The 55,193-nt window shown below is 69.2% G+C and carries 52 protein-coding genes, 1 tRNA gene and 1 rRNA gene (1 of these 54 only partly in view); 27 read left to right on the top strand and 27 right to left on the bottom strand.

Going from position 1 to position 55,193, the window contains the following annotated elements:
- The 6 genes from rrf to DDF62_RS09735 all read left to right on the top strand — a co-directional run.
- A 5S ribosomal RNA gene (gene rrf, locus DDF62_RS09760) occupies positions 1-92 on the top strand; the annotation flags it as partial.
- A gap of 121 nt (positions 93-213) precedes the next feature.
- Positions 214-290 (top strand) — tRNA-Met (locus tag DDF62_RS09755).
- Positions 291-470: 180 nt separating this feature from the next.
- Positions 471-1,784, top strand: a complete 1,314-nt coding sequence (fucP, locus tag DDF62_RS09750; RefSeq protein WP_116488930.1) for an L-fucose:H+ symporter permease — start codon at positions 471-473, stop codon at positions 1,782-1,784.
- Positions 1,785-1,786: 2 nt separating this feature from the next.
- The gene (locus DDF62_RS09745; protein WP_208866843.1) at positions 1,787-2,800 is read left to right on the top strand and encodes a zinc-binding alcohol dehydrogenase family protein; all 1,014 of its coding nucleotides are present in this window, start codon (positions 1,787-1,789) and stop codon (positions 2,798-2,800) included.
- Positions 2,794-3,597, top strand: a complete 804-nt coding sequence (locus tag DDF62_RS09740) for an amidohydrolase family protein (protein WP_116488929.1) — start codon at positions 2,794-2,796, stop codon at positions 3,595-3,597. The genes DDF62_RS09745 and DDF62_RS09740 overlap by 7 nt, the downstream gene beginning before the upstream one ends.
- Before the next feature lie 5 nt (positions 3,598-3,602).
- Complete coding sequence (locus DDF62_RS09735; RefSeq protein ID WP_116488928.1) at positions 3,603-4,382, top strand: IclR family transcriptional regulator; 780 nt, start codon at positions 3,603-3,605, stop codon at positions 4,380-4,382.
- On the opposite strand, the gene DDF62_RS09730 is transcribed toward DDF62_RS09735, so the two are convergent.
- The 9 genes from DDF62_RS09730 to DDF62_RS09690 form a co-directional block, all read right to left on the bottom strand.
- Entirely contained in the window at positions 4,379-5,551 is a 1,173-nt protein-coding gene (locus tag DDF62_RS09730) for a glycoside hydrolase family protein (RefSeq protein WP_133244907.1), read from the bottom strand. The two genes, DDF62_RS09735 and DDF62_RS09730, sit on opposite strands and share 4 nt — an antisense overlap.
- A 29-nt stretch (positions 5,552-5,580) precedes the next feature.
- Positions 5,581-7,926 carry a glycoside hydrolase family 95 protein gene (locus DDF62_RS09725; protein WP_116488926.1) on the bottom strand — a complete coding sequence of 782 codons (2,346 nt, stop codon included), beginning with the start codon at positions 7,924-7,926 and terminating at the stop codon, positions 5,581-5,583.
- Positions 7,927-7,989: 63 nt separating this feature from the next.
- Complete coding sequence (locus DDF62_RS09720; protein WP_116488925.1) at positions 7,990-8,334, bottom strand: L-rhamnose mutarotase; 345 nt, start codon at positions 8,332-8,334, stop codon at positions 7,990-7,992.
- A gap of 4 nt (positions 8,335-8,338) precedes the next feature.
- Entirely contained in the window at positions 8,339-9,190 is an 852-nt protein-coding gene (locus DDF62_RS09715) for a fumarylacetoacetate hydrolase family protein (RefSeq protein ID WP_116488924.1), read from the bottom strand.
- Between the two features lie 28 nt (positions 9,191-9,218).
- Complete coding sequence (locus tag DDF62_RS09710; RefSeq protein ID WP_116488923.1) at positions 9,219-9,947, bottom strand: SDR family oxidoreductase; 729 nt, start codon at positions 9,945-9,947, stop codon at positions 9,219-9,221.
- Positions 9,948-9,959: 12 nt separating this feature from the next.
- Positions 9,960-11,168: a UxaA family hydrolase gene (locus DDF62_RS09705; protein WP_116488922.1), complete on the bottom strand. Its 1,209-nt coding sequence runs from the start codon at positions 11,166-11,168 to the stop codon at positions 9,960-9,962.
- Positions 11,165-11,458 (bottom strand): UxaA family hydrolase, encoded by a 294-nt coding sequence (locus DDF62_RS09700; RefSeq protein ID WP_116488921.1) that lies wholly within the window; start codon positions 11,456-11,458, stop codon positions 11,165-11,167. Before DDF62_RS09700 ends, DDF62_RS09705 begins: the two co-directional genes overlap by 4 nt.
- Positions 11,455-12,474 carry an aldo/keto reductase gene (locus DDF62_RS09695; RefSeq protein WP_208866842.1) on the bottom strand — a complete coding sequence of 340 codons (1,020 nt, stop codon included), beginning with the start codon at positions 12,472-12,474 and terminating at the stop codon, positions 11,455-11,457. Before DDF62_RS09695 ends, DDF62_RS09700 begins: the two co-directional genes overlap by 4 nt.
- A gap of 162 nt (positions 12,475-12,636) precedes the next feature.
- On the bottom strand, positions 12,637-15,081 hold the full coding sequence (locus DDF62_RS09690; RefSeq protein ID WP_116488920.1) for a TonB-dependent receptor: 2,445 nt from the start codon (positions 15,079-15,081) through the stop codon (positions 12,637-12,639).
- Between the two features lie 226 nt (positions 15,082-15,307).
- On the opposite strand from DDF62_RS09690, the gene DDF62_RS09685 reads away from it, so the two are divergent.
- Together DDF62_RS09685 and DDF62_RS09680 are read left to right on the top strand one after the other, a co-directional pair.
- Positions 15,308-17,080: an arylsulfatase gene (locus DDF62_RS09685; protein ID WP_116488919.1), complete on the top strand. Its 1,773-nt coding sequence runs from the start codon at positions 15,308-15,310 to the stop codon at positions 17,078-17,080.
- Positions 17,080-17,997 (top strand): SUMF1/EgtB/PvdO family nonheme iron enzyme, encoded by a 918-nt coding sequence (locus DDF62_RS09680; RefSeq protein WP_116488918.1) that lies wholly within the window; start codon positions 17,080-17,082, stop codon positions 17,995-17,997. Before DDF62_RS09685 ends, DDF62_RS09680 begins: the two co-directional genes overlap by 1 nt.
- 163 nt (positions 17,998-18,160) lie before the next feature.
- Here the strand turns inward: DDF62_RS09680 and DDF62_RS09675 are convergent, their stop codons facing one another.
- Complete coding sequence (locus DDF62_RS09675; protein WP_208866841.1) at positions 18,161-19,192, bottom strand: glycoside hydrolase family 43 protein; 1,032 nt, start codon at positions 19,190-19,192, stop codon at positions 18,161-18,163.
- 211 nt (positions 19,193-19,403) lie between these two features.
- On the opposite strand from DDF62_RS09675, the gene DDF62_RS09670 reads away from it, so the two are divergent.
- A complete protein-coding gene (locus tag DDF62_RS09670) occupies positions 19,404-21,371 on the top strand; it encodes an acetyl/propionyl/methylcrotonyl-CoA carboxylase subunit alpha (RefSeq protein WP_116488917.1) in 1,968 nt (655 codons plus the stop codon).
- A gap of 116 nt (positions 21,372-21,487) precedes the next feature.
- On the opposite strand, the gene DDF62_RS09665 is transcribed toward DDF62_RS09670, so the two are convergent.
- The gene (locus DDF62_RS09665) at positions 21,488-22,789 is read right to left on the bottom strand and encodes a cation:proton antiporter (protein ID WP_116488916.1); all 1,302 of its coding nucleotides are present in this window, start codon (positions 22,787-22,789) and stop codon (positions 21,488-21,490) included.
- Between the two features lie 169 nt (positions 22,790-22,958).
- Here DDF62_RS09665 and DDF62_RS09660 point away from each other — a divergent pair, with 169 nt between their 5' ends.
- Positions 22,959-23,357: a DUF1489 family protein gene (locus DDF62_RS09660; RefSeq protein WP_116488915.1), complete on the top strand. Its 399-nt coding sequence runs from the start codon at positions 22,959-22,961 to the stop codon at positions 23,355-23,357.
- Between the two features lie 180 nt (positions 23,358-23,537).
- Here the strand turns inward: DDF62_RS09660 and panC are convergent, their stop codons facing one another.
- Positions 23,538-24,389: a pantoate--beta-alanine ligase gene (panC, locus tag DDF62_RS09655; RefSeq protein WP_116488914.1), complete on the bottom strand. Its 852-nt coding sequence runs from the start codon at positions 24,387-24,389 to the stop codon at positions 23,538-23,540.
- 205 nt (positions 24,390-24,594) lie between these two features.
- Between panC and mipZ the strand changes: the two genes are divergently transcribed.
- Both mipZ and DDF62_RS09645 read left to right on the top strand, forming a co-directional pair.
- A complete protein-coding gene (gene mipZ, locus DDF62_RS09650) occupies positions 24,595-25,431 on the top strand; it encodes a division plane-positioning ATPase MipZ (RefSeq protein ID WP_116488913.1) in 837 nt (278 codons plus the stop codon).
- A gap of 31 nt (positions 25,432-25,462) precedes the next feature.
- On the top strand, positions 25,463-25,891 hold the full coding sequence (locus tag DDF62_RS09645) for a J domain-containing protein (RefSeq protein WP_116488940.1): 429 nt from the start codon (positions 25,463-25,465) through the stop codon (positions 25,889-25,891).
- Between the two features lie 186 nt (positions 25,892-26,077).
- Here the strand turns inward: DDF62_RS09645 and DDF62_RS09635 are convergent, their stop codons facing one another.
- On the bottom strand, positions 26,078-27,388 hold the full coding sequence (locus DDF62_RS09635; RefSeq protein WP_116488911.1) for a D-alanyl-D-alanine carboxypeptidase family protein: 1,311 nt from the start codon (positions 27,386-27,388) through the stop codon (positions 26,078-26,080).
- 335 nt (positions 27,389-27,723) lie between these two features.
- Between DDF62_RS09635 and DDF62_RS09630 the strand changes: the two genes are divergently transcribed.
- From DDF62_RS09630 to DDF62_RS09615, 4 genes are all read left to right on the top strand, one after another.
- Positions 27,724-28,158, top strand: coding sequence for a phasin family protein (locus tag DDF62_RS09630; RefSeq protein ID WP_116488910.1), 435 nt, complete (start codon positions 27,724-27,726; stop codon positions 28,156-28,158).
- A 184-nt stretch (positions 28,159-28,342) separates the two neighbouring features.
- Entirely contained in the window at positions 28,343-28,801 is a 459-nt protein-coding gene (locus tag DDF62_RS09625) for a RidA family protein (RefSeq protein ID WP_058347593.1), read from the top strand.
- On the top strand, positions 28,801-29,574 hold the full coding sequence (locus DDF62_RS09620) for a glycerophosphodiester phosphodiesterase (RefSeq protein ID WP_116488909.1): 774 nt from the start codon (positions 28,801-28,803) through the stop codon (positions 29,572-29,574). Before DDF62_RS09625 ends, DDF62_RS09620 begins: the two co-directional genes overlap by 1 nt.
- Positions 29,571-30,731, top strand: coding sequence for a GNAT family N-acetyltransferase (locus tag DDF62_RS09615; RefSeq protein ID WP_116488908.1), 1,161 nt, complete (start codon positions 29,571-29,573; stop codon positions 30,729-30,731). Before DDF62_RS09620 ends, DDF62_RS09615 begins: the two co-directional genes overlap by 4 nt.
- 15 nt (positions 30,732-30,746) lie before the next feature.
- Here the strand turns inward: DDF62_RS09615 and DDF62_RS09610 are convergent, their stop codons facing one another.
- Together DDF62_RS09610 and DDF62_RS09605 are read right to left on the bottom strand one after the other, a co-directional pair.
- Positions 30,747-31,232 carry a pyridoxamine 5'-phosphate oxidase family protein gene (locus DDF62_RS09610; RefSeq protein ID WP_116488907.1) on the bottom strand — a complete coding sequence of 162 codons (486 nt, stop codon included), beginning with the start codon at positions 31,230-31,232 and terminating at the stop codon, positions 30,747-30,749.
- 50 nt (positions 31,233-31,282) lie between these two features.
- Complete coding sequence (locus tag DDF62_RS09605; protein ID WP_116488906.1) at positions 31,283-31,873, bottom strand: DUF4287 domain-containing protein; 591 nt, start codon at positions 31,871-31,873, stop codon at positions 31,283-31,285.
- Between the two features lie 54 nt (positions 31,874-31,927).
- On the opposite strand from DDF62_RS09605, the gene DDF62_RS09600 reads away from it, so the two are divergent.
- From DDF62_RS09600 to DDF62_RS09590, 3 genes are read left to right on the top strand one after another with little or no spacing between them, the layout of a single operon-like run.
- Complete coding sequence (locus tag DDF62_RS09600) at positions 31,928-32,359, top strand: HIT family protein (protein ID WP_116488905.1); 432 nt, start codon at positions 31,928-31,930, stop codon at positions 32,357-32,359.
- 52 nt (positions 32,360-32,411) lie between these two features.
- Positions 32,412-32,702, top strand: a complete 291-nt coding sequence (locus DDF62_RS09595; protein WP_116488904.1) for a hypothetical protein — start codon at positions 32,412-32,414, stop codon at positions 32,700-32,702.
- A complete protein-coding gene (locus DDF62_RS09590) occupies positions 32,702-32,998 on the top strand; it encodes a hypothetical protein (RefSeq protein WP_116488903.1) in 297 nt (98 codons plus the stop codon). Before DDF62_RS09595 ends, DDF62_RS09590 begins: the two co-directional genes overlap by 1 nt.
- Positions 32,999-33,131: 133 nt before the next feature.
- On the opposite strand, the gene DDF62_RS09585 is transcribed toward DDF62_RS09590, so the two are convergent.
- Positions 33,132-33,440, bottom strand: a complete 309-nt coding sequence (locus tag DDF62_RS09585) for a hypothetical protein (RefSeq protein WP_116488902.1) — start codon at positions 33,438-33,440, stop codon at positions 33,132-33,134.
- A 122-nt stretch (positions 33,441-33,562) separates the two neighbouring features.
- On the opposite strand from DDF62_RS09585, the gene DDF62_RS09580 reads away from it, so the two are divergent.
- The gene (locus DDF62_RS09580) at positions 33,563-34,000 is read left to right on the top strand and encodes a BLUF domain-containing protein (protein ID WP_116488901.1); all 438 of its coding nucleotides are present in this window, start codon (positions 33,563-33,565) and stop codon (positions 33,998-34,000) included.
- Between the two features lie 58 nt (positions 34,001-34,058).
- Here DDF62_RS09580 and clpA read toward each other — a convergent pair whose 3' ends face one another.
- The 5 genes from clpA to DDF62_RS09555 form a co-directional block, all read right to left on the bottom strand.
- Positions 34,059-36,380: an ATP-dependent Clp protease ATP-binding subunit ClpA gene (gene clpA, locus DDF62_RS09575; RefSeq protein ID WP_116488900.1), complete on the bottom strand. Its 2,322-nt coding sequence runs from the start codon at positions 36,378-36,380 to the stop codon at positions 34,059-34,061.
- 11 nt (positions 36,381-36,391) lie between these two features.
- Positions 36,392-36,721 carry an ATP-dependent Clp protease adapter ClpS gene (gene clpS / locus DDF62_RS09570; RefSeq protein WP_101715544.1) on the bottom strand — a complete coding sequence of 110 codons (330 nt, stop codon included), beginning with the start codon at positions 36,719-36,721 and terminating at the stop codon, positions 36,392-36,394.
- Positions 36,722-37,102: 381 nt separating this feature from the next.
- A complete protein-coding gene (locus tag DDF62_RS09565; RefSeq protein ID WP_116488899.1) occupies positions 37,103-37,894 on the bottom strand; it encodes a TrmH family RNA methyltransferase in 792 nt (263 codons plus the stop codon).
- A 7-nt stretch (positions 37,895-37,901) separates the two neighbouring features.
- Positions 37,902-38,813: an RsmD family RNA methyltransferase gene (locus tag DDF62_RS09560; RefSeq protein WP_116488898.1), complete on the bottom strand. Its 912-nt coding sequence runs from the start codon at positions 38,811-38,813 to the stop codon at positions 37,902-37,904.
- A 17-nt stretch (positions 38,814-38,830) separates the two neighbouring features.
- Positions 38,831-40,243: a glycosyltransferase gene (locus tag DDF62_RS09555; RefSeq protein ID WP_116488897.1), complete on the bottom strand. Its 1,413-nt coding sequence runs from the start codon at positions 40,241-40,243 to the stop codon at positions 38,831-38,833.
- Positions 40,244-40,408: 165 nt separating this feature from the next.
- On the opposite strand from DDF62_RS09555, the gene DDF62_RS09550 reads away from it, so the two are divergent.
- The 6 genes from DDF62_RS09550 to DDF62_RS09525 all read left to right on the top strand — a co-directional run bounded on the left by DDF62_RS09550 (position 40,409) and on the right by DDF62_RS09525 (position 47,189).
- Positions 40,409-41,047 carry a TetR/AcrR family transcriptional regulator gene (locus DDF62_RS09550; protein ID WP_116488896.1) on the top strand — a complete coding sequence of 213 codons (639 nt, stop codon included), beginning with the start codon at positions 40,409-40,411 and terminating at the stop codon, positions 41,045-41,047.
- Between the two features lie 144 nt (positions 41,048-41,191).
- On the top strand, positions 41,192-42,475 hold the full coding sequence (locus DDF62_RS09545; RefSeq protein WP_116488895.1) for an alginate export family protein: 1,284 nt from the start codon (positions 41,192-41,194) through the stop codon (positions 42,473-42,475).
- Positions 42,476-42,773: 298 nt separating this feature from the next.
- A complete protein-coding gene (locus DDF62_RS09540; protein WP_116488894.1) occupies positions 42,774-44,153 on the top strand; it encodes an alginate export family protein in 1,380 nt (459 codons plus the stop codon).
- 8 nt (positions 44,154-44,161) lie between these two features.
- Entirely contained in the window at positions 44,162-45,454 is a 1,293-nt protein-coding gene (locus DDF62_RS09535; RefSeq protein WP_116488893.1) for a CmpA/NrtA family ABC transporter substrate-binding protein, read from the top strand.
- Between the two features lie 14 nt (positions 45,455-45,468).
- Entirely contained in the window at positions 45,469-46,389 is a 921-nt protein-coding gene (gene ntrB / locus DDF62_RS09530; RefSeq protein WP_116488892.1) for a nitrate ABC transporter permease, read from the top strand.
- 14 nt (positions 46,390-46,403) lie between these two features.
- The gene (locus tag DDF62_RS09525) at positions 46,404-47,189 is read left to right on the top strand and encodes an ABC transporter ATP-binding protein (RefSeq protein ID WP_116488891.1); all 786 of its coding nucleotides are present in this window, start codon (positions 46,404-46,406) and stop codon (positions 47,187-47,189) included.
- Here the strand turns inward: DDF62_RS09525 and DDF62_RS09520 are convergent.
- Complete coding sequence (locus DDF62_RS09520) at positions 47,186-47,827, bottom strand: GntR family transcriptional regulator (protein WP_116488890.1); 642 nt, start codon at positions 47,825-47,827, stop codon at positions 47,186-47,188. The two genes, DDF62_RS09525 and DDF62_RS09520, sit on opposite strands and share 4 nt — an antisense overlap.
- A gap of 248 nt (positions 47,828-48,075) precedes the next feature.
- Here DDF62_RS09520 and DDF62_RS09515 point away from each other — a divergent pair, with 248 nt between their 5' ends.
- Entirely contained in the window at positions 48,076-49,284 is a 1,209-nt protein-coding gene (locus DDF62_RS09515; RefSeq protein WP_116488889.1) for a M24 family metallopeptidase, read from the top strand.
- A gap of 189 nt (positions 49,285-49,473) precedes the next feature.
- Here the strand turns inward: DDF62_RS09515 and DDF62_RS09510 are convergent, their stop codons facing one another.
- From DDF62_RS09510 to DDF62_RS09490, 5 genes are all read right to left on the bottom strand, one after another.
- Positions 49,474-50,982: a dipeptidyl-peptidase 3 family protein gene (locus DDF62_RS09510; RefSeq protein ID WP_116488888.1), complete on the bottom strand. Its 1,509-nt coding sequence runs from the start codon at positions 50,980-50,982 to the stop codon at positions 49,474-49,476.
- Positions 50,983-51,049: 67 nt separating this feature from the next.
- Positions 51,050-51,250, bottom strand: coding sequence for a hypothetical protein (locus DDF62_RS09505; RefSeq protein ID WP_116488887.1), 201 nt, complete (start codon positions 51,248-51,250; stop codon positions 51,050-51,052).
- 92 nt (positions 51,251-51,342) lie between these two features.
- Positions 51,343-52,935 carry a sensor histidine kinase gene (locus tag DDF62_RS09500; RefSeq protein WP_244286778.1) on the bottom strand — a complete coding sequence of 531 codons (1,593 nt, stop codon included), beginning with the start codon at positions 52,933-52,935 and terminating at the stop codon, positions 51,343-51,345.
- Positions 52,932-53,645, bottom strand: a complete 714-nt coding sequence (locus DDF62_RS09495; protein ID WP_116488886.1) for a response regulator transcription factor — start codon at positions 53,643-53,645, stop codon at positions 52,932-52,934. Before DDF62_RS09495 ends, DDF62_RS09500 begins: the two co-directional genes overlap by 4 nt.
- Positions 53,642-55,193 carry the 3' portion of a DUF4153 domain-containing protein gene (locus DDF62_RS09490; protein ID WP_116488885.1) on the bottom strand. The gene runs 35 nt beyond the window's last position, so 1,552 of the gene's 1,587 nt are visible here — the last part of the coding sequence; its start codon lies off the right edge, out of view — the gene reads right to left on this strand; the stop codon is at positions 53,642-53,644. The genes DDF62_RS09495 and DDF62_RS09490 overlap by 4 nt, the downstream gene beginning before the upstream one ends.

Below are 55,193 nucleotides of genomic sequence, written 5' to 3'. Positions count from 1 at the left end.
CCCACCCGATCCCATTCCGAACTCGGTCGTTAAGTCCCCCTGGGCCAATGGTACTTCGTCTCAAGGCGCGGGAGAGTAGGTCGCCGCCAGGTCCGCTAAAAGGATGCATCCTCAACGTTTCAGGCGAAGCGCCTCGCGGTTCGCCGCCCGGAAACGTTGAAAACAAAGCAAAGACAACAAAGTCCAGAACCCTACTCACGATTATACCCCTGCCGCGGGGTGGAGCAGCCCGGTAGCTCGTCAGGCTCATAACCTGAAGGTCACAGGTTCAAATCCTGTCCCCGCACCCAAATCTTCTACGTAAAGCCCCCAGCCCAAAGCTGGGGGCTTTCGTCGTTTCGGGCCGTGTTTTCGCCCGCGCGCGGCCGTTTCGCGCTGCCTGGCGTATTTCATATTTGACGATCTAGTTCATATATGATGCCTTGTCGGCAGGCGCTCCGTCAGAGGGCGCGGCCGGGAGGAGACGCCTCATGACCAAGGACCCCACAGCACGCGATTCAAGAGGCCGGGCGGGCCTCGCGCCGCTGGTGCTGATCGTCGCGCTGTTCTTCCTGTGGGGCGTGGCCAACAACCTCAACGACGTGCTGATCCCGCACCTGAAGAAGGCCTTCTTCCTCACCGACCTGCAGTCAGGCCTGGTGCAGTCGGCCTTCTATCTCGGCTACTTCTTCCTAGCCCTGCCGGCGGGCCTTCTGATGCGCCGCTACGGCTACAAGGCCGCCGTGATCGTTGGCCTTGTGCTGTTCGGGGCGGGGGCGCTGCTGTTCTGGCCGGCGGCGGAGCTGCGCCGCTACGAGCTGTTTCTCAGCGCTCTCTTCGTCATCGCCTCGGGCCTGGCGTTCCTGGAGACCTCGGCCAATCCGCTGATCACCGTGCTGGGCGACCCGGCGCGGGCCGAGCAGCGGCTGAACCTGGCTCAGGCCTTCAACCCGCTGGGCGCGATCACCGCCGTCGTGGTGGGGCGCCAGTTCATCCTGTCGGGCGTCGAGCCGACCAAGGCGCAGTTCGCGGCCATGACGCCGGCCCAGCTGTCGGCCTTCCAGGCCGCCGAGGCCCAGTCGACCCAGGTTCCGTACCTGATCATCGCCGCCGTGGTGCTTACCTGGGCGCTGCTGGTGGCCTTCACGCGCTTTCCGGTCCAGGCCAGCCGCCCGGGCGCCGACGCCCACGAGGACAAGGTCGACAAGCCGATCCTTGGCCTGTTCTCCCGCCCGCGCTTCCTGTTCGGCGTCGTCGCCCAGTTCTTCTATGTCGGCGCTCAGGTGGGCGTGTGGAGCTACATGATCCGCTACGGCCAGGACCAGGTTCCGGGCATGGGCGAGAAGACGGCGGCGGCCTATCTGTCGTGGTCTCTGGTCGGCTTCATGGCCGGGCGCTTCGCCGGCACGGCCCTGATGAGCCGGGTCGATCCCTCGCGGCTGATGGCGCTGTTCGCCGCCGCCAACGTGGCCCTGACCCTGGTGGCCGTGGCCGTGGGAGGCCACACGGGGCTGCTGGCCCTGGCGGCCACCAGCTTCTTCATGTCGATCATGTTCCCGACCATCTTCGCCAGTTCGCTCAAGGGTCTGGGGCCGCTGACCAAGACCGGCTCGTCGTTCCTGGTGATGAGCATCATCGGCGGGGCGGTGCTGACGGCGGCGATGGGCGCGCTGTCGGACGCCAGCTCGATCCGGACGGCGATCCTCGTGCCCTGCGCCTGCTTCGCCGTGGTCGGCCTGTTCGCGATCACCGCTCGCCGGCGCGAGGTGAGCGCCCACGACGCCGTGCTGGTCGGAGGCCATTGAGGATGATGGACGTTCTGGTCTGCGCGGCGCCGGGCGAGCTGGTGCTCGAGCGGAGGCCAACGCCGACGCCGGGGCCGGACGAGGTGCTGCTGCGCGTGCGCAGGGTAGGGGTGTGCGGCACCGACATGCACATCTATCGCGGCACCCAGCCCTACCTTTCCTATCCCCGGGTGATGGGCCACGAGCTGTCGGGCGAGGTGGTCACCGCGCCGGCGGGCGGCGATCTTTCGCCCGGCGACCACGCCTATGTCATGCCCTACCTGTCGTGCGGGACGTGCCCGGCCTGCGCCAAGGGCAAGACCAACTGCTGCATGAACATCCGCGTGCTGGGCGTGCACATGGACGGCGGGCTGGCCGAGTACCTGGCCGTGCCGCAGGGCTTCGTGCGCAAGGTCGAGGGCGTGGGCCTGGATGAGGCGGCCATGGTCGAATTCCTGGCCATCGGCGCCCACGCCGTGCGGCGGGCCCGGATCGAGCCGGGGCAGAGCGCCCTGGTGGTCGGGGCGGGGCCGATCGGCATCGCCGCGGCCCTGTTCGCCCGGCTGGCCGGAGCGCGGGTGACGGTGCTGGACGGCCGCGAGGACCGGCTGGCCTTCTGCGCCCAGCACCTGGGCGTCGAGCGGACGCTGACCGTCGGCGAGGACACGGCGCAAGCGCTGTCGGCGCTGACGGGCGGCGCGTTCTTCGACGTGGTGTTCGACGCCACCGGCAATCCGGCGGCGATGCAGCAGGGGTTCGCCTATGTCGGCCACGGCGGCAGCTATGTGCTGATCTCGGTGGTGGCGGCCGACATCACCTTCTCCGATCCCGAGTTCCACAAGCGCGAGATGTCGCTGCTGGGCAGCCGCAACGCCACGATCGAGGACTTCGAGCACGTGCTGGCGACGATCCGGGCGGGTCTCGTGCCGACGGCGGCGCTGAACAGCCATAAGGCCGACCTGCGGGATCTGGCTCAGGCGCTGCCGGGCTGGATGGAGCCGTCGGCAGGGGTGATCAAGGCCATCGTCGCGTGCTGATAGACGCCCACTGCCACGTCTGGCGGATCGGACGGAACGACCATGAATGGCCTGCGGCGGACCTGCCGGCGATCCATCGTGATTTCGGGCTGGACGACCTGCGCGCGGCGGGCGGGCCCGAGGGCGTGGTGCTGGCGCAGTCGCAGCCGAGCGAGCGCGACACCGCCTGGCTGCTGGAGCTGGCGGCCGCCGATCCGATTGTACTGGGCGTGGTCGGCTGGACCAACCTGGCCGCGCCAGATGCGCCGGCGAAGATTGCGGCGTTGGCCGGGTATCCCAAGCTGAAGGGCCTGCGGCCGATGTTGCAGGACCTGGCGTCCGACTGGATCCTGGATCCCGCGTTGGAGCCGGCGATCGCGGCGATGGTCGAGGCGGGGCTGGCTTTCGACGCCCTGGTCAGGCCCCGGCACCTGCCATCCCTGCTGGCCTTCGTTCGTCGATGGCCGGACCTGAGGGTGGTGGTCGATCACGGCGGCAAGCCGGCGATCGGGGAGGGCGTCCTCGATCCTTGGCGAAGCGACATCGCCGCCCTGGCCGCCGAGCCGGGCGTGCACTGCAAGCTGTCGGGCCTGCTGACCGAGGCCGGCGACTGCCCGACCGTAGAGTTGGTCGCGCCCTATGCGGCGCATCTGCTGGAGGTCTTCGGCCCCGAGCGGCTGATGTGGGGCAGCGACTGGCCGGTGCTGAACCTGGCCGGCGACTACGCGGCCTGGCGGGACACGTGCGAGGCCTGGGTCCCGCCGGCCGGGCGAGCGGCGCTATTTGGCGAGACGGCGCGACGATTCTATCGCTTATAGAAGCCATGTCCGACGCGCCCGCCAAGAAGCGAGAATATCGCGCTCCCGCCCTGGAAAAGGGCCTCGACGTGCTGGAGCTCTTGGCCGCCCACCGGGGCGGCCTGACCCTGGCGCAGATCTCGGCGGCGCTCGATCGCTCGTCCAGCGAGCTGTTCCGCATGGTCCAGGTGCTGGAGGCGCGGGGCTATGTCGGCCGCGCCGCCGACGAGGACGGCCTGGTGCTGACCAACAAGCTGTTCGCCCTGGGCATGACCCGCGCGCCGGCGAAGGACCTTCTGGAAGCGGCCCTGCCGGAGATGCGGGCCTCGTGCCAGGCCACCGGCCAGTCGTGCCACCTGGCCGTGGCCAGCGGCGACCAGATGGTGGTGGTGGCGCGCATCGAGGCCCCGGGCGACCAGGGCTATTCGGTGCGGGTGGGCTATCGTCGCAAGATCGTCGAGGCGACCTCGGGCCTCGTCCTGTTCGCCTTCCAGCCCGAGCGGGTGCGCGAACGCTGGGGCGGGCAACTGCGTGACGGCGCGACCAAGGCGGCCTGGGAGACCTTCCTGACCGCCGCCGCCCAGGCCCGCAAGGACGGCCATGTGCAGGCCGCCAGCTACGTGACCTCGGCGGTGATCGACCTGTCGGTGCCGGTGCACGGGGCCGACGGCGTGGTGGCGGCCCTGACCTGTCCCTATGTCGACACGCCCAGCGCGATCTCGATGCCCGACACCATCGCCAACCTGCAGCGCCACGCCGCCGCCATCAGCGCCGAGATCGGTCCGACGGCGCGTAACGGGATCTAGGGAAGCCCCGCCAGGTCCCTGTCCATGGCCGCGCCGTCGAAGGGCACTACGATGATCTTGCTGCCGTGGCCGTTGTTTCCGGTCTGGTCGTCCTTGGGGGTGTCGATCACGGCGAAGGTCATGGCGACGACATGGCCGTTCTCCATCACCACGCCCGGGCGTTCGAGCTTGTTCCAGTTGTTCTTCGTACCGTCGGCATAGCGGATGAAGTCGGCGCCGGGCTCGTAGGCCAAGCCCTGGACGCGCCAGCCGGTGATCCCGTCGCGCGAGACCAGGTGGTAGGCGCGGCGTTCGCGCCACTGGTTGACGACGATGTGGTAGAGGCCGCCGCTGAACCACAGCACCGGGTCCTCGAAGGCGCGCATGTCGCGCTGGGGGACGCCGTCGAGGCCGCGATAGACGCTGTCGCCCATCACCGTGTAGGGGCCAAGGATCCCCGTCCGGCTGATCAGGATCTGGCCCGAGCGCGGCACGATCTGGTAGGCGCCGTCGGGGCGCAGCAGGACGCTGAAATTGGCCGGCTTGGCGGGCGTGGCCGTCGGCGTTTCGCGCAGGGCGATGTCGCCGGGCGTCTTGACCAGCTGGAAGCGGCTCTGGTCGAGGCTGATGGTCCCCAGCTGCGTCCAGGGGCCGTCGAGGCTGTCCGACACGAAGACGTCGCCGCCGCGCGTCTCGCTGACCACGACGGCGTAGCGGCCGTCGTGCAGCTTCAGGGCCGTGACGTTGTGGCCAAGGCCGCCCTGGTTGTCGGGCCAGGTCAGGCCGCGGTCGCGATAGGGACCAAAGAGGCTGTCGCTGATCGCGCTGACGGCCAGGGACTGGCCCCAGGCCTTGTGGCCCAGCGCCTGGTCCCAGCGGCTGGCGAGCATGCGGTACTTGCCGTCGGCGCCTTTCAGGATCTGGCCGTCCCAGTAGTTCCACCGGGCCATGCCGGCGTCTTCCAGGCCGTTTTGCGGATCGCGCGGGCCGACCTCACTGGCGCCCCAGGCGGTCGTCGACAGCTTGGCGCGCGGCATCGGCTTGAAGTAGCCGATGAAGGGCTTGGGCCCGAGCGTGGGTACGACCTCGGCGACGCTCGTCGCGGCCGGGGCCTGCGCCGCGGCGGGCAGGGCGATCGGGGCCAGGAACAGCACGGCCGCCATGGCCAGCTTGCTTGAACGCGACGACATCGAACGACTCCGCTTGAACACCTGGCGCGTCATGCCTGCTTCAGCGCGCCGTCGCGCGCCACGAGCCGCACGCGCTGGCCCTTCCTGAGGTCGAGGTCCACCGTCGAGCCGGCCAGGACCACGGTGTGCCTGCCGGCCTCCTTTGCGGTCAACACGGCCTCGGTCAGCTTGCCGCCGCTCCAGCGCACGTCGACGGCGATCGCGCCGCGCGCGCGCAGGCCGGTCATCCGGCCGGTGGGCCAGCTCTTGGGCAGGGCGGGCAGCAGGTAGATGCGGTCGTTGCGGCTTTGCATGACCAGCTCGGTCATGCCCGAGGTCCCGCCGAAGTTGCCGTCGATCTGGAACGGCGGGTGGGCGTCGAACATGTTGGGATAGGTGCGCTCGGGGCCCAGCAGCAGCTTGAGGATGCTGTGGGCGCGGTCGCCGTCGCCAAGGCGGGCCCAGAGGTTCAGGCGCCAGGCGATGGCCCAGCCGGTCGACAGGTCGCCGCGCGTGACCAGCGAGGTCCTGGCCGCCTTGGCGAGATCCGGCGTGGTGTCGACCGAGATCTGGTCGGACGGGAACAGGCCGTAGAGGTGCGAGACGTGGCGGTGATGGATGTCGTTGGCGTCGGCGTCCCAGTCCTCCTGCCACTCCTGCAGTTGGCCGTCCTTGCCGATCTTGTAGGGGGCGAGCTTGTCGCGGGCGGCCTTCACCTCGGCGACGAAGGCCGCGTCGGGGCCCAGGATCGCCTCGGCTTTCAGGCAGTTGTCGAACAGGTCGCGGATGATCGCCTGGTCCATGGTGGGCCCCGCGACCAGGGACGAGCCGTGGCCGTGGTTGTTCTCGGGCGAGATCGACGGGTTGGTGACCAGCACGCCGAACTTCGGATCGACCACCAGGGTGTCGAGGAAGAAGCGGGCCGAGCCCTTCATCAGCGGATAGACACGGGCCAGATAGGCCTTGTCGCGGCCGTAGTCGTAGTGGTCCCAGACGTGCTTGCACAGCCAGGCGCCGCCGGTGGGCCAGACACCGAACTTGGCGCCGTCGATGGGGCCGGTGGCGCGCCACAGGTCAGTGTTGTGGTGGGTGACCCAGCCGCGCGCGCCGTACATGGCCCTGGCCATGCGCTCGCCGGTCTGGGCGATGTCGGCGACGAGAGCGATCAGCGGCTCGACCAGTTCGGGCAGGTCGGTCGGCTCGGCCGGCCAGTAGTTCATCTCGGTGTTGATATTGATCGTATATTTGCCGCCCCAGGGCGCGAAGGTCTTGTCGTTCCAGATCCCTTGCAGGTTGGCCGGCTGGCTGCTGGGACGCGAGCAGGCGATCAGCAGGTAGCGGCCGTACTGGAAGTACAGCGCCTCCAGAGAGGGATCGTCGGTGGTCGGCGACTGCCTGATGCGCTCGTCGGTGGGCAGGAGGTCGGCGCGGGTGCGGCCGAAGTCGACGCTGAAGCGGCGGAAGAGAGCGCGGTGATCGGCCTGGTGTTCGGCCAGGATCTTCGTCCAGGACTTTCCGGTCAGCTTAGACAGCGTGGCCTTGTTCAGCGCGGCCGGGTCGCCCGAGACGTCGTCGTAGCGGCGATAGCTGGTGGCGGCGGCGATCAGCAGCAGCACCTCGTCGGCGCCCTTCACCGACACCTTGCCGTCGGCGCCCGAGACCTGGCCGCCCTTGGCGCGGACCTCGACCCGGGTCTCGAAGGTCAGGCGGGCGTCGATGCCCTGCGAGGCTTCGTTCTTGCCGGCCAGGATCAGGTGCGCGCCCTCGACCGACGAGGCGGGCTTGGATTTCAGCGGCGAGCTGAACGACAGGTCGACATCGACCGCGCCCTTGCGGCTGGCGCTCAGGCGCACGGCGATGACGCCGTCGGGATGGCTGGCGATCACCTCGCGCACATGGCTGACGCCGCCAGCGGTGAAGCGGGTGGTGGTGATCGCGCCGTCGAGATCGAGGTCGCGGACATAGCCTTCGACGGCGTCGGACAGGCCGGGGAAGTCGAGCTTGAGGTCGCCGATGGTCTGGTAGGACATCTGGCGCTTGGGCAGGGCCATGAACTTGGCGTCGGCCAGGTCGGTGGCCTTGGCGTACTCGCCCGCGTCGATCAGGCGGCGGATCTCGGGCAGGGCGCCCTTGGCCTCGGGATTGATCGGCTCATAGGGGCCGCCGGCCCAAAGCGTGTCCTCGTTGAGCTGCAGGCGCTCGGCCGCGACGCCGCCGAACACCATGGCGCCCAACTTGCCCGAACCGACGGGCAGGGCCTCGACCCATTCCTTGGCCGGCTGGCGGTACCACAGGCGCGGCGCGGAGGTCTTGGCCGGGGCGGCGCGCGCGGGCGAGGCGGCGACCAGGGAGGCGCCGGCGGTGGCGGCCAGGGCGGTTCTGCGGGTCACATTCATCTTGTCGCCGTGCCTCGTTCTGAACTCGAAAACAATGGTGGTGGTCGGGAGCGGCCAGGACGGTCAGGGCTGCTCTGAAAGGGCGAAGATCCGGCGCATGTCGCGCCACTTCTCGTCGGACGCAGAACCGGGCAGGGGCTTCTGGAAGGCCGACATCAGCCGCTCCCAGGCCCGGACGTCCCGCGAGGCCATGTCGGCGGCCGCCTTCGCCTGCGGCGAGAAGTCCGGCCCCGCCTCGATGACCATGAACAGGCGGTCCTGGACGCGCCAGATCTCCATCTCCAGGACGCCCGCCTCGCGGATCGAACGGATCACCGGCTCGGGCGCCGCGCCGGGGCGGTGCCAGGCCTCGTAGCGGGCGATCAGGTCGGCGTCGTCCTTGAGGTCGAGGGCGAGGCAGCGGCGCACGGCGTCAGGCCCGGGTCTCGGGAACGACGGTCTGGCGCTGTACGCCCAGCTTCTCGATGCCCAGTTCCATGACGTCGCCGGGGGCGAGATAGCGCGGCGGCCTCTGGCCCATGCCGACGCCGGGCGGGGTGCCGGTCGAGATCACGTCGCCCGGCTGCAGGCTCATGAACCGCGAGACGTAGGCGACGAGGAAGGCCGGGCCGAAGACCATCGTCTTCGTCGAGCCGTCCTGGAAGGTCTGGCCGTTGACCTTCAGCCACATCGAGAGGTTCCCGGCGTCGCCGACCTCGTCCTTGGTCACCAGCCAGGGGCCGAGCGGGCCGAAGGTGTCGCAGCCCTTGCCCTTGTCCCAGGTGCCCGTGCCCTCCAACTGGAAGGCGCGCTCGGAGACGTCGTTGATGACGCAGTAGCCGGCCACGTGCTCGAGCGCGCGGCCCTCGGAGACGTAGCGGGTCTCGGTTCCGATGACGACGCCCAGTTCCACTTCCCAGTCGAGCTTGGTCGAGCCGATCGGCTGGATCACCTCGTCATTGGGGCCGACGATGGCGCTCGTGGCCTTGGTGAAGATCACCGGCTCGGTCGGCACGGGCAGGCCGCTTTCGGCGGCGTGGTCGGCGTAGTTCAGGCCGATGCAGATGAACTTGCCGACCCGGCCGACGCAGGGGCCGATGCGGCCGGGGTCTTCGACCTTCGGCAGGGCGGCGGGATCGAGGGCGGCCAGCCGCGCAAGGCTATCCGGCGATAGAGTCTCGCCGGCGATGTCGTCGACGACGCCCGACAGGTCGCGCACGGCGCCGTCGGCGTCCAGCAGGGCCGGACGTTCCTGGCCCGTCGGGCCGTAGCGAAGCAGTTTCATCCTGGTTCCTCCCCGAACCTGGCGGCGTCTAGTTGATCCAGCCGCCGTCGATGATGTGGATCTGGCCCGTGGTGAAGGCCGACTCGTCGCTGGCCAGATACAGCGCCAGCTGGGCCAACTCCTCCGGCTTGCCCAGGCGCCCCATCGGCTGGCGGGCGGTGAAGGCCTTGTGGGCGGCCTCGTAGTCGCCGGTGTCGGCCAGGCGCTGGTTCAGCGACGGGGTGTCGACCGTGCCTGGGCAGATGGCGTTGCAGCGTATCCCCTGGCCCACGAAGTCGGCCGCCACGGCCTTGGTCAGGCCGATCACCGCGGCCTTGGTGGCGCCGTAGGCGAAGCGACCCGGCACGCCTTTGATCGAGCTGGCCACCGAGGCCATGTTGACGATCGAACCGCCGCCGGCCGCCAGCATGGCCGGCAGGAAGGCCCGGATGGCGCGGTACTGGGCCGTGACGTTGAGGTCGTTGGAGAAGGCCCAGGCCTGCTCGTCGCAGTCGAGGATCGTGCCCGAATGGACGTAGCCGGCGCAGTTGAACAGCACGTCGACCGCACCCAGTTCGGCGGCCAGGGCGTTGATGGCGTCGGGATCGCGCACGTCGAGGCGACGGCCTTCGCAGCCTTCGACCCCGGCCAGCAGGTCGGCGTTGAGGTCGGTGGCGATCACCCGCGCGCCTTCACGGGCGAAGAGTTCGGCGCTGGCCTTGCCGATGCCCTGGGCGGCCGCCGTCACGAGGGCGGTCTTGCCTGAAAGTCTTCCCATCGGTGTCGCCCCTTAACTTACGCGCCGCAGCGGCAGGCAGGCCGGACCGATCGGGTCGAAGGCCTTGTAGGTGAGGATGAATTCCTGGTGGCCCAGGGCCTCCGACACCGTCCGCGCGCCGCCGGCCACGGCCAGCACCAGCTCGAAGATCTCGTCGCCGACCTCGTCCAGCGTGCCGCGGCCTTCCATGATCCGGCCGGCGTCGACGTCCATGTCGCCGGAGAGCTTGCGGTAGGTCTCGGGATTGGCGCAGACCTTGATCACCGGCGAGATCGCCGAGCCCACGACCGAGCCGCGCCCGGTGGTGAAGAGGGTCAGGTGAGCCCCGCAGGCGATCAGTTCGACGATCTCGGCGTTGTCGGAGATGTTGGGAAAGCCGAACCGCACTTCGCCGTCAGGCACCACGTCGAGCAGGTAGAGGCCGCCGCTGACCGGCTGGTCGCCGGGCTTGAGGATGCCGACGATCGGGGCCGAGCCCGACTTGGAATAGGCCCCCATCGACTTTTCTTCCTGGGTGGTCAGCCCGCCCTCGGCGTTGCCGGGCGCGAAGCTGCCGTAGCCCATGACGGTGTAATAGGCCTCGGCCTTGCGGACGCTGGCCTCCAGCGCGAGCCCCAGTTCCGGCGTGATCGCCCGGTCGGCCATGATCTTCTCGCAGCCGACCAGTTCGCCGGTCTCCTCGAAGACGCAGGCCGCGCCGGCCACGCCCAGGCGGTCGAAGGCCCTGCCGACGGCGGGATTGGCGGTGATCCCGCTGGTGCCGTCCGAGCCGCCGCAGATGGTGCCGATCACCAGTTCGGAGACGTCCATGGGCGCGCGCGGCGCCTGGTCGGCGGCGGCCTTCAGGCGGGCGACGGCCTCGACGCCCTTGCGGACCGTCTCGGCGGTGCCGCCGCTTTCCTGGATGACCAGCACCTCGACCGGACGGCCGCTGGCGGCGATGCTCGCGCGCAGGGCCTCGCGGTTGAAGCTCTCGCAGCCCAGCGAGATCAGCAGCACCCCGCCGACATTGGGATGCGCGCCGATCGCCTGCATGACCTTCAGCGCATAGGCGTTGGGATAGCAGCCGGGAAAGCCGATCAGGTGGGCGTCCGGATCGTCGCTTTTCGTGACGATGGTGCGCGCCACGTGATGGGCGCACTCGACGAGATAGGCCACCGCCACGACGTTGCGGATGCCCTTGCGGCCGTCGGCGCGCAGGAAGCCGGTGAGCGCGCTCATGACGCCTCTCCCGTCGCCTGGCGGGTGTGGCTGGCGATGTAGTCGCTCTTCATGTTGTGCATGTGGACATGGGCGCCGGGGGCGGCCGGAGCGGTCATCGAGCCGATCGGCGCGCCGTACTTCAGCACCTTGTCGCCGATGGAGAGGGCGTGGCGGGCGATCTTGTGGCCGACGGCCACGTCCTGCGGCGCGGCCATCACCGCGCCGTCGATCTCGATCGCCTGGCCGGCCTGGATCGCGGCGGCCAGCACGAGGACGTTGTCGTCCGGATGCAGCAGGATCGGCTTCACGCGGCGGCTCGCGAGGCGGGCGTCGGCGCGCCCGGATGCAGCAGGCCTTCGGCGCGCAGGTCGTTCCAGAGGGCGGCGGAAAGCGGGGTTTCCATCCAGGCGATGGCGTCGGCGACCTGGGCCGGGCTGGCCATGCCGGGAATGACGCTGGCCACGGCCGGGTGGGCGAGGGGGAATTGCAGGGCGGCGGCGGCCAGCGGGACGCCATGGGCGGCGCAGACCGCGCGCAGGCGATCGATCCGCGCGACGATCCCGGCGTCGGCGGGGGCGTAGTTGTAGTGGATCGGCCCGCCGCCGGTCGTCTCGACCAGGGCGCCGGAGTTGAAGGGGCCGCCGACGATGATCTTCACGCCCAGTCGCTCGCAGCGCGGCAGGAAGCCGTCCAGCGCGGTCTGCTCCAGCAGGGTGTAGCGGCCGGCCAGCAGGAAGACGTCGAGGTCGGCATGGTCCAGCGCCTCGTCGCAGACCGCCTGCTCGTTGACGCCCAGGCCGATGGCGCCGACCACGCCGGCGTCCTTAAGTTCGCGCATGGCGCGATAGCCGCCATCCAGGAAGGCGTGCATGTGGCTGGCGTGGGCTTCGCCGTGGGTCAGGCGGCCCAGGTCGTGGGCCAGCAGCACGTCGACGCGATCGCGTTGCAGGCGGCGCAGGCTGGCCTCGAACGAGCGCATGACGCCGTCGTAGCTGTAGTCGAACACCGGCTCGAATGGGGCGGCGTCGACGAAGCCGTGGCGCTCGCGCTGGTCGGTCTCGATCGGCTCCAGCACGCGGCCGACCTTGGTGGAGATGATGACGTCACGACCGGCCAGCGCCTGGCCGTGGCGGGTCTCGCTGAGGCCGAAGCCATAGTGCGGGGCGGTGTCGAAATAGCGGATGCCGGCCGCCAGGGCCGCGTCGATCACCGCGCGGGCGTTGGCGTCCGAGACCGCGGCGTAGAGGTTGCCCACGGCCGCGCCGCCGAAGCCTAGTCGCGGCAGTCGCGCCAGGGCCTGCGATCGCTCTTGGGCGACATCCATTCGCGCTTCCATCCCGTTTATTTATAAAATCGATGTTGCTGGTAAAATTCCACTGCCGGCGCGGCGAGTCAATCCGCCTCCCATCAAGCGCAGCTGTCCAGGCAAAGAAAAAGGGCCCGCCGTGAAGCGGGCCCAGTCGGGGAAGCCAGGAGAAGAAGAGGTCTAGCGGCGCACGCGCAGCGTCACGCCGAAGGTGCGCGGATCGCCCAGCGTGCCGGTGATCGCGCCGGTGTTCCCCGCGCCCAGCGACAGGTAGTAGAGCTTGTCGAAGACGTTGCGGCCCCAGACCTGCAGGTCCCAGCTGCCGTCCTCGGCGCCGATGCCGGCGCGCAGGTTCAGCAGGGTGTAGCCCTTGATCTTGGAATATTCCGAGTTCGAGGCGCTGGTGTAGTAGGACGACTTGTAGCTGGCGTCGTAGCCGGCATAGGCCTGGAGGCCGTCGCCGCGCCAGGTTCCGGCGGCCTTGCGATACTCGCCGCCGGTCGAGGCGGCCCACAGCGACGCGCCGGGCAGGCGGCGGCCGGTGAGGTTGCAGTAGGTCGACAGCTGGATCTCGATCGGGCAGGCGGCCTGCTCGTAGCTGGTGTAGCTGGCGTCGTTGTAGGTGGTCGAGCCGTAGAGGGTCAGGCCCTGGATCGGCGCGGCCCGCAGGTCCAGCTCGACGCCGCGGCTGCGCACGCTGCCGGCGTTGGTCAGGTAGCTGGTGTTGTTGATCAGGTTGACGGCGGTGGTCTGGTAGCCGTCGTCCTTCGTCCAGAACAGGGCCAGGTTGGCGGTCAGGCGACGGTCGAACCAGGTGCTCTTCAGGCCTGCCTCGTAGGCGTCGATGGTCTCCGGCGCGATGACCGGATCGACGGCGTTGGCTCCGGAGGTGTTGATGTTCGACAGGTTCAGGCCGCCGGCCTTGTAGCCCCGGGCGTAGGTCGCATAGACGAGCGGGCCGTTGTCGAAGGTGTAGGCCAGGGTGACGTTGCCGGTCAGGCTGTCGCCCGAGGTCTTGGACGAGAACGTATTGGCCGCGCCGAAGCGGGCGCGCAGGGCCAGAGCCGTCGCCCGGTCGGCGGCGCTGAGGCCCGACAGGTCCGCGCCCCAGGCCGTCTGGTCGAACCAGCCGGTCATCTTCTCGTAGGTGTAGCGCAGGCCGCCGGTGATATCGAAGCGGTCGGTGACGTGCCAGGTGCCTTGCGCGAAGGCCGCCGCGCTGGTCGTCTCGGGGCTGGAGTGGCTGACGATCGAGTAGTTGTTCAGCGCCGCCGCCCGCACCGTCGCCGAGGCGGCCGCCGGCGCCAGCAACCAGTCGGCCGCCGCCGGGCCGTAATAGTTGACCGCCTCGGCCTCGAGGTCCTGCCAGAAGTAGTAGAGGCCGGCGACGTAATCGAGCTTGCGGTCGCCTTCGGAGCGGATGCGCAGCTCCTGGCTGAACTGCTGCTGGTCGTTGTCCTGGTGGGCGTCGATGATCGCCGAGACGGTCGTGCCGTCGGCGTCGTTGTGCGGGCGCCAGTGCCAGCCGCGCCAGGCGGTGACCGAGGTGATCGTGGCGTCGGCCAGCTTGTAGTCGACGATGGCCGAGACGCCGCCGTGGGTCTCGAAATAGCTGTTCTTGGTGTTGACCGAGACGCGGCGGGCCTCCGGATCGATCGGCGGCGGCGTGAAGCCGATGCGCGCCGTGCGGGCCAGGTAGCCGTTGGGATAGGCCGCGCCGCTGTCGGCGTAGTTGGTGAAGAGGCCGGTCAGCACGCTGGCGGCGGTGTTGGAATACTGCTGGCCGTAGTCGCCCGAGAGCTTGATGGAGAGGCTTTCGTTCGGCGTCAGCAGGAACTGAACCCGGCCGCCGAAGTCGTGATAGTCCTGGGTTTTCGACCCGTCATAGACGTTGGTCATGTAGCCGCCGCGCTGGGTGTTGGCCAGCGAGACCCGGTAGGCCAGCTTGTCCTCGACGATCGGGCCCGAGGCGATCAGGTGGGCCTGGAAGTAGTCGTAGTTGCCGCCGGTGACGTCGGCCGAGAACTCCGGCGTGAACTTCGGCTCCTTGGTGGCGATGACGAGGGCGCCGGCCGAGGTGTTCTTGCCGAACAGCGTGCCCTGCGGGCCGCGCAGCACCTGGACGGAGTCGAGGTCGGCCAGGTCGAACACCGCCTGGCCCGGACGGCCCAGATAGACCTGGTCCAGATAGACGCCGACGGCCGACTGCAGGCCGTCGTTGTAGACCGAGACGTTGTTGCCCAGGCCCCGGATGTTGATGCTGGTGTTGCGCGGGTTGGTGACGCTGACCGACAGGCTGGGCGACAGGGTTTGCAGGTCGCGGACGTTGAAGGCGCGGGCGGCTTCCAGCTGGGCGCCGCCGAAGGCCGAGACGGCGACGGGCACGGTCTGGGCGTCCTCGTCGCGGCGGCGGGCGGTGACGACCACGGCGTCGAGGCCCACGGCGTCGTCCGCCGAGGCGGTGGTCGGCTCGGGGCTCGCAGGCGTCTCGGCGGCGAAGGCGGGCGCGGCGCCGGCCATCAGGGCCACGCACGAGGCGGCCAAGGTCAGGCGGCGCAGCGTCGCGCCGTGGTTGTGGTCACGGCGAGTATTCGCCTGGTGGATAGAAACGAGTACGCCCGACATCGCGAGGAGCCCCCATAGACTGCAAGAACAACCGCAGAAAACGACGGCCATTGACGCGTCGGCGGGCCCTTCGCCGATGCGTCGTCGTTGCGGTGCGGAGGGAGCTTTAAATCCCAACTACTCCGATCGGCATTGCAGAAATTCTCAACAGGGCGTTTCGAAATTGTCGTAAGAGCGCTCGGAGCCGGAGGCCTTAGGGGGAAGGGAGAACACGAGGGAAAGCGTCATGAAGACCCATCACACGACCCTGCGCGGACGGCTTCTGGCCGGCGCCCTGATCGCCGCGACCAGCCTGGCGGGCGGCTTCGCCAGCGCCGCGGAACCCGTGGCTGCGGCCGCGACCCGCGCGGTCGAGAAGCGTCCGAACTTCTTGATCATCGTCGCCGATGACTTGGGCTATTCTGATCTCGGAGCCTTCGGCGGCGAGATCGAGACGCCGAATCTGGACGCCCTGGCCAAGGCCGGCGTGCGCCTGTCGGGCTTCCACACCGCGCCGACCTGCTCGCCCACCCGCTCGATGCTGATGACGGGGTCGGACAACCACCAGGTCGGCCTTGGCTCGATGGCCGAGGTGCTGAGCCCCGGCCAGAAGGGCAGGCCGGGCTACGAGGGCTATCTCAACGATCGCTCGGTGACCGTGGCCGAACTGCTGCGCGACAGCGGCTATCGCACCCTGATGGCCGGCAAGTGGCACCTGGGTTTGGCCGACGACCAGTCGCCGGCCGCGCGCGGCTTCGAGCGGTCCTACGCCTTGCTGCAGGGCCTGCAGAACCACTTCGGCGAGGACCAGACCGAGGCCTACAAGGCCGCTGGCGCGGCCTCGACCTTCCGCGAGGACGGCAAGGTCGTGACCTATCCCAAGGGCGTCTACTCGGCCGACTTCTACGGCGACAAGATGGCCCAGTTCATTCGCGAGGGCGCGGGCGACGGCCGGCCGTTCTTCGCCTACCTGACCTTCACCGAGCCGCACTGGCCGCTGCAGGCGCCGCCCGAGACCATCGCGAAATATAAGGGCCGCTACGACGCCGGCTACGAGGCCTTGCGCGAGCAGCGGCTGGCCAAGCTGAAGGCGCTGGGCCTGGTCGCCAAGGACGTCAAGCCGCATCCGTTCGTCGACACCCCGGCCTGGAGCTCGCTGAGCCCCGCCGAGAAGAAGGACCAGTCGCGCCGGATGGAGATCTACGCGGCGATGGTCGACCGCATGGACCAGAACATCGGCAAGGTGGTCGCCGCCCTGAAGGCCTCGGGCCAGTACGACAACACCGTCATCGTCTTCCTGTCGGACAATGGCGCGGAAGGCAGCCGCATCGACACCATCCGCGGCGTGCCCGATCCGGCCAAGCTGGCGACGTTGCCGGTCGACAACAGCTTCGACAACCTGGGCGCCGGCTCCTCGCACGTGGGCTACGGCCCCGGCTGGGCGCAGGCGGCCACGGCGCCGACCCGCCAGGTCAAGGGCTACACCACCGAGGGCGGCATCCACACGCCGGCCATCGTCGAGGGGCCGGGCGTCAAGGGCGACGGCCGCATCGTCGACTCCCTGGCCCACGTGGCCGACGTCGAGGCCACGGTGCTGGAGCTGGCCGGGGTGAAGCGTCCCGAGACCTATCGCGGTCGCGCGGTGGCCCCATCGATCGGCCGCTCGTGGGTCGCCGCGCTCTCCAGCCCCGACGCCGGCGTGCGCGGTCCGCAGGACCTGGTGGCCTGGGAGCTGTTCTTCCGCCGCGCCGTGCGCCAGGGCGACTGGAAGGCGATCTATCTACCCAGCGCGCCGGGCGGGGCGGCCTATTCGCGCGAGGCGGTGCTGCCGGCCAACTGGCAGCTCTTCAACCTCAAGAGCGACCCGGCCGAAGCCGTCGACCTGGCGTCCAGCCAGCCCGACAAGTTGAAGGAACTGGTCGAGGCCTGGAACCGCTACGCCGCCCAGAACGGCGTGGTCCTGCCGCCGCCGCAACCGGCTGCCGGAGCGCCCGCGCCCGCCAAGGCCGGCGCGCGCTGATGCGGCGCGGCCTTCCTGGAGCGGCGGCGGTGGTCGTGCTGGTCGCGGGCCTCGCGGCCGGCGGCTTCACGACCGCCGACCCGGCGGGCGTCGAGGTCGCGGCGATCCGCGCCGCGCCTCCTGGCGCCTGCAAGACCCAGGAGGGCCGCGCCTTCATTCCCGCCGGCGAGGTGTCGCTGGGCGAGGACGGTCCGGGACGGCCGGGCAGGGCGGTGAAGGTCGAGGGCTTCTGGCTCGATCGCCACGAGGTGACCAACCGCCAGTTCGCCGCCTTCGTCGACGCCACCAGCTACGTCACGCAAGGCGAACGCGACGGGGGCTCGGCGGTGTTCGTGCAGCCCGAGCACCTGTCGGGCATGGACGACGCCGGCCAGTGGTGGAAGCTGGTCCGCAAGGCCAACTGGCGCCGTCCGCACGGCGGCGGGGCCGATGACTTGGCCCATGCCGACGAGCCCGTGGTGCATGTGGCCTATGCCGACGCGGCCGCCTATGCCCGCTGGGCCGGCGGTCGCCTGCCCACCGAGGCCGAGTGGGAACGGGCCGCGCGCGGCGACCAGTCCGGCCCGCGCGCGCCGCAGGCCTGGGCCTATGACGACGAGGGCAAGCCGACCGCCAACACCTGGCAGGGCGAGTTCCCGCTGGCCCAGAGCAACGAAGATCACTTCACGGGCCTGGCGCCGGTCGGCTGCTTTACGCCCAACGCCTTCGGCCTGGTCGACATGATCGGCAATGTCTGGGAGTGGACGGCCAGCGCCGCCGGAACCTCGGGCGTCGAGCGCCTGATCAAGGGCGGCTCGTTCCTCTGCGCCTTCAACTACTGCGCCAACTTCCGCCCCGCCGCCTGGCAGGCCCAGGAAGAGGGGATCGGAACCTCGCACGTGGGGTTCCGGGTGGCGTACGAAAATCCCTCTCTCTGAGAGAGAGGGAGGGGCCCATGGCGAAGCCATGGGAGGGTGAGAGGTTTGAGCTTGTCGGATTGAAGTGCGGAACCCCTGTGTTTCGTGAAGCGGGCGGAGGTTTGTCGGCAGGCGGTGAAGCCTCTCACCCTCCCACCGCTGGCGCGGCGGGCCCCTCCCTCTCTCAAAGAGAGAGGGTTTTCTCATCCCCGTCCAAATCCACCCTCTGCCGCACGATCTCCAGCCGGTCCCCGGCGTCGCGCATCTCGTAGAGCTTGCCGCGGGCGTTCTTGAAGGGGCGGTGGACCACCATCATCAGCTGGCCGTCGAAGCGGTTGAACAGCATGCCGTGGCCGCTGTCGTGGCGGACCAGCGGCGGCAGCTGCTCCCAGGGCCCCTCGATCGTTCCGCTCTTCGAGCGCGCCTGCGACTGGACGTAGCCGTTCTTGTCGTAGCTGGACCACAGCATCAGCAGCTGGCCCGTCTTCGTCGTGAACAGCTGCGGGCCGTCGGTGACGTAGGCGAGATCGCCCTCGGGCTGCTTCTTGCCGTCGGCCCAGGGCGCCTGGCTGGCGGTGAAGAGCGTGCGGGGCGGGCCTGCGGCGGCCAGGTCGTCCGTCAGGGGCAGGGCCTCGATGGCCCCGTCGCCGACCTGCAGCCACTCGCGCGAATAGACGTACCAGGGGCGACCGTCCGGAGCGACGTAGAGCGTGCCGTCCAGGGTCATCAGCGCTTTAGGGGCAACCGGCTCGCCGTCGCGGACCAGCGTGAACGGACCCTCGGGGCCGTCGGCGATCGCCAGGATCGTGCCGCGCCGGTAGGGCCTGCGCTTGCCGGCCGGCGGCAGCAGCGCGGCCTCGTCGTGGAAGGTGGCGAAGAGGAACCAGCGGCCCCGCCACTCATGAACCTCCGGCGCCCAGGCCCCGCCCTTGAACCAGGCGTCGGCGGGCGCCTGGAACACGCAGCGCGGCTTTTCCCAATCCAGCAGGTCGCGGCTGACGTACATCATCACGCCCAGGCCCGGCGCGCCGCTGAGCCGCGCGATGTTGGAGGTGTAGAGCCGGTAGAGGCCCGCCTTCTCGTCGGCGACCATGAACGGATCGTGCAGCGGCATGTTCGGCAGGCGCAGCATCGGCTCGGCGCGGACGGCGGCGGGCGTCAGGGCCAGGGCGGCGGCCCCGAGGGCCATGGCCCGTCGCGAGGTGTCGATGGGCATGCTTCCTCCGGGCGACGCTGTACGAGCCGTGATCTAGGAAGACATGGCGGCGCTTTGCAACGGCGAGGGCAGGGGGCAAGCTGGCGGCGTTGTCGCGGCGTGCGGCAAAGGTCGTGCTGGCCTATCGGTGTTTTAGGGCATAAACCTCGGCCGATAACGAAGCATGCGACAGAGGCTGGCCCCTAACCGCCTCGTCCTGAGGAGGAACGCGTTGATCGAGTCGGTTCTGATCGCCAATCGCGGCGAGATCGCGCGCCGGATCATCCGCACCGCGCGCGAGATGGGCGTGCGCACCATCGCCGTCCATTCGGAGGCCGACAGCCACGCTCCGTTCGTGATGGAGGCCGACATGGCCATCCTGATCGGCGGCTCGCCGGCCCGTGAAAGCTATCTCGATCCGGCCAAGATCCTGGCCGCCGCGCGCCAGACCGGCGCCGAGGCGATCCACCCCGGCTATGGCTTTCTCTCGGAAAACGCCGACTTCGCCCAGGCGGTGATCGACGCAGGGCTCGTCTGGATCGGCCCGCCGCCCTCGGCCATCCGCGCCATGGGCCTGAAGGACGCCGCCAAGAAGGTGATGATAGAGGCCGGCGTGCCGACCACGCCCGGCTACCTGGGCGACGACCAGTCGGTCGAGCGGCTGACCGCCGAGGCCGGGAAGATCGGCTTCCCCGTTCTGATCAAGGCCGTGGCCGGCGGCGGCGGCAAGGGCATGCGCAAGGTCGACCGGGCCGAAGACTTCGTCGAGGCCCTGGGCTCGTGCCGTCGCGAGGCCGCCGCCAGCTTCGGCGACGACCGCGTGCTGCTGGAGAAGTGGGTCACCCGCCCGCGCCACATCGAGGTGCAGGTGTTCGGCGACCAGTTCGGCGACGTCGTGCACCTGTTCGAGCGCGACTGCTCGCTGCAGCGTCGCCACCAGAAGGTCATCGAGGAGGCTCCGGCCCCCGGCATGGACGAGGAGACGCGTGAGGCGGTGTGCGGCGCGGCCGTGCGCGCGGCCCAGGCCGTCGGCTATGTGGGCGCGGGCACGGTGGAGTTCATCGCCGACGCCAGCGAGGGCCTGCGCGCCGACCGCATCTGGTTCATGGAGATGAACACCCGCCTGCAGGTCGAGCATCCGGTCACCGAGATGGTCACCGGCCAGGACCTGGTCGAATGGCAACTGCGCGTCGCCTCGGGCGAGCCGCTGCCGCTGGCCCAGGACGAGATCGAGCTGCAAGGCTGGGCCATGGAGGCGCGCCTCTATGCCGAGAACCCGGCGACCGGCTTCCTGCCCTCGACCGGTCCGCTGAAGCATTTTCGCCTGCCCGAAGGCGACGTGCGCGTCGACAGCGCGGTGGAGGAGGGTGGCGAGGTCACGCCCTTCTACGATCCGATGATCGCCAAGCTGATCGCCCATGGCGTCGATCGCGAGGACGCCGCCCATCGCCTGGCCGAGGCCTGCAAGCTGGTCGAGGTCTATCCCGTGAAGACCAACGCCGCCTTCCTGGCCGCCTGCGCCAGCCATCCGGACTTCGTCGAGGGCGCGATCGACACCGGCTTCATCGCCGCGCGGCTGGACGAGCTGATCGAGCGCCAGTTCTCGGACGCCCCGACCCTGGCGGCGATTGGCCATCGTCTCGAGACCTTCATGGCCGCCGACCAGCCCAAGGCCGATCCGTGGGCCAGCGCGCCGTCGCGCCTGCTGGGCTTCCGCATGGGCGCGCCGCGCGCGGCCATGGCGCTGCCGCTGACCGTGGACGGCGCCAGGGTCCCGCTGCGCGTGGGTCTGGTGACCGGCGCCGGTGACGACTGGTCGTGGGACATCACCGTCGAGGACGGCCGGCCGCTGGACGACGTCGACGTGCTGCCCGGAGTCTACGGCCGCGATCCGCTCTATGTGTTCGAGGGCGGCGACGTGCGCGAGTTCGATTTTTCGCCGCAGGTCGGCGGCGGCGCGCATGGCGCGGCGTCGGACGGGGCGATCCTGTCGCCGATGCCGGGCAAGGTGGTGTCCGTGGCGGTTTCGGCCGGCCAGTCGGTCACCAAGGGCCAGACCCTGCTGGTGCTGGAAGCCATGAAGATGGAGCACGCCCTGGCCGCGCCGTTCGACGGCGTGGTCGGCGAGCTGTCGGCCGTGGCCGGCGGCCAGGTGGCCGAGGGCGTGGTGCTGGCGCGGCTGGAGGCGGCCGAGCACTAATCTCCGTAAAATCCCCGCGAAAGCGGGGACCTAGGCTTTTTCTGAAGCCCTGGGCGCTCGACGATGAAACACCTGGGTCCCCGCTTTCGCGGGGATTTTACGGGTGATTGGCTGGCTTATGCCGGCAGCCTCGCCAGTTCGCTGTCGTCGTCCTCGCTCTCGTCGAGCGCGCCCAGTTCGCCCCGGGCCCGCGCCGCCTTGCCGTAGAGGATCTCGAACAGCGGCGAGGCCATCAGGGTGGTGATGATCGCCATCAGCACCAGCATCGAGAACAGCGCCGCGCCGATGATGCCCTTCTGCAGGCCGATGTTGATGATGATCAGCTCCATCAGGCCGCGGGCGTTCATCAGGGCGCCGATGCCGCAGGCCGTGGCGTTGTCCTGGCCGGTGAGGCGCGCGGCGGCCCAGCAGGCGCCGCCCTTGGCCAGGATCGAACCGGCCAGGATCACCAGAGTCACGGCGACCAGGCTGACGCTGTTGACCATGGTCAGCTGGGTGTGCAGGCCCGAGAAGGTGAAGAACATCGGCAGCAGCAGGACGACCGCGAACGGCTCCAGCTGCTTCTTGACCTCGCGGCTCAGCACGCCGCGCGGCAGCACCGTGCCCAGGATGAAGCCGCCGAACACCGCGTGGATGCCCACCGCGTCCATCGCCCAGGCGCTGAGCATGAACAGCATGACCACCACGCCCAGGATGTTGGGCGTGACCTTGCCTTCGCGCTCGGCCCAGCGGCCCAGCGGGGCCAGGAGCCTGGGGCCCAGGGTGATCATGAAGGCGACGAAAACCGCGCCGCCGACGATGGCCTTGATGGCCACGGCCGGTCCGCCGCCGAAGGTGGCCAGCACGATGGCCAGCACCGTCCAGGCGCCGGCGTCGTCGATGGCGCCGGCCGACAGCGAAAGCGTGCCGAGCGGGGTCTTCGAGAGGCCGCGCTCGTGGATGATGCGGGCCAGCATCGGGAAGGCGGTAATCGAGATCGCCGCGCCCATGAAGAGGGTGGCCTGGAAGGTGTCGATGCCCTTGCCGAACAGGCCAAGGCTCAGCAGCCACGGCGCGATGGCCACGGCCACCAGGAACGGCGCGGCCATGCCCGACAGCGATACGGCCGCCGCGCTCTTGGCGTTGCTCTTGAAGTGGTCGGCCTGGAAGCCGAGGCCGACCAGGAACATGTAGAGGCCCACGCCCATCTGGGCGCCGACATAGAGCACGCTCTTGGAGTCCTTGGGGAACAGCATGTGCTGGATGTCGGGCGCCAGCAGGCCGAACAGCGACGGGCCCAGGATCACGCCGGCGATCATCTCGCCCACCACCTGGGGCTGGCCCAGATACTTCTTCGCGAGCCAGCCGACGAGGCGACTGACGGCGATGATCACGAACATCTGTAAAAAGAAGACAACGCTGAGCTCAGCCGCCGTCATGGTCCCATTCCCCCCGAAATCGCGCCGTCCTTCGACGGTCGCCGTCTCTTCCCTTGATGCTCCGATATCATCGGTCTGGAACCGGACCTAGATGTTAAATGATAGCGTTGTCACATAGATGCCGGAGGCGAGCGCTTGCGCGGCCGTCGCAGCGCGCTAAATCGGCTCCATGGCTCTGCACATGATCAAGCTGGTTGTCGGCTGCGACACGATCGACGACCTCGTCGCCTGGCACAAGGAAGGTCATCCTTGGGTGATGCACACCCGCATGACCCCCAAGCGGATCGACGAGATCCTCGACGGCGGCTCGCTCTACCGGGTCTTCAAGGGTCAGGTGCTGTGCCGCCAGGCCATCCTGGCGATCGACACGGTGGGCGAGGGGCAGAACGCGCGCTGCGAGGTGACGGTGGATCCGGCCATCGTCCGGGTGGCGCCCCAGCCGCGCCGGGCTTTCCAGGGCTGGCGCTATCTCAAGCCCGAGGACGCGCCGCCCGACCTGACCGAGGGCGAGGCCGCCGAGATGCCGCCGGAGTTGGCTCGCCAACTCCGGGAGCTGGGCGCCTGGTGATCGCTTAGCGGATCATCAACCGAGGCGTGAGACGATCCTCGCTCGACCTTCTTCAGGGAGAGCGAAGATGCGACTGGCCTATATGGCGCTCGGCATGGGTCTGCTGTTCCTGGCGATGATGATCGCCGTCGGCATCGCGCTGGTGGCGAAAGCCTAGGGGCGCCTTCAGGCACCGCCATTTCACGCGCCCATGTTGTCGATCAGCCGGGTCTTGCCCAGCCAGGCGGCCGCCAGCAGGCGCGGCTTTGCGCCAGAGGGCAGGGCGTCGGGGCCCAGGCGCGACAGGTCGTCGGCGTCGCGGAAATCGAAATAGTCCACCTGCCTGAAGCCGGCGGCTTCGAGCGCGGCCTTGCCCGCGGCCTCGGCCGTCTCGACGCGCTCGCCGGCCTGCACGGCGGCGATGGCGGCCTTCATGGCGTCGGGCAGGGCCACGGCGGCGGCGCGTTCCTCGGTCGACAGGTAGGCGTTGCGCGATGAGAGGGCGAGGCCATCCTCGGCCCGGGCGGTCGGAGCGCCGACGATCTCGACGGGCAAATCAAGGTCGCGGGTCACGCGGCGGATGACCTGGAGCTGCTGGTAGTCCTTCTCGCCGAAGACGGCGATGTCCGGCTCGGCCTGGATCAGCAGCTTGGTGACCACGGTGGCCACGCCGCCGAAGAACTGCGGGCGGGCCGCGCCTTCCAGCGGTTCGGAGACGCCCGTCAGGTTGATCGTGGTCGAGAAGCCCTGGGGGTACATCTCGGCGGCGCTGGGGGCGAACAGCAGGTCGCAGCCGGCGCTTTCCAGCAGCTGGGCGTCGCGGGTTTCGCCGCGCGGATAGGCGTCGAAGTCCTCGTGTGGGGCGAACTGCTTGGGGTTGACGAAGACGCTGGCCACGGTGCGCTTCACCCGGGTCTGGGCCAGGCGGACCAGCGACAGGTGGCCGTCATGCAGCGCGCCCATGGTCGGGATCAGGCCCACCTGCTCGCCGGCGGCTTTCCAGGCGCGGACCTGCTCACGCAATTCGGCGACGGTGCGGACGATACGGGTCATGTCGGAGGGAACTCTGCTGCGACGCAAAAACGAGCGTTCGGACGCGCGGCTTATGGCCGATATGGGACATCGGGTCCACCTGCGACACCGAGTTCTGTGGACGCAGGGCGCCATAAGATTGACGCTAGGAGCGCGCAGGGCGTTTCATGCGCGTTAAGATTTTGGTTAGATTCGCCCGAGTCGGGCGGAACGAAGGAAGAAGCCTATGGCCGAAACGCGCGTGATCGTCGTCGGCAACGAAAAGGGCGGGGCCGGCAAGTCCACCATCGCTATGCACCTGATGACGTCGCTGCTGTACGGCGGCGCCCGGGTCGCGATCATGGACCTGGACCTGCGCCAGTGCACCAGCATGCGGTTCTGCGAGAACCGCGCGGCCTGGCTGGCCGGCAACGACGTCAAGCTGCCGATGCCGCAGACCTTCCGCCTCAGCGACGACGACATCGCTTTGGCGGCGTCGTCCGAGGCCGAGCAGGTGGCCGCGTTCGAGAAGGCCTTCCTGGCCGCGCGCGAGGTCGCCGACTTCGTGCTGATCGACACCCCCGGGGGCGACACCCAGATCACGCGCATGGCCCACGGCCTGGCCGACCTGATCGTCACGCCGATGAACGACAGCTTCGTCGACTTCGACATGCTGGGCCACGTCGACCCGGTGACCATGGAGCTGCAGAAGCCCAGCCTCTATTCTCAGACGGTGTGGGAGGCTCGCAAGGCCCGCGCCATGGCCGGCCAGCGCCAGCCGCTGGACTGGGTGGTGCTGCGAAACCGCCTGGCCACCACCGAGGCCCGTAACCGCAAGCGCCTGGAAGACCGCCTGACGGCCCTGGCCAAGCGCGTGGGCTTCCGCATGGGCCCCGGCCTGCGCGACCGCGTGATCTATCGCGAGCTGTTCCCGTTCGGCCTGACCATCGCCGACCTGTCGACCCAGGTGCGCCCGGTGCCGGTGTCGTTGCAGCACCTGGCCGCTCGCCAGGAGCTGCGGGCGCTGATGCATTCGCTTGGCCTGGCCGCCTTCTCGGGCGAAACTCTGCTCGCCGCCCAGTAACCCGCTGGGGCGGCGCCTGAGTCCGCGCATGCTGTTCTATCTGATCCTCGGCGCGGTGGTCGTCGCCTGGCTGCTGTGGGGCAAGCGTAAACCGCTGCTGGTCGGCGAGGGCTGGCGCGTCGGCGCCGGCGTGGCCTCGGCCGCTGCTTTCGCCGCGGCGGCCTATGCCGGCGTGCGCAGCCAATGGCCGGCGACCCTGGCGCTGTGCGTGTTGGGGCTGTGGTGCGCCACCTCGGCCCGCCAGCGGCCGGTGGTCCGCAAGGTCGCCGAGCCCGGCAAGGCCCAGCTGTCGGCCAGCGAGGCCCGCTCGATCCTCGGCGTCGACGCCAAGGCCGGCCCCGACGAGATCCAGGCCGCCTATGCCCGCCTGATCCGTTTGGCCCATCCCGACAAGGGCGGCACGGCGGGTCTGGCGGCGCAGCTCAACGCGGCGCGGGACCGGCTGCTGAAAGGGCGGTGAAAACCTCGTCCTTCGACAAGCTCAGGATTAGGTTTTTGCAGCGCCGATGATCTGAAGGCGCGCTGATCTGCGTGCCTGCCATGGTCCTCATCCTGAGCCTGTCGAAGGACGAGGGCCACGCACGGCCAAAGAAAAAGCCGGCCACCGCGAGGTCGCCGGCTTTCCTGTTTCTGGCTCTGCCCAGGATCAGCGCGGGGCGATGACCATGCAGGGCTGGCGCTTGGCGGTGATCGCCGAGCAGGCCGCGCGGGCGGCGTCGGCGGTCATGCCCTGGAACTGGGCGCGGAAGGCGCCGCCGGCGGCGCTGACCACGGCGCCCTCGGCGTCGACCACGGCCTTGGCGAAGCGATCGCGGACGATGCCCAGCTGCTTGTTGGCCAGGCTCTTGGACTGGAAGGCGCCGACCTGGACGCTCCATTCGCCCTTGGCCTTCTTCGGGGCCGGCTTGGCGGCGTCCTTGGCGGCCTTGAGGGTGGGCGAGACCTTCACCGGGGCGGGCTTGGGATTGTCGGTCAGCACGATCTTCAGGCCGGCCTGGTCGCCGTCGCCCTCTTCCGACGAGGGGCGCATGATCGGGCCGGTCGGATCGTCCTCGTACAGGTTGGCGGCGATGCTGGTGCGCTCGCCGTGCGAGCGGCGGCGCATCACGTCGAAGCCGGTGGTCAGCAGGTCTTCCATGTTGTTGTCGCGCCAGGCGGTCGACGAGCCGCCCAGGACCACGGCGATCAGGCGGCGGCCGTCGCGCACGGCCGAGCCGGCGAGGTTGTAGCCCGACGCATTGGTGTAGCCGGTCTTCAGGCCGTCGAAGCCTTCCATGCTCGACAGCAGGCGGTTGTGGCCGCGGACATAGCCGCCGCGGAACTCGAAGCCCTTGAGGCTGAAGTAGGAATAATACTGCGGGAAGTCGCGCATCGTGGCGCGCGACAGGATGGCCAGGTCGCGGGCAGTGCTGATCTGGCGGCTGTCGGGCAGGCCCGAGGCGTTGACGAAGCGGGTGTTGCGCATGCCCAGCTCCTGGCCCCGCAGGGTCATCAGGGCGGCGAAGCGGCTTTCGCTGCCGCCCAGCTTCTCGGCCATGGCGGTGGCGATGTCGTTGGCCGACTTCACGGCCATGGCGCGAATCGCCTCGTCGACGCTGAGGCTGTCGCCCGGCCGCAGGCCCATCTTGGTCGGGGCCTGGGCGGCGGCGCGCGGCGAGATCGGCACGCGGTCGGTCAGCTTCAGGCGGCCTTCGCTGAGCGCCTCGAAGGTGAGGTACAGCGTCATCACCTTGGTGACCGAGGCCGGATAGCGGGGGCTGTCGGCCCGTTTGTCGTAAAGGACCTCGCCCGAGTTGGCGTCGATCACGATGGCCGCGTACTTGGGTTCGGCGGCGTTCAGCTGCAGGTACGGGATCTGGGCCGAAGCGACGGTGGGAGCAGCGACGCCAACCAGCGTAGCCGCGGCGAGGCCGGCGGCGACGAGGAGACGACGGGCGGAGTTAAGCTTGGCGAACATGCGACAAACGTCCGTCATTTGAACTGAGCGGTTCCGCACCGCCACACGCGTGAGAGCTAGCATGCGCGTTGTCGCCTTACGCCAAAGTAAACAACTGGTGAGCGATTTCGCCGCACATTAAGATAAAACTTGGGCGTTGCGGCAACGCTTCGCTCGTCATGCGCTCAGGGCACGGAGCAGCTTCACCTAGGGTTATGGTGCGCTGCACAAAATCGTTTGACTGCTGCACTGCAACATGAGAAAACCATGTCGTCCCAACGCATGGCGCGGGATCGCGGCCGAAAACCCTAACAAGGTCGCGTCGTCCCACCATGACCCGCCCAGGAGCCCTCCCCATGGCCGTCACCGAGACCCTGAAGAGCACCGTCGAGCAATACTCCACCGCCAGCAACCAAGCGTTCAAGGATGGTGTCGAGAAGTCGCTGGCCGCCCTGGCCGAAGCCAACACCCATTCCAAGAAGAACCTCGAAGCCGTCGTCGCCTCGGTGACGGCCGCCACGAAGGGCGCTGAAGCCCTGGGCGCCGAAGCCTTCGCCTACTCGAAGAAGGCCGCCGAGGATCAAGTCGCCGCGGCCAAGGCCCTGGCCGGCGCCAAGAGCGTGCAGGAAGCCGTCGAACTGCAGACCGCCTGGGCCAAGTCGGCGCTGGAAGCCTACATCGCCCAGCTGAGCAAGGCCTCGGAGATCGTCTCGGCCTCGATCAAGGACTCGGTGAAGCCGCTGAACGAGCGCGTCACCGCCACGGTCGAGAAGTTCCAGGCCGCTCGCTAAGTCGAGATTTGGAACGGCCCTGCTTACGGGCCGTTTCACAAGTCTACCCAGCCTTCAGGCTCGGACCTCGCGGTCCGGGCCTTTTTTCTTGTGCGCCTTGGCCCGGACCTCGCGGTCCGGGCCTTTTTTCTTGTGCGAAGGCCCGCCCTTGCTAAGCATGCGCTCTCGGTAAGGGAGCGTTTGAATGTCGAAGGTGGAAGAGCGTCTGGCGGGCCTGGGGATCACGCTGCCGCAGCCGGTGGCCCCGGTGGCCAACTACGTGCCGTTCGTGCGCTCGGGCAACCTCGTCCACATCTCGGGCCAGATCTCGATCGATCCGGCCGGCGGCATCAAGGGCACGGTCGGCGTCGACGTCGACCTGGAGACCGCCCAGAAGGCCGCCCGGCTGTGCGGCGTCAACCTGCTGGCCCAGATCAAGGCCGCGGTCGGCGACCTCGACAAGGTAGCCCGGGTGGTCAAGCTGGGCGGCTTCGTGCAGGCCGGCCCCGACTTCATCGACATCCCCAAGGTCATCAACGGCTGCTCGGACCTGATGGTCGAGGTGTTCGGCGACGCCGGCCGCCACGCCCGCTCGGCCGTCGGCGTCTACAAGCTGCCGCTGGGCTTCGCCGTCGAGGTCGACGCGGTGGTGGAGGTCTTCTGATGCGCGCGCGTCCGCGGCCCGGGACCGAGGTGTTCGGCGAGGCGTGGGAGCGCCTCTTCGATCCGCCGATCGCGCACCGGGGGCTGTGGACGCGGGACGGCGCGCCCGAGAACTCGCTGGCCGCCTTCCAGGCCGCCTGCGCGAAAGGCTATTCCATCGAGCTGGACGTCCAGCTGACGGCCGACGGCCAGGCGGTGGTCTTCCACGACGATCGCCTGGAGCGCCTGACGGGCGTGGAGGGGCGGCTGCGCGACCACACCGCCGCCGAGCTCGGCGCGATGAAGCTGTCGGGCACGGACGAGACCATTCCGACCCTGGCCGACGCTCTGGCGGTGATCGGTCACCGCGCCATGGTCCAGATCGAGCTCAAGACCCCGTTCGGCGAGGTCGGCGAGCTGGAGAAGAAGGTCTCGGAGATCCTGATCGACCACAATGGTCCGATCGCCGTGATCGGCTTCAACCCATATTCCCACGCCTGGTTCGCCGATCACAATCCGCAAGTGCTGCGGGGCCTGGATTCCTACGGCTGGAACGACGAGAACGCCCGCAAGCTGGCGCCGGAGCTGCGCAAGTCGCTGGCCGCGCTGGAGCAGGTCGAGATCGCCCGGCCCGACTTCCTCGCTCTGGGCCTGGACATGCTGCCGAGCCCCCGCGCCGACGTCTTCCGCGCCAAGGGCATGCCGATCGTCGCCTGGACGGTGCGCTCGCCCGAGCAGTGGGACGCCGTTTCCGACCATTGCGACAACCTGATCTTCGAGGGCTTCGCTGCGTGAGTTCGCTTAAGGCGGAGGTGCGTATCCACCGCCGCATCGCCGATATCGGCAAGGAAGCATGGGACGCCTGCGCCGGAGTTTCCGGCGATCCCTTCGTCAGCTTCGACTTCCTCGACATCCTCGAAGAGAGCGGCTGCGCGGCCGACCGCACCGGCTGGGCGCCGCATCACGTCAGCGTCTCCGACACCGACGGCGCCATCGCCGGGGTGATGCCGCTCTATCTGAAGAACCACAGCCAGGGCGAATACGTCTTCGACCACGCCTGGGCCGACGCTTACGAGCGGGCAGGGGGCGCCTACTATCCCAAGCTCCAGTGCTCGGCGCCGTTCTCGCCGGTCACTGGTCCGCGCCTGATCGTCCGGCCCGACGTCGATGCGGACGAGGCGCGCTCGGCCCTGCTGGGCGGGGCGCTGACCCTGTGCGAGCGCATTGGCGCCTCGTCGCTGCACGTGACCTTTCCGACGCAAGGCGAGTGGGACTGGATGGGCGATCGCGGCCTGCTGCGCCGGCAGGACCAGCAGTATCACTGGGAAAACGCCGGCTACGCCACCTTCGACGACTTCCTGGCGGCCCTGTCGTCCAACCGCCGCAAGACCATCCGCCGCGAGCGCCGCGACGCCCAGGACGGGCTCGAGATCGTCGCCCTGACCGGCGACGAGCTGACCCACGAGCATTGGGACGCTTTCTTCGGCTTCTACATGGACACCGGCAGCCGCAAGTGGGGCCGGCCGTACCTCAACCGCCGCTTCTTCTCGCTGCTGCACGAGCGGATGGCCGACAAGGTGCTGCTGATCCTGGCGCGGCGGCCCGGCGGGCCCTGGATCGCCGGGGCGCTGAACCTGCTCGGACGCGACTGCCTCTACGGCCGCCACTGGGGCTGCACCGAGGACGTGCCGTTCCTGCATTTCGAGCTCTGCTACTACCAGGCCATCGAGCACGCGATCCGGCTTGGCCTGCCGCGCGTCGAGGCCGGCGCGCAGGGCCAGCACAAGATCGCCCGCGGCTACCTGCCCAGCGCCGTCTACTCGGCCCACTGGATCGCCGACCCGGCGTTGCGCGAGCCCGTCGCCCGCTATCTCGAGCGCGAGCGCGAGGCGGTGACGCAGGACATGGCGATGCTCACCGAGGAGTATTCGCCCTTCCGGCACGAGAGCTAGGGGCGCTTTCCCTGGCTAATGCAGGCTGACCTCGGCCACCTTGTCGCGATAGTCGCGCTTGGGGTCGTGGCCCAGCATCAGCTTCATGCCGGCGAACAGGCTGCTTTCGTTGCGCCAGATGCGGGCGTGCTCGGGATCGAAGCGCAGCAGGCGAAGCGTCGGGTCGGTCTTGCCGGTGAACCAGGCGGCCACGAACGGGCTCCAGAGGCCGTCGATGGCCTGGCGGTCATTGTCGATCCGCAGGCGGCCGTCGATCTCGGCGAACAGGTCGTGACCCTTCGAGGAAAAGTGCATGACCGCGTCGCGCTCACGGTCGAGGGCGGCGACCATGTCGCAGTCGGCGGAGGTGAAGATCCAAAGCGGGCCGCCTTGCTCGCTTTCCATCAAGGCGGTCATCGGTTGGCTGTGGCCGCCCTCGACGTCGCGCAGGCCCAGCATGACGGTGCGGTCGGTCTTGAGGGCTCTCCAGAACTTGGCGGTGAGATCGGTTTCCTTGGACATGGTCTTGTCCTCCCGCCGTCAAAACGTGGCCGCGCCCGGCGCCGTTCCCGTCAGGAGCGGTCCCAGGCCGCTTTCAGCAGGGCCTTCACCTCGTCGTCGACCTCGGCCGGGGAGGCGAGGGCCAGCTTGGCCTTCAGCCGCTCGGACCAGCTCTCGTTCTTCGGCTCTGACAGGCGAGGGGAGGCGTCGGGCGTCAGGGCCAGGCCCAGCGACACCGTTCCGCCCTTGATGGGGCGTGCGGCCGCGAACTGCACCTTGTTGGACCAGGCGGTGAAGGCCTTGCGCTGGCCGGTGACCAGTCCCGGGAAGTCGGCCACCGCCGTCTGGATCGCCGCCAGGATCGCGGTGGAGGCCGGGTCGGTCCACAGCGCCGCGCGCAGGCCGTCCGCGTCGTCCCAGCCCAGCTCGGACGGAAAGGCCGCGCCCAGGATGTGGGCGGCGCGATTGACGCCCAGGCCGTGGTTGGCCTTCAGCCAGTCCACCCGAGCCTTGGGCTTGGTCTCCTTGCAGTCGCTGCGAACGATCTCGACCCACTGCTCCAGGGTCTTGCCGGTGTCGCGTTCGAGGCTGGCCTGCACCGAGGCGAACCATTTCTTCTGGCGTTCGGTCAGGCCCTGGCCGGTCTCTTCGGTCTTGCCCACGCTTGCGCCCCTTCCCTGGTTTGCTAGAGCCTGTCCCACGCAATGGAGACGACCATGAGCCTTCACGGAACCTACGACCCGGACAACATCTTCGCCAAGATCGTTCGCGGCGAGATCCCGAGCGTGAAGGTTTTCGAGGATGACGAGGTCCTGGCCTTCATGGACGCCTTTCCGCAGTCGAAGGGTCACCTGCTGGTGATCTCAAAGACCTCCAAGGCGCGCAACGTGCTGGAGGCCGAGCCCAAGACCCTGGGCCGGCTGATCGGCGCGGTGCAGAAGGCGACCCGGGCGGTGACGCAGGCTCTCAAGCCCGACGGCGTGGTCGTCACCCAGTTCAACGGCGCCCCGGCCGGCCAGACGGTGTTCCACCTGCACTTCCACGTCATCCCCCGCTACGAGGGCGAGGCCCTGGGCCGGCACGGCGGCGGCATGGCCGATATCGAGGAGCTGAAGGCGCTGGCCGCGAAGATCAGCGCGGCGCTCTGAAGCTTCAGGTTGCCGCGTCCGGCGAACCTCGCCATACGGACGCGGGGGCTGCATGAAACTTCATCCGATCACCTGGCTGCTGATTGCGTCTGCCGGCGTGCAACTGGCCGTGCTGGCGGTTCACGTCGTGGGGGTCGCCTATGCGGCCGGCGAGGCGTCGCAGATGACGGTCTTCGTGGGTGACGAGCGCGCCTTCGTCCAGTCCTGGCTCAGCCGGGCGCTGGGGGAGGTGCTGCAGCGCCTTGGCGGGATCGTGGTCAACGCTGGCCTGGCCGCCTGGGTCGAGTTCCTGGCCCGCACCTACCGAGATTTACGCGCGGCGAACGCGCTGGGAGACGCTTGATGCCCGACGCCCTGGACGCTCCCGCCGATCATGCCTTCGCCCTTGTTCGCCGCCTTCATCCGGTGACCCGCATCGTCGCGGCCGCCGGCGTCGTCAGCCTTTGCGGCGACGTGATGCAGGCGATCGGCATCGTCTCGGCGCTCCAGCAAGGGGCGGCCGCTCAGCCGATGGGGACCACGATCGCGGGGTTCCTGACCAGCCTCGGCTATACGATCGGCTATGTCGGCGCCGCCGCGACGGTGGAGTACCTGTTCCGCATCTGGCGCGAAGTGAAGGCGATCCGCGAGCGCGGCTGAGGCGGGCGGCGCCGGAGCGTGGGCTCTCCCAACTGCGGCGTCGCAGTGGTGGAGGAGTTCGGGACGAGCTTTCACACTGATAAACTTGGGCTGAACCCGAGGTCGTAGGGCGCGACAGCCGAGCCTGCGGTCCCTAAGGCAGCAGCTTGATCAGTGCGGTCGAGATCGACACCAGCACCGCCATGCCGCCCAGCAGCGCCCAGCCCTGGAGCCGAATCTTCTCACTGAGATCGGCGCGGATGCGGGCCTCGGTGAGGGCGATCTCGCTTTTGAGCTCAGTCTTTGTCGCCAGAAGCTCCGAGCGGGTGGCGAGGTCGGAAATGTCGGGAAGCATCGTCGTCTGCTGCACCAGTTCCACGACAGCTTCGGCCGCGCGCGCCTCCATCCCCGCTTCACGCAGGCGCTTTGAAGCGCTCAGGGTGTCGAAAGGGATGTTGCTCATGAACTCACGCTACTCGTTTGTTCTTGTTTTGTCTACATCCTTCGCGTGAGCCGGGGCGAACCTTTCCGGCCTCGAGGCTTTCCACAGAAGGCCCAGCTTCGACGGCCGGCGAAGGACAGCGAATGACCGATACCCTGGCCCGGCGAGGGCTCTACCGCCTGGTCTATGCCAGCCGGGCGACCGATCCGGCGGCCATCGACGAGACGCTGCGGGCGGTGGTCGCCAAGTCGATCCAGAACAATCGCATCGACGACATCACCGGTTTCCTGGCGGCCGGGGAGGGGCGGTTCCTGCAGGTGCTTGAAGGGCCGGGCCAGACGGTCGCTCAGGCCTATGAACGGATCGGCGCGGATCCTCGCCACGACGAGATCGTGCTGATCGCCGACGGCCCGGCCGAGCGCCGCTTCTTCACCGACTGGAACATGGGCCAGCGGCGGCTGGAGGCGCAGGACGCCTCGGCGCTGTCGGAGGTGGGGCTGGAGCATTTCACGCCGGCGGGTCTGGACGAGGAGCGGGCGATCCGCCTGCTGTCGCTGCTGGGCGCGCGCCACCTGCGCTAGACAAGAAAAAAGGCCCGGATCGCTCCGGGCCTTCTCCAGTCTCAAGCGGCTCTTGGCCTCATTCGGCCAGGGCCGGCTCCTCGGCGTCGTCCGACTTGCCGGACTTGCCTTCGGCGGCGCTCTCGATCTCGAAGCCGATCTTGCCGTTCTCGAGCACCACCTTGACGTGGCCCCCGCGGACGAGGCGGCCGAACAGGATGTCGTCGGCCAGCGGCTTCTTGATGTGCTCCTGGATGACCCGGGCCAGCGGACGGGCGCCGTAGAGCTCGTCGAAGCCGTTCTTGGCCAGCCAGTCGGCCGCGTCGTCGGCCAGTTCGATCGTGATGTTGCGGTCGGCGAGTTGCGCCTCCAACTGCATGACGAACTTCTGGACGACCTGACGGATGATCTCAGGCGTCAGCGGCTTGAAGGCCACCGTCGCGTCCAGGCGGTTGCGGAACTCCGGCGTGAACAGGCGCTTGAGGGCGGCCTCTTCCTCGCCTTCGACCTTGGAGCGGCCGAAGCCGATCGACTGCCGCTGGGCGTCAGAAGCGCCCGCGTTGGTGGTCATGATCAGGACCACGTTGCGGAAGTCGACCTTCTTGCCGTTGCTGTCGGTCAGGGTGCCGTTGTCCATCACCTGCAGCAGGATGTTGTAGACATCCCCGTGCGCCTTCTCGATCTCGTCGAGCAGGACGACGGCGTGCGGGTGCTGGTCGACCGCGTCGGTCAGCTGACCGCCCTGGTCGAAGCCGACATAGCCGGGAGGGGCGCCGATCAGGCGGCTCACGGTATGGCGTTCCATGTATTCCGACATGTCGAAGCGCAGCATCTCGATGCCGAGCGTCAAGGCCAGTTGCTTGGCCGCTTCGGTCTTGCCCACGCCCGTCGGACCGCTGAACAGATACGAGCCGATCGGCTTGTTCGGTTCGCGCAGGCCGGCGCGGGCCAGCTTCATGGCGGCCGACAGCTGGGTCAGGGCTTCGTCCTGGCCGAACACCGCGCGCTTCAGGTCGGTCTCGAGTTCCTTGAGGGCCTCGGTGTCCGACTTGCTGACCGACTTCGGCGGGATACGGGCGATCTTGGCGACGACCGCCTCGATCTCCTTGACGCCGATGGTCTTCTTGCGACGGCTTTCCGGCAGCAGCATCTGGCCCGCGCCCGCCTCGTCGATCACGTCGATCGCCTTGTCGGGCAGCTTGCGGTCGGTGATGTACTTGGCCGACAGCTCCACCGCGACCTTCAGGGCCTCGGCGGTGTACTTCAGCTTGTGGAAGTCCTCGTAGTAGGTCTTCAGGCCCTTGAGGATCTTGATGGTGTCTTCCACCGTCGGCTCGTTCACGTCGATCTTCTGGAAGCGACGGACGAGCGCCCGGTCCTTCTCGAAGTGCTGGCGGAACTCCTTGTAGGTGGTCGAGCCCATGCAGCGCAGGGTGCCCGAGGCCAGGGCGGGCTTGAGCAGGTTGGACGCGTCCATTGCCCCGCCGCTGGTCGCGCCGGCGCCGATGACGGTGTGGATCTCGTCGATGAACAGCACCGCGTTCGGGTGGCTCTCGAGTTCCTTGACCACCTGCTTGACGCGTTCCTCGAAGTCGCCGCGATAGCGGGTGCCGGCCAGCAGCGCGCCCATGTCGAGCGAGTAGATGGTGGCTTCCGCCAGGACTTCGGGGACCTGGTGGGTGATGATCTTGCGCGCCAGGCCTTCGGCGATGGCGGTCTTGCCGACGCCGGGATCGCCGACGAGCAGCGGGTTGTTCTTAGTGCGGCGGCACAGGATCTGGATCGCGCGTTCCACTTCGTTCGCGCGGCCGATCAGCGGGTCGACCTTGCCCTGGCGGGCCTTTTCGTTGAGGTCGACGCAGTAGGCCTCGAGGGCCTCGCCGCCGGTCTTGGTGTTGGGCTTTTCCTGGTCTTCCTCGACCGCGGTCGCGCCCTTGGCGGCCTTGGGTTCGGAAGCGCCGGCCTTCTTGGCGATGCCGTGGGCGATGAAGTTCACCGCGTCGTACCGCGTCATGTCCTGCTCCTGCAGGAAGTAGGCGGCGTGGCTCTCGCGTTCGGAGAAGATGGCGACCAGGACGTTGGCGCCGGTCACTTCCTCGCGGCCGGACGACTGGACGTGGATCACGGCGCGTTGGATCACGCGCTGGAAGCCCGCCGTGGGCTTGGCGTCTTCCTCGTCGTCGACCACCAGGGACGACAGTTCGACGTCGAGATAGTTGACCAGGCTCTTCTTCAGGGCGGTCAGGTCGACGTCGCAGGCGCGCATCACGCCGGCGGCGTCGTCATCGTCGGTAAGCGACAACAGCAGGTGCTCGAGGGTCGCGTACTCATGCTTTCGCTGATTGGCGTACGCGACGGCGCGATGCAGGGATTCTTCGAGAGGACGCGAAAAAGAGGGCAAGGGGAGGCTCCTCAATCCTTTTCCATGGTGCACTGCAGCGGGTGCTGATGTCTGCGGGCTGAGTCGATCACTTGAGCGACCTTGGTCTCTGCGACTTCGTAAGTGAATACGCCGCAGACCCCGACGCCGTTCTGGTGAACGTGCAACATGATCCGTGTCGCGTCTTCGCGCGACTTGTTGAAGAACCGTTCGAGCACGTAAACGACGAACTCCATGGGGGTGTAGTCGTCGTTCAGGATCAGTACGCGATAAAGCGAGGGCTTCTGCGTCTTCGGTTTCACTTCCGTGACGACCGAAGAGCCCGCGCCGTTATTCTGTCCGCCTTGCTTTCGCTCGGCCATCGACCGCTTTCTCCCGGCGGGAAGCAAATCACCCGCCTTCATGAATTAGATATGGAAAAGCGGCGGCTTTGGAAGAGGCCGCCGCCCGACTGCGCCGCTTTAGCACAGGGGCGCCATCGAAATCGGCTTCACGTTTGGGAGAGCGGCGAAGGTGGCCTGTGCGTTCCCGCGGCGAGGCTGCGAAATGGTGTGCGGCGCGTTGTCGCGCAAGGGGGAGGGCGCAGGCGCATGATGCGCGGACGTGGCCGCACCTGGAGGAACCTCCCCCGTGGGGGAGGAGATCGCGCGGCGATCGGAGGGGGGAGGACGAGCAACGCCTCGAAAGCGGAAAACGTCCCCCCCCACCGGCCTTCGGCCGCCTCCCCCAGAGGGGGAGGTTTCCTAGCCCGTCACCGTGTAGATCATGATCCCCGTGGCCACCGACAGGTTCAGGCTGTCGGCGCGGCCGCGCATGGGGATCTTGACGTTGACGTCGCAGGCGGCGGCCAGTTCGGGCGGCAGGCCCTGCTGCTCGTTGCCCATCAGGATCAGCGACGGCTTCACGTAGTCGGCGCTCTTGTGGTCGACGGTGGCGGTCAGCAGGGTGCCGACCACGCTGCCGGGCCATTCCTCGCGCCAGGCCAGGAACTCCTGCACGCTGGCCTTGGCGATCTTCACGGCGAAGACCGAGCCCATGGTCGCGCGCACGCCTTCCACCGAATAGGGATCCACGCAGTCGCCGACCAGGATCACCCCGCCGGCGCCGGCCGCGTCGGCCGTGCGGATGATGGTGCCCAGGTTGCCCGGATCGCGAACGGCTTGGAGAGCCACCCAGCAGTCGGCGCTTTGCGGCACGATGGCCGACAGCGGCGTGTAGACCTGGCGGAACACGCCGACCACGGCTTGGGGATTGTCGCGGCGCGAGACCTTTTCCAGGATCTCGCGATTGACCTCGATGACCTCGCCGCCGGCCGCGGCGCAGGCCTTGGCGGCCTTCTGCAGCATTGGATGGTCGGCCGCGTCGGGGCCGTACATCAGGATCTTGGGCGCGTGGCCGCAGTCGATCGCCTCGATGACGATCTTCAGGCCCTCGGCCAGGAACAGGCCGCTGTCCTCGCGCTCCTTGCGCATGTGCAGGGCGCGGACGGCTTTCACCGTGGCGTTGGTCAGGGAGGTGACGGTCTTGACGCTCATGTCTGTCTCAGGCCTCCGACGACCAGCGGGCGAAGAACGACAGGCCGATCTGGCGGTCGCCCTTGTCTTCCACGAGGGACAGTTCGCCCCAGTCGATGACGCCGGCGCGTCCGTCCAGCGCCTGGGCCAGCAGGCCCGACATGGCCGCGCCCGAGACGCGGGCCGCATAGGCGTTCATCAGCAGGAAGTCGGCGTCTTCGGCCAGCAGCGCCGCGCAGTCGGCGGCCAGGGCCGGCAGGTCCTCGAACAGGCGCCAGACCTCGCCGTCGGGGCCGCGGCCGAACTTGGGCGGGTCCAGGATGATGCCGTCATAGACGTTGCCGCGCCGCACTTCGCGGGCGACGAAGCGGCGGGCGTCCTCGACGATCCAGCGGATCGGCTTGTCGGCCAGGCCGGCGAAGGCGGCGTTCTCGCGCGCGAAACCGACCGACTTCTTGGAAGCGTCGACGTGGGTGACGTGGGCCCCGGCGGCGGCGCAGACCAGGCTGGCGACGCCCGTGTAGCCGAACAGGTTCAGGATCTTGGGCTGGTGGCCGCGTGCCTTGGCGAAGGCGCGCACGCGCTCGTCCTGCCAGGCCCAGTTGGCGGCCTGCTCGGGGAAGAACGCAAGGTGGCGGAACGGCGTGAACTGGCCGTGGAACTTCGCCTCGCCCCAGGCCAGGTCGAACTTCTCGATCGGCTTGCCGCGGAAGCGCCAGCGGCCGGCCTCGTCCTCGTCGGACGGGTCGAACACGGCGTCGGCCTCGTCCCAGGCGCTGGCCGGCAGGCGAGGCTCCCAGAAGCATTGCGGCTCGGGGCGGACGACGGTGTAGCGGCCGTAGCGCTCAAGCTTCTTGCCGCGCCCGCTGTCGAGCAGGGCGTAGTCGGCCCAGCCGGTGGTGCGCATGACGAGGGGAGAGGCGGCGATGGTCGGGTGCATGGCCTCGCCATACGCGCTCAGGCCAAGCGTCGTCCAGCCCGAGGCGCATGCGGGGTCTTGTCCCAGTGGTGCGGGCGGCGCACGAACTGCCACAGCGCATGGCATCCGGCCCATCCCTGCAACAGCCAGATCAGCGGCAGGCCCAGCAGGTCCAGCGGCTTGGCCGACCCGCCCGCGCGCCGTCTTCCGACCACGGCGGCGATGGCCGACCCCATCCACGCGTAGCCGAAAAGAACCAGGCCCGGCCCGTCGATCACGGCCTGTCCATCCACCGCCAGGTCCAGCAGGATCATCAGGACGACGCCGGCGAAGATCGGCGCATGCAGGTGCGTGGAGACGAGCGACAGGAAGAAGGTCAGGAACAGCGCCAGGGCCACGCGCGGCCGCCGGGCGGCGGGACCGCGCAGGTGCACAAGCAGGGTCGCCAGGTGCCCCTTGATCCAGCGCGCCCGTTGCGGCCGCCAGGCCTTCCAGGTGGTCGGGGCGGTCTCCAGCGTCGGCCGGTCGATGACGTCGAGCCCGTAGCCGGCCGCCGCCAGCCGAAAGCCGACGTCGGCGTCCTCGGTCACGTTGAAGGCGTCCCACCCGCCAATGGCGCGCAGGGGCGCGGTCTTGAAGTGATTGCTGGTGCCGCCCAGTGGGAAGGCCAGTCGCCAGCGGGCCAGGGCCGGCAGCAACACCTCGAAGTGGGCGGCGTACTCCTGCTGGAACTGGCGGGGCAGCAGGCCCGAGATGGCGGGGATCTCGATCCTCAGCGGCGCCTGCAGGCAGGCCTGGGCCGTCGGCCCGGCGGCGAAGCGGGCGGCGGCCTCGCGCAATTGGCCCGGATCGGGCGCGTCCTCGGCGTCGTAGATGACCAGGATCTCGCCGCGGGCCCGCTCCAGGGCGTGATTGCAGGCCCTGGGTTTGGTCTTGGGCCCGCCTGGCGGCACGATCAGCACCTGGATGAAGGCGGGCAGGTCGAGGGCGTGAAAAGCCGCGATGGTCTCGACGTCGTCGGCCTCCAGCACGATCAGGGCCTGCAGGCGGTCGCGCGGATAGTCCAGGCGGTCGAGGCTGGCGACCAGCTCGGCGGCGACTGAGGCTTCCTTGTAGAGCGGCGCCAGCACCGTGTAGGCGGGCAGGGCGTGATCGGGGAGGGGCGGGGCCGCGACCGCGCGGCGAGGCGTGAGAGCCGCGACCAGCCGCAGCGTCGCCAGCAGCGCGAAGAGCACAAGGCCCGTCCACTGCAGGACTTCGAGCGTCGGGCCGGGCGCGGACGCCATCGCGACTCCCAACCCAAGGCCGGCCGCCGCCAGCGTGACGGTCTGGGCCGCGTCCAGCCGCCTGTGCGCGCCGTCGGCCATCGGAAGCGGTGCGACGAGCGGCGGATCGAGCAGGACGGCATGGTCCAGCCCATCGACGTGCAGCCGTCGTTCCTCGCGCGCCATGTCGCCCCCTCAGCTTGGCCTTATCGGCGAGAGCGACTCGATTAACTCAACTATAAAGTGTCAAATGGAAAAATGCGCGTTCTACGTAAAACGGTGTTCCGCTTGTCGGGTCTGGGTGATTCCCGTTTAGTGTCAGGTCGGGGAAGAGGGAGGAAGTACCGTATCGTGACCGTCGCGTTGAAGAAGCCGCCCAGGTCCGCCCGCAAGCCCAAGGGCGACGGCCACATGCGCCGGGGCGAGATCCTGGCCGCCGCCGAGAAGATTTTCATCGCCGAGGGCTACGCCGGCGCGACGATCCGCAAGATCGCCGACGCCGTGGGCGTGTCCTCGACCGCGCTCTACATGCACTTCCGCGACAAGGACCAGATTCTGCTGGAGATCGGCAAGGAGGCCATCGAGAAGCTGCTCTCGATCAACGTCGCCCTGTCGCAGGAGCCGATCGACGCGGTCGAGAAGGTGCGGCGCATGCTCGACGCCTACATGCGCTTCGCTTTCGACAATCCCAACACCTACCAGCTGGTGTTCTGCGGCTCGAACGAGGCGATCTCGGTGGAGAAGCAGCAGGCGGTGTCGGATCTCGGCGACCGCTGCTTCGACGAGTTCAGCGGCCCGATCCGCGAGATCGCCGCCGCTGGCAGGTTGAAGACCGGCACCGCCGAGAGCGCCGCCCAGGTGCTGTGGGCGGCCTGCCACGGCATCGTCTCGCTGGTCATCACCAAGCCCAGCCGCAGCTGGGCGCCGGCCGAGGAGCTGATGCAGGTCACGCTGGACGGGGTGATGCACGGTCTGATCGCCGAGAGGTAGCGGTGGGCGCGGGCGGGTGACAAACGGTCGCACCCGCCGAATTTCCCCGCGTAGCCAGAAGCTTAGCCGGCCGGCGCAAATACAACGCCGTTCGATGGCGCGACGGTGGTAGCGGGTTAACCCTTGGACCCTACAGCCCGCCGCATGAACAGACTTCATGTTGTGTGTGCGGGCCTCGTGGCCCTGGCCTGGGCTAACGGCGCGAGCGCCGAGGATGCTTCGCTGCTGGATGCGGTGAAGGCCGGCAAGCCGCTCCTGGAGATCCGCGCCCGTTTCGAGCGCTACGAGCAGACCAAGACCGCCACCTTGCGCAACAACGCCGAGGGCACGACGGTGCGTACGCGCTTTGGCTGGGAAACCGGCGCCTGGCATGACGTGAAGGCCCTGATCGAGTTCGACGACGTCCGCCGCGTCGGCCCCGAACACTTCGCTATCACCGCCCCGGGCGTCTCCACGCCCCTGAACGGCGCCGACAAGGCCCGCTTTCCGGCCATCAACGATCCCAACGTCACCGAGGTGAACCGCGCCCAGCTGCAATGGACGCCGTCCAAGGCGCTGCAACTGACGGCCGGCCGCCAGAAGATCCAGTTCGACGATCAGCGCTTCGTCGCCGCCGCCGCCTGGCGCCAGGACGAGCAGACCTATGACGGCCTGCGCGCCGACCTGTCGCTGAGCCGGTTCAAGGGAACCTACGTCTACGTCACCCGCGTCAACCGGGCCCTGGGCGAGCGGCGCGACTGGGACAGCGACAGCCATTTCGTCAACGCCAGCTGGACCTTCTCCGAGGCGCTCAAGGCTACGGGCTTCGTCTACGCCCTCGACTTCTCGGATTCGCCGCTCAACACCTCGATCACCAAGGGCGTGCGCGCCGTCGGCAAGGCCAAGGCCGGCGCCTATACCCTGAACTATTCGGGCGGCTTCGCCCGCCAGAGCGACTATCACCGCGCCACCGCCGACTACGAACTCGACTATCTGGGCGGCGAGATCGCGGCCACGCGTGGGATCTACACGGCCCAGCTGGGCTACCACATGCTGGAAGGCGACGGCGCGCGGGGCTTCGGGGCGCCGCTGGGCGCGGCCCACGGTTTCTACGGCTGGGCCGACGCCTTTTCGTCGCTGGGAGGCAACAAGAGCTTCGCCACCGGCCTCGACGACCTGAACTTCACCGTCACGCTGAAGCCGAAGATCAAGGCGCGCAACTTCTCGAGCCCCGAGCTGCTGGTCCGCTATCACGACTTCGACGACGATCGCACGGGCGCCGATCTTGGTCACGAATGGAACGCGCAACTGACGGCGACCATCGCGCCGAAGCTGTCGGCCCAGCTGAAGTACGCGGGATTCGATCGGGTGACGAGCGTGCCGACCGGTACCCTGGCGCCGCCCGCCTCGCGCAAGAAGGTGTGGTTCACCCTCGAGTACAAGCTCTGAACTTCTCCGTGAGGGGAGGATGGCGCCCGGTTTGCGGGCGCCGCCCAAGCTTTGGGCGCCGTGCTGCTGCGCAAAAACGGGCGCCGCACATGCGAAAGGATCGATAACGACGGTTTGTCGATTGCCGTCCCCCGGCGGTCGATGCGTCCCTGTTGACGACACGCGGGGCAACGACGTTCCGCGACGGGCCGCAAGGCCCTGACGCCGACGACGGGGTCGGCGACTGTTTTGGACAACGACGTCCGGAGGGGGCTCACGCCCTCGCCGGGCGTTTTTTTTTGGCCTGAGGGGAAGAGGCATGAAGACGACGAGGGCCGGGCTGACGCTCGGCGCCGGGCTCGCGGCGCTGCTGTGGGCATCGGGAACGCACGCCCAGACGACAACGCAAACCGCGCCGCCGGCCGCCGAGCCGCCGGTCGCTGAAGTGGAAGCCGTCGCCGAGGCGGCCGAACCGCCGCCGCCCACGCCGCCGCCGACGTTCAGCGACCAGATGCTGGCCGGCAAGCCGATCTTCGAGATGAGGGCGCGCTACGAGACCGTCGACCAGGCCAATCTGCGCGAGCGGGCCAACGCCTACACGGTGCGCACCCGGCTCGGCTGGGAGACCGGCGACTTCCACGGCCTAAAGGGCCTGATCGAGTTCGAGGACGTCCGCCAGATCGGTCCCGAGCATTACGCCGTCAACGTGCCCGGGGCGACCACGCCGCCGCTGAACGGCGCCGACAAGGCCCGCTATCCGATCGTCAACGATCCCGACGTCACCGAGGTCAACCGCGCCCAGGTGACCTGGACGCCGGACGCCGCGCTGCAGGTCACGGCCGGCCGCCAGCGTATCGTGCTCGACGACCAGCGCTTCGTCGGGGGCGTGGCCTGGCGTCAGGACGAGCAGACCTTCGACGGCGTCCGCGCCGACTTCGCGGCGGGGCGGGTGAAGGGGACCTACGCCTACCTCACCCACGTCAACCGGATCCTGGGCGAACTGCGCGACTGGGACAGCGACAGCCACCTGCTGAACGTCACCTGGTCGCCGGCCGAGGCGCTGCGCCTGCAAGGCTTCGTCTACGCGCTGGATTTCGGCAACTCGCCGATCAACTCGTCGATCACCAAGGGCGCCAAGGCCTCGGGCAAGACCTGGCTTGGCCTCTACCAGGTGGCTTACGGCGCGACCTTCGCCCGCCAGAGCGACTGGCACGGCAATACGCCCAGCTACGACCTCGATTACTGGGCCGGCGAGGTGGCGGGGACCTTCGACATCTACACCGCCCGCCTGGCCTACGAGCAGCTGGAAGGCGATGGAACGCGGGGCTTCACCACGCCGCTGGGCACGGTCCACGCCTTCAACGGCTGGTCGGACTCGTGGGTCTCGCCGGGCGGCAACAAGAGCTTCGCCGACGGCCTGAAGGACCTGAACCTCGGCCTCAACGTCAAGCCGCGCTTCAAGAAGACCTACTTCTTCAACAGTGACCTGCTGGTCCGCTACCACGACTTCGACGACCAGCGCACCGGCGCCGACCTCGGCCACGAGTGGGAGGTCCAGCTGACCGCGGCGATCACGCCCAAGCTCTCCCTCTTGCTGAAGTACGCCGACTTCCAGCGCGAGACGACCGTGCCGGCCGGGACCCTGGCCCCGCCAGCCTCGCGGACCAAGGCCTGGTTCTCCCTCGAATACAAGCTGTGAGCCCGATCATGACCAAGACCGACAAGACCGCTCTCCAGCAGGGCGTTTCCCGCCGCAGCGCCCTGATCGGGGCCGCCGCCACCATGGCCGCCGTCAAGGCCGCTTTCCCGGCCGGGGCCCACGCCGCCGGCGCGGGGCCGGAAACCGCCAAGGCGCGCCTGGGATTCATCGCCCTGACGGACTCGTCGCCGCTGATCATCGCCAAGGAGCGCGGCTTCTTCGCCAAGCACGGCCTGCCAGACGTCGAGGTGGTCAAGCAGGCCTCGTGGGCCGCCACCCGAGACAACCTGGTGCTTGGCTCGGGCGGCGGCGGTATCGACGGGGCGCACATCCTCTCGCCCATGCCGTTGCAGTTTTCCCTGGGCGTCCAGACCGGCGGCAAGCCGCTGCCGATGTACGTGCTGGCCCGCCTCAACACCAACGGCCAGGCGATCTCGGTCGGCAACGACCTGAAGGCGGTCAAGGTGGGCTTGAGCGCCGCCGGGGCCAGGGCCAAGTTCGCCCAGCTGAAGGCCTCGGGCAACATCGCCAAGGTGGCCATGACCTTCCGGGGCGGCACCCACGACCTGTGGGTCAGGTACTGGCTGGCCGCGGCGGGCATCAATCCGGACGTCGACGTCTCGACCATCGTCATCCCGCCGCCGCAGATGGTCGCCAACCTCAAGGCCGGCACCCAGGACGCCTTCTGCGTGGGCGAGCCGTGGAACGGCCAGACCGTCAATCAGCGCATCGGCTACACCGCCACCACCACCAGCGAGCTCTGGATGAACCATCCGGAGAAGGCGCTGGGCATGCGGGCCGACTGGGTCGACCGCTATCCGCGCGCCGCCCAGGCCCTGACCGCCGCCGTGCTGGAGGCCCAGATGTGGTGCGACAAGCCGGCCAACAAGGCGGCCATGTGCTCGATCGTCTCGGGCCGGCAGTACATCAACGTGCCCATGGGCGACATCCTGCCCCGCCAGCAGGGCGTCATCGACTACGGCGACGGCCGCAAGGTCACGGGCTCGCCGCACGTCATGAAGTTCTGGGCCGACAACGCCAGCTTCCCCTTCAAGTCGCACGACCTGTGGTTCGTCACCGAGAACATCCGCTGGGGCGTGATCGGGCAGGGGGTCAACAAGCAGGCCCTCGTCAACAAGGTCAATCGCGCCGACATCTGGCGCGCCGCCGCCAAGTCCATCGGCCAGAGCGGTCCGACCGGCGACAGCCGCGGCCCCGAACGGTTCTTCGACGGCAAGGTGTTCGATCCGGCCAATCCGGGCGCGTACCTCGCCAGCCAGCCCATCAAGAAGCTCGTTTGAGGAAAGGACCCGCCATGACCTATCCCAAGCCCGACTTCGCCGAGGCCGCGCCCGTCGCGGCCCCCGCGACGGTCCCGTCGCCGGCAACGGCGTCGGCGACGGCGGCCGCGCCGGTCGCTCCGAAGATCCCCGGAGCGGCCGGCCTCGGTCGCAAGGCGGGGGCGGTCGCCGCCGCCGTCCTGCCGCCGGTCCTGACCCTGCTGGTGGTGATGGCGCTGTGGCAGGGGCTTTGCGGCGACTCCTACGAGGGCCTGCCGTCGCCCTCGCGGATCTGGCTGGAGTCCAAGGAGCTGATCGTCGACCCGTTCTATGACCGGGGCGGGGTCGACAAGGGACTGTTCTGGCATGTGCTGACCAGTCTCAAGCGGGTGGCCTTCGGCTTCTCGATCTCGGCGGTGGTCGGGATCGGCCTGGGCGTGCTGATCGGCGCCAACCGCTGGGCGCATCGGGGCCTGGATCCGATCTTCCAGGTCCTGCGCACGGTGCCGCCCCTGGCCTGGCTGCCGATCTCGCTGGCGGCCTTCCACGAGGCCAACCCGTCGGCCCTGTTCGTGATCTTCATCACCTCGATCTGGCCGATCATCATCAACACCGCCGTCGGCGTGCGCAACATCCCCGAGGATTATCGCAACGTCGCCCGCGTGCTGCGGCTGTCGCCGATCGAATACTTCTTCAAGATCCTGCTGCCCTCGACGACGCCCTACATCTTCACGGGCCTGCGCATCGGGGTGGGCATGAGCTGGCTGGCTATCGTCGCCTCCGAGATGCTGCTGGGCGGCGTCGGCGTCGGCTTCTTCATCTGGGACCAGTACAACGCCTCGCGCATCTCCGACATCGTCGTGGCCCTGGCGTGGGTGGGCCTGACCGGCTTTTTCCTGGACCGCATCGTCGCCCTCCTGGGCCGCATCGTCTCCCGCGGCAACGCGGCCAGCTGAGAAGGACAAGCATCATGGGCAAGGCCTATCTCTCCATCGAGAACCTCGGCGTCACCTTCGGGCACGGCGCGGCGGCTTCCGAAGTCCTGCGCGGCGTCGAACTTCAGGTGGCCAAGGGCGAGTTCGTCTCGATCATCGGCCACTCCGGCTGCGGCAAGTCCACCCTGCTGAACGTGGTGGCGGGCCTCGTCCCGGCCACCACGGGGGCGGTGATCCTCGACCGCGAGGCCGTCAGCGCGCCGGGGCCCGAGCGGGCGGTGGTGTTCCAGAACCACTCGCTGCTGCCGTGGCTGTCGGTGCGCGAGAACGTCCAGCTGGCGGTCGACAAGGTGTTCGCCGGCAAGAAGTCGGCGGCCGAGCGCCGCGACTGGACGCTGCACAATCTCGACCTCGTCAAGATGACCCACGCCATCGACAAGCGGCCGTCCGAGATCTCCGGCGGCATGAAGCAGCGTGTCGGCATCGCCCGGGCGCTGGCCATGCAGCCCAAGGTGCTGCTGCTGGACGAGCCGTTCGGGGCGCTGGACGCCCTGACCCGCGCCCACCTGCAGGACAGCGTCATGGAGATCCAGGCCAGCCTCAACAACACCGTGCTGATGGTCACCCACGACGTCGACGAGGCCGTGCTGCTGTCGGACCGCATCGTGATGATGACCAACGGCCCGCGCGCCACGATCGGGCAGGTGCGCCCCATCGACCTGGCAAGGCCGCGCGATCGCCTGGCCGTGGCCGAGGACGCGGCTTACGTCCACGCCCGCGCGGCGGTGATCGAGTTCCTGTACGCGCGGCGGGCGGCTTAGGCCGGCAACTGCTGGCGCAGGTCGGCCAGCGTGCCCTCGATGTGCTCGGCGAGCAGCGTCTCCACGCGCGTCGCGTCGCCGGCCTTCCAGGCGTCGAGGATGGCGCGGTGCTCGCGGCTGGCGCGTTCGTCGCGGCCAAAGGGCTCCAGGTGGATGCGCACGTAGCGCTCCGACAGGATCTGCAACCGCTCGACCAGCTGGCTGGTGATGTGGCCGCCGGGCCGGACCAGGGCCATGTGGAAGGCGCGGTTGCAGGTCACGGGGTCGCCCTGCGGCTTGCCGAGTTCCGCCTCCAGCGCCGCCAGCGCCGTCTCGGCCCGGGCGTGGTCGTCGGGAACCGCGTTCAGGGCGGCCTCGGCCGCCGCGCCCGGCTCCAGCTTCAGGCGCAGGGCGAAGACCTCGCTGGCCTCCTGCGTCGAGGCCTGGCGCACCACGTAGCCCTTGTTGGGATAGGAGCTCAGCAGGCCGTCCTGTTCCAGCCGGCCCAGGGCCTCGCGCAGCGGGATCTTCGACACCCCCAGCTCGGCGGCTATGGTGTCCTGTCTCACCGCCGTTCCCGGCGGCATGTCGCCCGTCAGGATCCTCCGTCTCACGATCTCGTAGGTCTGATCGGACAGGGTGCGGACGACGATACTCATGCGCTGTGAACTGAGCCCCAATTCGGCGCCCCCGCGCCGAGACGGCCCGTATACCAGAATATCCCGGGCCTCGGATTAAACCTCAGACATATCGAGGCGTGGGGAAAGCCGGCTAGGATGTATCCGCGCTATCGATCGGAAAGCTGACGCATTCGGCGGCGACATCGCCCGTCCGACGGCCCGCGAATCCGGCGATCCTGCGCGCTTCGACATCGACCGGCCGACCGGGACAAGACGAGGAACACCAAATGACCCTGGGCGTGGGCGGATCGACCATGGCCGCCGAGCTGGCCGGCCTGTCGCTGCGGGCGGGCCGTCCGCCGGCCATCGGCGCGGCCGAGTACGAAGCGCGCCTGGAGAAGGCGAGGGGGCTGACCCGCGCCCTGGGCGCCGACGCCCTGCTGATCGGGGCCGGCGCCTCGCTGCGCTATTTCACCGGCGTGCCGTGGGGCGCGACCGAGCGGCTGGTGGCCCTGCTGCTGCCGGTGACGGGCGAGCCGGTAATGATCTGTCCGGGCTTCGAGCTGGGCTCGCTGCAGGCCGACCTGAAGATCGAGGTCGAGATCCGCCTGTGGCAGGAGCACGAGAGCCCCGCCGTCCTGGTCGGCCGGTCGCTGGCGCAGCTTGGCGTCGACGTCCTGGCCCTCGATCCGGCCGCGCCGTTCTCGCTGTTCTCGGCCTTGCGCGAGGCCGCGCCGTCGCTGTCGGTGAAGGACGCCGGGGCGGTGGTCGACGGCTGCCGGGGCGTGAAGTCGCCGGCCGAGCTGGCCTTGATGCGCTACGCCAAGGCGATCACGCTGGATGTCCACCGCCGGGCCGGCGCGGTGCTGGCGCCGGGCGTGCGGGCCAGCGAGGTCAAGCGCTTCATCGACGAGGCCCACCGCGCGGCCAGCGGCGGCGGCTCGACCTTCTGCGCCGTGCAGTTCGGTGAGGCCACGGCCTATCCGCACGGCCTGCCGGGCGACCAGGAGCTGGCCGAGGGCGACCTCGTGCTGATCGACACCGGCTGCCAGGTCGAGGGCTACCAGGCCGACATCACCCGCACCTACGTGTTCGGAACACCGTCGGACGAACATCGCCGGATCTGGGAGGTCGAGCACGAGGCGCAAGGCGCGGCCTTCGACGCCGTGCGCCCCGGTCTGCCGTGCGAGACCATCGACGCGGTCGCCCGCCAGGTGCTTGAGCGCCATGGCCTGGGCCCCGACTACGCCCTGCCGGGCCTGCCGCACCGCACCGGCCACGGCATCGGCCTGTCGATCCACGAGGGCCCCTACCTCGTGCGCGGCGACGCCACGCCGCTGGCGCCGGGCATGTGCTTTTCCAACGAGCCGATGATCGTCATCCCCGGCCGCTTCGGCGTGCGCCTGGAGGACCACTTCCACGTGACCGACGACGGCGCGGCCTGGTTCACCCCGCCGTCGCCCTCGATCGACGACCCGTTCGGGCTGAAGGGGTAGAGCAGCGATCCTCCCCCCGAAGGGGGAGGTGGCCGAAGGGCCGGAGGGGGAAGTGTCTGATGAGGTCGAAGTGGTTGCCGAGTTGGGCAGCAACTTCCCCCTCAGTCGGTCGCGGAGTTTATCCTCGGGCCGGCCTTTCGCCGGACCCGGGGGCGACAGCTCCCCCTTCAGGGGGAGCATCCTGCTATCTCACACCTTCTCCGGATAGACCGGCGCGATATCCACCGGGATGTCCTTCAGCGTGGCGATCACGCCGCGGGCGTCGTCGTCGAGGTGAGCGTAGCGGTCGAAGAAGGCGACCATGCCGGCATAGTCGCCGTCGCCTTGCAGCTTGACGATGTCGGCCACCAGGTCGCGCATGCCGGCCGCCATCCTGGCGTCGTCGACGCGGAAGCGCTTGAGGGCCGGGTCATAGACGAAGGCGCCCTTGGCCTTGAGGTAGCCGTACTGCAGCGCCGCGCCCCGGCCGTGGGCCTCCTCGTCGCCCCAGCGGGCGGCGCGGAAGATGCCGGCGAGGTAGGTGGCGAACAGCTGCGGGCGCTCGGCGGCGGGGATCTCGCCCTTGTCCATCATGAACAGGATGTTCCAGGCGCCCATGACGTCGGCCTTGGCCTCCTCGGCGGTGCCGCCGATGTCCTTGAGCTCGGCCGAGACGGTGGTGGCGCGGCCGTCGACGACGATCGAGCCCGGGCCCAGGCTGTGCGACAGCTCGTGGAACAGGGTCTCCAGCGTCATGTATTTCTGGCTGACCAGGGCGGCCTGGTCGGCGACCAGAACGCGGTTGGCGATCGGCTGCAGGATGCCCTCGTACTTGGCGGCCAGCACGTTGGACAGGATCACCTTCTTGGCGCCCTTGGCCTCGCGCACGCGCTCGTCGTTGGGCAGGTTGAAGGCCACGGTCTGCGGGCCGTGCAGATTGTCGCCGCCGCCGCGGATCTGCTCGGCCACGGCGATGGGCGAGGCCCCGCCACGCTTGAAGTTCTTGTAGTTGTCGGCCACCGGCAGGTTGGCCTCCATGTCGCGCAGGTAGGCCTTGTATTTGTCGAGCGCGCTGCTCTCGGTCGGGTTCTTCAGGGTGACGAAGGCCTCGAAGGCGGCCTTCTGGCCCATCAGCTCGTCGGTGTAGGTCTCGTACGGACCGATCGCCACCTCGATGGGCGTGCCCTCGAGATCCATCCAGGCCATCTCGGACTGGAAGTAGTCGTTGGTGCGGAACGACTGGGCGCGAAGGGTCAGAAACGTCTTGAGGCTGGCGTTGGTGGTGACCTTGGCGGCCTCGTCCAGCAGGGCGGCGGCCTTGGTCAGCTCGGGCTTGTAGGCGACCGAAAACGGCACGGCGACCAGCTTGTCGCCCTCGCGGCGGACCACCGTGTAGGTGTCCATCAGCGCGGCCTTCTGGTCGGGATGGGCGGCCAGATAGGTTTCCAGCTGCGCCTTGGTCAGGCCAGCCGGATAGAAGCCGTGACCCGGGCCGTCGGGACCGCCCTGGGCGATGCGCTGCTTGTCGTAGACGGCCGTCATCTGGTCGGCGGCCTGGATCAGCAGGTTCACCACCTTGCGCTCCTCGGGGCTGAGGAAGGCGGTGTCGGTCTTCATGCGGATGGTCGCGTAGTTCTCCGGCGGCGCGGCCTGGGCGGGAGCGGAAAGTGCGGCGGCCGAGACGCCGAGCGCCAGGGCGAGGGGAAGAAGCACGCGCATGTAGAAGGCCTTGCGGATGAAGCGAGGCCTTCGCTTACACCCGCCTTGGGGCGAAGACGAGGCGCGGCTAGAAGCGCCGCCGTTTCAGGGAGGCGAAGGCGTCCAGCATCACGGCGGCCAGGTGGCTCTGGTTGCGGGCGAAGGTCGGATCCTCGGCCTGGCCGGACAGCTGCATGCCGTCGGGACGGGTGACGCTCCAGGTGTAGCGGCCGGCGGCGATGTCGAGTTCGACCTGGCAGTCGGAAGCGGGCGGGACGGCGGTCAGCATGGAAAATCTCCTGGCCGGGAAGGCGTGATCGACACCCTACGGACGGCGTGCGGCGCCCTGATGGACCCCATGTGGAGATTTCGTGCAGATGATCAGGCGGTCGGTAGCGACAGGGTGAAGCGCGCCCCGCCGGGATCGGCGACATAGGCCACGTCGCCGCCATGGGCGCGGGCCAGGGAGCGAGCGATCGACAGGCCAAGGCCGGTTCCGCCTTCGGCTCGGCGCGTGGTGAAGAACGGCTCGAACAGTCGGGCGGCGTCGGCCTGCGGCACGCCCGGCCCGTCGTCGGCGACGACCAGCACGACGGCCGCGCCGCGATCGTGGCCGCTGATCGCCACCTTGCCGGCGCCGGCCTGGCGGCTGTTCTCGACCAGCACGGTCAGCACCGTCTCGATCATCGCCAGCGGCGCGGCGACGGTCGGCAGGTCGGCGGGCAGGTCGCTGGCGACCATGAAGACGGGCGTCGACAGGGCGGCCGCGACAGTCTTGGCGGCGGCGGCGGGCGCGGCGGCGACCCCGGCCTCGGGCGTGGCCATGTCGGCGCGGGCCAGTTCCAAGAGCCGTCCGACCAGGGCCGAGAGTCGGGCATTGTCGGCGGCGATGTTCGCGAGAAAGCGCTCGCGCTCGGCCTGGCTCATGGTGGGGTAGTGGTCCTGCAGAAGCTCGATGGCCCCGCGCACGCCTGCCAGCGGCGTCTTGAACTCGTGGCTCAGCGCGGCGGCGAAGTCGCGCAGGTAGCGCGAGCGCTTGTCGATCGCCTCGGACATGGCCCGGAAGTCGTCGTACAGGGCCTGGATCTCGACGGCCGCCGTGCGCGGCGTCTCGGGCGGTTCGCCCCGGCCGGTGGCCATGGCCCGGGTGGCGGCGCTCAGTTGCTCGATCGGTCGCGTCACCCCGCGCGAGACCAGGCCCGCCAGGCCGAACAGCACCACCAGGATGACGCCGGCGCCCAACAGCAGCTTGCCGCGATCCTCGTGCAGCCCCTTGAACAGGCCGCGCGGCGAGCGCGACAGCAGCAGCACGCCCACCGTCCTGCCGCCGACCTCCACAGGGCGGGCGTGGTGCAGGCGCACGGCCGAGGCTCGGCTGAACAGCTCCCAGACCGAGCGCTGGCGGTACTGGCCGTTCCGGCGCAGCACGGTCTCGGGCCGACCCGTCAGGGCCTCGCGCACCTCGGGCAGGGCGGACAGGTCGCCGCCCGCGCCCAGGCCTCGCACCACGCGCCCTTGCGCGTCGGTCAGGACGATGGCGGCCAGGGTGCTGCGGGTGGTGTCGGCGAAGATGTGATCCAGGCGGGCTGCGGCGACGGCGGCGTCCGCCTGCGGAGACGTTTCGCTGGGCGTCGGGGACGGGCGCTCGGGCAGGATCCGGGCGGCCGACAGGTCGATGCTCGGTCGCTCGGGGCGATAGTAATCGGGATCCTCGGGATCGGGGCGCGGCGCGGGAGCGGGCGGCGGCGCCCCGGGCCACAGCGCCGCGGCCGTGGCGGCCAGGGCCGCGCCCTGGGCGGCCAGCTCGGCCTCGGTCTGACGCACCAGGGTATTCTCGTAGCTGCGCAGGAACACCCCGCCGATCGCCGGCATGCTGGCGGCGAACAGCAGCACCGCCAGCAGGATGCTACGCAGCCGCAGCGCCGGCCAGCGCCGCTTGACCGCGTCCTTCCAGGCGCCCAGCGCGGCGATCACGCCCCGGCGCTCTCGCTCGAGCCCTGGCACGGGCCCAGGCGGTATCCGACGCCGGGACGGGTCTCGATCAGGTCGACGCCGCCCAGCTTGGCGAACTTGGCCCGCAGGTTGCGTACGTGGCTGTCGATGGTGCGGTCGGTCAGGGCGAAGCCGGGCCCGCGCAGGCGGTCGATGATGGCGTCGCGGCTGAACACCCGGCGCGGCGCGCTGGCCAGGGTCCAGAGGATGCCGAACTCGGTGACGGTCAATGTCGCCTCGTCGCCGGCCCAGGCCGCCCGCCAGGCGTCGGCCTCGAGGCTGAGGCGGCCGTGGCTGACCAGCTTGGCCTCCTCGGTCGGCGCGGCGGCACTGGCGCGGCGCAGGATCGCGCTGACCCTGGCCGTGACCTCGCGCGGGCTGAACGGCTTGACCACATAGTCGTCGGCGCCCAGCTCGATGCCCAGCACCCGGTCGATCTCGTCGTCGCGCGACGACAGCAGCAGCACCGGCAGCTGGCCCTCGGCGCGGATCCTGCGGCAAACGTCCAGGCCGTTCAGGCGCGGCATGTTGATGTCCAGCACGACCAGCGCCGGCTTGTGGGTGGCGATCGCCTCCAGCGCCGCCTCGCCGTCGGCGGCCTCGACCGTGGCGTAGCCGGCCTTGCCCAGGGCGAAGGCCAGCAGCTCGCGGATGTGCGGCTCGTCGTCGACGATCAGGATCGGCTGAGTCATGGGGCAGATGTTCCGCGTGCGACGTCGGAGGTCAACGGGGCTGTTGGGGGCAGGGGAACGGCCCGCGGTGGGCTCGACGGGTCCACGCGGCCCGGATTGGTCATCGGATAGCCGTCGCAATCTTCCAGCCCGACCGGCGTTCTGACGATGAGGTCGCTGGGGCCCAGCGCCAGGGCTTCGCGAAGCCGCCGATGACCGCGCCAGGTCCAGCTGCGCCAGTCGGCCTGGCGCCGGGAAAGATCCTCCAGCAGCAGCGTGCGCGACCAGGCCACGCGGGCCGCCAGGGGCTGGGGCAGGGGACGGGCGCGCAGGCGGCTCAGCGCCACGACCGAGGAGTCGCCCAGCCGCTCCAGGTAGCAGACGTCGAGCTCGGCGCCCGGGCCGCCGACTTCCCTGGCGTGGTGGGCGTTCCAGTCGGCGGCGATCGCGCCGATGTCGATCACGGCGCACGCGGCCAGCACCACGGCCGTGGCGGCGACATTGGCGTTGACCAGCCACGCGCCGCTCTTGCCGCGCAGCATCCGCCAGCAGATCAGGGCCAGGCCCACGCCCACCAGCGCCATCCAGATCAGGGCGGCGATCCGCAGGCGGGTCAGGCCATAGGCCTCGATGTAGTCGGTGGTGCGCAGGATCGACGAGGCGACCAGGAACAGGTTCTGCGCCACCCACAGCACCACGAGACGTCTCAGCCAGGTCGACCGCGCCGTCGCCGAGCCCGGCGCCAGGGCGACCAGCACGAACAGGCCGGCCAGCAGGGCCGTGGCGATCAGCGGATAGGCGCCGCGATGGGCGTATTGCGCAAGGGTCACGCCCTCGGGCAGCGGCGCGCGCGACCACAGGAAGGCGATGTCCAGGCCGTTCTGCAAGGCGAAGAGCGCGTTGAACACCACCAGCGACAGCCCGACCGAAGCCACGCTGACGCCAGGCGGCGGCGCGCCCGAGCCGACGGGCAGGCCGTTGGTCTTCCTCAGGAATCGCGGCCGCAGCAGCGTCCAGGCGCAGACGCCGATCAGTCCGGCGAAGACCAGTCGCGCCGGATCAAGCAGCGGCAGGCGCAGTTGGCCCAGCGCCTGGGCGATCACCGGATTGGCGGTGGCGAACAGGGCCAGGAACACCAGGCCGCCGATAACGGGCAGCGCCAGGACGGGCAGGCGACGGATCAGCAGGTCGCCGCTCACGGAGCGATGCCTGCGCAGGGCCAGCAGGTCGAGGATCGGCGCGACCAGGGCCATGGCCAGCCAGAAGCCCAGGCGTTGGGCCCACCGCCACGCGCCCTCGCGCCAGCCGGCGCGGGCCGCCAGCGTCGCGACGCCGAGCGACAGCATGCAGAACAGGAAGGCCAGCCGTCCGGGCGCCTCGATCATCAGCGCGGCGAAGCCTGCCGCCAGCAGCAGGGCCGGCCAGGCCTTGCGCGAGGCGGGGGAAATCAGGGCGACAACCAGGGTCGCCAGCAGGAAGAACAGGCCCAGGTTCAGCCCGGCCGCGTGCCGATAGAGCAGCTGGTCGGCCGCCAGCACCAGGACGGCGGCCGCGATCGGCTTCATCCAG

This window comes from Caulobacter radicis (assembly GCF_003094615.1).
Taxonomy (GTDB): domain Bacteria; phylum Pseudomonadota; class Alphaproteobacteria; order Caulobacterales; family Caulobacteraceae; genus Caulobacter; species Caulobacter radicis.
Note: the sequence above shows the minus strand (reverse complement) of the source record. Positions and strands in the feature narration are given on the sequence as shown.

Bases quoted from the DNA above. Each gene is read 5' to 3' on its own strand.
- DDF62_RS09625 (WP_058347593.1), top strand. From the start codon at position 28,343: ATGTCGAAGGTGGAAGAGCGTCTGGCGGGCCTGGGGATCACGCTGCCG.
- DDF62_RS09600 (WP_116488905.1), top strand. From the start codon at position 31,928: ATGAGCCTTCACGGAACCTACGACCCGGACAACATCTTCGCCAAGATC.
- DDF62_RS09660 (WP_116488915.1), top strand. From the start codon at position 22,959: ATGGCTCTGCACATGATCAAGCTGGTTGTCGGCTGCGACACGATCGAC.
- DDF62_RS09685 (WP_116488919.1), top strand. From the start codon at position 15,308: ATGAAGACCCATCACACGACCCTGCGCGGACGGCTTCTGGCCGGCGCC.
- DDF62_RS09735 (WP_116488928.1), top strand. From the start codon at position 3,603: ATGTCCGACGCGCCCGCCAAGAAGCGAGAATATCGCGCTCCCGCCCTG.
- DDF62_RS09665 (WP_116488916.1), bottom strand. From the start codon at position 22,789: ATGACGGCGGCTGAGCTCAGCGTTGTCTTCTTTTTACAGATGTTCGTG.
- DDF62_RS09495 (WP_116488886.1), bottom strand. From the start codon at position 53,645: ATGACTCAGCCGATCCTGATCGTCGACGACGAGCCGCACATCCGCGAG.
- DDF62_RS09680 (WP_116488918.1), top strand. From the start codon at position 17,080: ATGCGGCGCGGCCTTCCTGGAGCGGCGGCGGTGGTCGTGCTGGTCGCG.
- DDF62_RS09595 (WP_116488904.1), top strand. From the start codon at position 32,412: ATGAAACTTCATCCGATCACCTGGCTGCTGATTGCGTCTGCCGGCGTG.
- DDF62_RS09730 (WP_133244907.1), bottom strand. From the start codon at position 5,551: ATGTCGTCGCGTTCAAGCAAGCTGGCCATGGCGGCCGTGCTGTTCCTG.
- DDF62_RS09515 (WP_116488889.1), top strand. From the start codon at position 48,076: ATGACCCTGGGCGTGGGCGGATCGACCATGGCCGCCGAGCTGGCCGGC.
- DDF62_RS09545 (WP_116488895.1), top strand. From the start codon at position 41,192: ATGAACAGACTTCATGTTGTGTGTGCGGGCCTCGTGGCCCTGGCCTGG.
- DDF62_RS09525 (WP_116488891.1), top strand. From the start codon at position 46,404: ATGGGCAAGGCCTATCTCTCCATCGAGAACCTCGGCGTCACCTTCGGG.
- DDF62_RS09555 (WP_116488897.1), bottom strand. From the start codon at position 40,243: ATGGCGCGCGAGGAACGACGGCTGCACGTCGATGGGCTGGACCATGCC.
- DDF62_RS09725 (WP_116488926.1), bottom strand. From the start codon at position 7,926: ATGAATGTGACCCGCAGAACCGCCCTGGCCGCCACCGCCGGCGCCTCC.
- DDF62_RS09745 (WP_208866843.1), top strand. From the start codon at position 1,787: ATGATGGACGTTCTGGTCTGCGCGGCGCCGGGCGAGCTGGTGCTCGAG.
- panC (WP_116488914.1), bottom strand. From the start codon at position 24,389: ATGACCCGTATCGTCCGCACCGTCGCCGAATTGCGTGAGCAGGTCCGC.
- DDF62_RS09705 (WP_116488922.1), bottom strand. From the start codon at position 11,168: ATGAGCGCGCTCACCGGCTTCCTGCGCGCCGACGGCCGCAAGGGCATC.
- DDF62_RS09695 (WP_208866842.1), bottom strand. From the start codon at position 12,474: ATGGATGTCGCCCAAGAGCGATCGCAGGCCCTGGCGCGACTGCCGCGA.
- fucP (WP_116488930.1), top strand. From the start codon at position 471: ATGACCAAGGACCCCACAGCACGCGATTCAAGAGGCCGGGCGGGCCTC.
- DDF62_RS09505 (WP_116488887.1), bottom strand. From the start codon at position 51,250: ATGCTGACCGCCGTCCCGCCCGCTTCCGACTGCCAGGTCGAACTCGAC.
- DDF62_RS09510 (WP_116488888.1), bottom strand. From the start codon at position 50,982: ATGCGCGTGCTTCTTCCCCTCGCCCTGGCGCTCGGCGTCTCGGCCGCC.
- ntrB (WP_116488892.1), top strand. From the start codon at position 45,469: ATGACCTATCCCAAGCCCGACTTCGCCGAGGCCGCGCCCGTCGCGGCC.
- DDF62_RS09675 (WP_208866841.1), bottom strand. From the start codon at position 19,192: ATGCCCATCGACACCTCGCGACGGGCCATGGCCCTCGGGGCCGCCGCC.
- DDF62_RS09565 (WP_116488899.1), bottom strand. From the start codon at position 37,894: ATGAGCGTCAAGACCGTCACCTCCCTGACCAACGCCACGGTGAAAGCC.
- DDF62_RS09540 (WP_116488894.1), top strand. From the start codon at position 42,774: ATGAAGACGACGAGGGCCGGGCTGACGCTCGGCGCCGGGCTCGCGGCG.
- DDF62_RS09690 (WP_116488920.1), bottom strand. From the start codon at position 15,081: ATGTCGGGCGTACTCGTTTCTATCCACCAGGCGAATACTCGCCGTGAC.
- mipZ (WP_116488913.1), top strand. From the start codon at position 24,595: ATGGCCGAAACGCGCGTGATCGTCGTCGGCAACGAAAAGGGCGGGGCC.
- DDF62_RS09635 (WP_116488911.1), bottom strand. From the start codon at position 27,388: ATGTTCGCCAAGCTTAACTCCGCCCGTCGTCTCCTCGTCGCCGCCGGC.
- DDF62_RS09590 (WP_116488903.1), top strand. From the start codon at position 32,702: ATGCCCGACGCCCTGGACGCTCCCGCCGATCATGCCTTCGCCCTTGTT.
- DDF62_RS09535 (WP_116488893.1), top strand. From the start codon at position 44,162: ATGACCAAGACCGACAAGACCGCTCTCCAGCAGGGCGTTTCCCGCCGC.
- DDF62_RS09585 (WP_116488902.1), bottom strand. From the start codon at position 33,440: ATGAGCAACATCCCTTTCGACACCCTGAGCGCTTCAAAGCGCCTGCGT.
- DDF62_RS09560 (WP_116488898.1), bottom strand. From the start codon at position 38,813: ATGCACCCGACCATCGCCGCCTCTCCCCTCGTCATGCGCACCACCGGC.
- DDF62_RS09715 (WP_116488924.1), bottom strand. From the start codon at position 9,190: ATGAAACTGCTTCGCTACGGCCCGACGGGCCAGGAACGTCCGGCCCTG.
- DDF62_RS09620 (WP_116488909.1), top strand. From the start codon at position 28,801: ATGCGCGCGCGTCCGCGGCCCGGGACCGAGGTGTTCGGCGAGGCGTGG.
- DDF62_RS09610 (WP_116488907.1), bottom strand. From the start codon at position 31,232: ATGTCCAAGGAAACCGATCTCACCGCCAAGTTCTGGAGAGCCCTCAAG.
- DDF62_RS09630 (WP_116488910.1), top strand. From the start codon at position 27,724: ATGGCCGTCACCGAGACCCTGAAGAGCACCGTCGAGCAATACTCCACC.
- DDF62_RS09580 (WP_116488901.1), top strand. From the start codon at position 33,563: ATGACCGATACCCTGGCCCGGCGAGGGCTCTACCGCCTGGTCTATGCC.
- clpS (WP_101715544.1), bottom strand. From the start codon at position 36,721: ATGGCCGAGCGAAAGCAAGGCGGACAGAATAACGGCGCGGGCTCTTCG.
- DDF62_RS09710 (WP_116488923.1), bottom strand. From the start codon at position 9,947: ATGGGAAGACTTTCAGGCAAGACCGCCCTCGTGACGGCGGCCGCCCAG.
- DDF62_RS09520 (WP_116488890.1), bottom strand. From the start codon at position 47,827: ATGAGTATCGTCGTCCGCACCCTGTCCGATCAGACCTACGAGATCGTG.